Annotated in this window: 53 protein-coding genes and 3 pseudogenes (1 of these 56 cut by a window edge); 30 read left to right on the forward strand and 26 right to left on the reverse strand. The window is 73.9% G+C overall.

From position 1 onward, the window contains the following. Positions 1 to 86 precede the first annotated feature (86 nt). Positions 87 to 1,067, reverse strand: coding sequence for a helix-turn-helix transcriptional regulator (locus ACFP3U_RS14915; protein WP_380225973.1), 981 nt, complete (start codon positions 1,065 to 1,067; stop codon positions 87 to 89). A gap of 141 nt (positions 1,068 to 1,208) precedes the next feature. On the opposite strand from ACFP3U_RS14915, the gene ACFP3U_RS14920 reads away from it, so the two are divergent. Then, positions 1,209 to 1,604: a RidA family protein gene (locus tag ACFP3U_RS14920; protein WP_380226045.1), complete on the forward strand. Its 396-nt coding sequence runs from the start codon at positions 1,209 to 1,211 to the stop codon at positions 1,602 to 1,604. A 140-nt stretch (positions 1,605 to 1,744) separates the two neighbouring features. Beyond that, entirely contained in the window at positions 1,745 to 2,344 is a 600-nt protein-coding gene (locus tag ACFP3U_RS14925; RefSeq protein WP_380225974.1) for a phosphoribosylanthranilate isomerase, read from the forward strand. A 103-nt stretch (positions 2,345 to 2,447) separates the two neighbouring features. Here the strand turns inward: ACFP3U_RS14925 and ACFP3U_RS14930 are convergent, their stop codons facing one another. Next, a complete protein-coding gene (locus ACFP3U_RS14930; RefSeq protein ID WP_380225975.1) occupies positions 2,448 to 3,239 on the reverse strand; it encodes a S1 family peptidase in 792 nt (263 codons plus the stop codon). Positions 3,240 to 3,521: 282 nt separating this feature from the next. On the opposite strand from ACFP3U_RS14930, the pseudogene ACFP3U_RS14935 reads away from it, so the two are divergent. Together ACFP3U_RS14935 and ACFP3U_RS14940 are read left to right on the forward strand one after the other, a co-directional pair. Further along, a pseudogene (locus tag ACFP3U_RS14935) lies at positions 3,522 to 4,058 on the forward strand (carbohydrate binding domain-containing protein); the annotation flags it as partial. 156 nt (positions 4,059 to 4,214) lie between these two features. Beyond that, a pseudogene (locus tag ACFP3U_RS14940) lies at positions 4,215 to 5,174 on the forward strand (chitinase); the annotation flags it as partial. A 50-nt stretch (positions 5,175 to 5,224) separates the two neighbouring features. On the opposite strand, the gene ACFP3U_RS14945 reads toward ACFP3U_RS14940, so the two are convergent. The 3 genes from ACFP3U_RS14945 to ACFP3U_RS14955 all read right to left on the reverse strand — a co-directional run bounded on the left by ACFP3U_RS14945 (position 5,225) and on the right by ACFP3U_RS14955 (position 8,530). After that, a complete protein-coding gene (locus ACFP3U_RS14945; RefSeq protein WP_380225976.1) occupies positions 5,225 to 5,491 on the reverse strand; it encodes a hypothetical protein in 267 nt (88 codons plus the stop codon). Between the two features lie 263 nt (positions 5,492 to 5,754). Then, positions 5,755 to 6,282, reverse strand: coding sequence for a peptidylprolyl isomerase (locus tag ACFP3U_RS14950; RefSeq protein ID WP_380225977.1), 528 nt, complete (start codon positions 6,280 to 6,282; stop codon positions 5,755 to 5,757). A 181-nt stretch (positions 6,283 to 6,463) separates the two neighbouring features. After that, entirely contained in the window at positions 6,464 to 8,530 is a 2,067-nt protein-coding gene (locus ACFP3U_RS14955; RefSeq protein WP_380225978.1) for a phosphocholine-specific phospholipase C, read from the reverse strand. A 251-nt stretch (positions 8,531 to 8,781) separates the two neighbouring features. Between ACFP3U_RS14955 and ACFP3U_RS14960 the strand changes: the two genes are divergently transcribed. Together ACFP3U_RS14960 and ACFP3U_RS14965 are read left to right on the forward strand one after the other, a co-directional pair. Then, the gene (locus ACFP3U_RS14960; protein WP_380225979.1) at positions 8,782 to 9,765 is read left to right on the forward strand and encodes an aldo/keto reductase; all 984 of its coding nucleotides are present in this window, start codon (positions 8,782 to 8,784) and stop codon (positions 9,763 to 9,765) included. A gap of 183 nt (positions 9,766 to 9,948) precedes the next feature. Continuing rightward, on the forward strand, positions 9,949 to 11,451 hold the full coding sequence (locus tag ACFP3U_RS14965) for an FAD-binding oxidoreductase (protein WP_380225980.1): 1,503 nt from the start codon (positions 9,949 to 9,951) through the stop codon (positions 11,449 to 11,451). A 40-nt stretch (positions 11,452 to 11,491) separates the two neighbouring features. Here ACFP3U_RS14965 and ACFP3U_RS14970 read toward each other — a convergent pair whose 3' ends face one another. Together ACFP3U_RS14970 and ACFP3U_RS14975 are read right to left on the reverse strand one after the other, a co-directional pair. Further along, a complete protein-coding gene (locus ACFP3U_RS14970) occupies positions 11,492 to 11,857 on the reverse strand; it encodes a DoxX family protein (RefSeq protein WP_380225981.1) in 366 nt (121 codons plus the stop codon). Then, on the reverse strand, positions 11,854 to 12,387 hold the full coding sequence (locus tag ACFP3U_RS14975) for a cupin domain-containing protein (RefSeq protein WP_380225982.1): 534 nt from the start codon (positions 12,385 to 12,387) through the stop codon (positions 11,854 to 11,856). The genes ACFP3U_RS14970 and ACFP3U_RS14975 overlap by 4 nt, the downstream gene beginning before the upstream one ends. A gap of 82 nt (positions 12,388 to 12,469) precedes the next feature. On the opposite strand from ACFP3U_RS14975, the gene ACFP3U_RS14980 reads away from it, so the two are divergent. Continuing rightward, positions 12,470 to 13,321, forward strand: coding sequence for a LysR family transcriptional regulator (locus ACFP3U_RS14980; protein WP_380225983.1), 852 nt, complete (start codon positions 12,470 to 12,472; stop codon positions 13,319 to 13,321). A 310-nt stretch (positions 13,322 to 13,631) separates the two neighbouring features. Next, positions 13,632 to 15,926 (forward strand): M9 family metallopeptidase, encoded by a 2,295-nt coding sequence (locus ACFP3U_RS14985; protein ID WP_380225984.1) that lies wholly within the window; start codon positions 13,632 to 13,634, stop codon positions 15,924 to 15,926. 99 nt (positions 15,927 to 16,025) lie between these two features. Here the strand turns inward: ACFP3U_RS14985 and ACFP3U_RS14990 are convergent, their stop codons facing one another. Further along, entirely contained in the window at positions 16,026 to 16,283 is a 258-nt protein-coding gene (locus ACFP3U_RS14990; RefSeq protein WP_380226046.1) for an STAS domain-containing protein, read from the reverse strand. A gap of 427 nt (positions 16,284 to 16,710) precedes the next feature. Then, on the reverse strand, positions 16,711 to 17,079 hold the full coding sequence (locus ACFP3U_RS14995) for a helix-turn-helix transcriptional regulator (RefSeq protein WP_380225985.1): 369 nt from the start codon (positions 17,077 to 17,079) through the stop codon (positions 16,711 to 16,713). Between the two features lie 232 nt (positions 17,080 to 17,311). On the opposite strand from ACFP3U_RS14995, the gene ACFP3U_RS15000 reads away from it, so the two are divergent. From ACFP3U_RS15000 to ACFP3U_RS15015, 4 genes are all read left to right on the forward strand, one after another. Then, entirely contained in the window at positions 17,312 to 18,052 is a 741-nt protein-coding gene (locus ACFP3U_RS15000; RefSeq protein ID WP_380225986.1) for a class I SAM-dependent methyltransferase, read from the forward strand. A 186-nt stretch (positions 18,053 to 18,238) separates the two neighbouring features. Then, entirely contained in the window at positions 18,239 to 18,751 is a 513-nt protein-coding gene (locus tag ACFP3U_RS15005) for a hypothetical protein (protein ID WP_380225987.1), read from the forward strand. 64 nt (positions 18,752 to 18,815) lie between these two features. Next, positions 18,816 to 19,661, forward strand: a complete 846-nt coding sequence (locus ACFP3U_RS15010) for a DUF4097 family beta strand repeat-containing protein (protein WP_380225988.1) — start codon at positions 18,816 to 18,818, stop codon at positions 19,659 to 19,661. A 234-nt stretch (positions 19,662 to 19,895) separates the two neighbouring features. After that, complete coding sequence (locus ACFP3U_RS15015; RefSeq protein WP_380225989.1) at positions 19,896 to 20,594, forward strand: DUF3152 domain-containing protein; 699 nt, start codon at positions 19,896 to 19,898, stop codon at positions 20,592 to 20,594. 33 nt (positions 20,595 to 20,627) lie between these two features. Here ACFP3U_RS15015 and ACFP3U_RS15020 read toward each other — a convergent pair whose 3' ends face one another. The 5 genes from ACFP3U_RS15020 to ACFP3U_RS15040 all read right to left on the reverse strand — a co-directional run bounded on the left by ACFP3U_RS15020 (position 20,628) and on the right by ACFP3U_RS15040 (position 26,531). Continuing rightward, the gene (locus ACFP3U_RS15020) at positions 20,628 to 21,998 is read right to left on the reverse strand and encodes an RNA polymerase sigma factor (RefSeq protein ID WP_380225990.1); all 1,371 of its coding nucleotides are present in this window, start codon (positions 21,996 to 21,998) and stop codon (positions 20,628 to 20,630) included. Further along, entirely contained in the window at positions 21,971 to 22,390 is a 420-nt protein-coding gene (locus tag ACFP3U_RS15025) for a YciI family protein (RefSeq protein WP_380225991.1), read from the reverse strand. Before ACFP3U_RS15025 ends, ACFP3U_RS15020 begins: the two co-directional genes overlap by 28 nt. A gap of 176 nt (positions 22,391 to 22,566) precedes the next feature. Then, positions 22,567 to 24,042 (reverse strand): Re/Si-specific NAD(P)(+) transhydrogenase subunit beta, encoded by a 1,476-nt coding sequence (gene pntB / locus ACFP3U_RS15030; protein ID WP_380225992.1) that lies wholly within the window; start codon positions 24,040 to 24,042, stop codon positions 22,567 to 22,569. Positions 24,043 to 24,047: 5 nt separating this feature from the next. Beyond that, positions 24,048 to 25,619 carry a Re/Si-specific NAD(P)(+) transhydrogenase subunit alpha gene (locus tag ACFP3U_RS15035; RefSeq protein ID WP_380225993.1) on the reverse strand — a complete coding sequence of 524 codons (1,572 nt, stop codon included), beginning with the start codon at positions 25,617 to 25,619 and terminating at the stop codon, positions 24,048 to 24,050. 273 nt (positions 25,620 to 25,892) lie between these two features. After that, complete coding sequence (locus ACFP3U_RS15040; RefSeq protein WP_380225994.1) at positions 25,893 to 26,531, reverse strand: TetR/AcrR family transcriptional regulator; 639 nt, start codon at positions 26,529 to 26,531, stop codon at positions 25,893 to 25,895. Positions 26,532 to 26,627: 96 nt separating this feature from the next. Between ACFP3U_RS15040 and ACFP3U_RS15045 the strand changes: the two genes are divergently transcribed. Then, entirely contained in the window at positions 26,628 to 28,121 is a 1,494-nt protein-coding gene (locus tag ACFP3U_RS15045) for an FAD-dependent monooxygenase (RefSeq protein ID WP_380225995.1), read from the forward strand. A gap of 80 nt (positions 28,122 to 28,201) precedes the next feature. Beyond that, complete coding sequence (locus tag ACFP3U_RS15050; protein WP_380225996.1) at positions 28,202 to 29,998, forward strand: acyl-CoA dehydrogenase; 1,797 nt, start codon at positions 28,202 to 28,204, stop codon at positions 29,996 to 29,998. Positions 29,999 to 30,067: 69 nt separating this feature from the next. Here ACFP3U_RS15050 and ACFP3U_RS15055 read toward each other — a convergent pair whose 3' ends face one another. Together ACFP3U_RS15055 and ACFP3U_RS15060 are read right to left on the reverse strand one after the other, a co-directional pair. Beyond that, a complete protein-coding gene (locus ACFP3U_RS15055; RefSeq protein WP_380225997.1) occupies positions 30,068 to 30,481 on the reverse strand; it encodes a VOC family protein in 414 nt (137 codons plus the stop codon). A gap of 167 nt (positions 30,482 to 30,648) precedes the next feature. Continuing rightward, a complete protein-coding gene (locus ACFP3U_RS15060) occupies positions 30,649 to 32,046 on the reverse strand; it encodes an NAD(P)/FAD-dependent oxidoreductase (RefSeq protein ID WP_380225998.1) in 1,398 nt (465 codons plus the stop codon). Positions 32,047 to 32,149: 103 nt separating this feature from the next. On the opposite strand from ACFP3U_RS15060, the gene ACFP3U_RS15065 reads away from it, so the two are divergent. Further along, positions 32,150 to 32,338 (forward strand): DUF4291 family protein, encoded by a 189-nt coding sequence (locus ACFP3U_RS15065; protein WP_380226047.1) that lies wholly within the window; start codon positions 32,150 to 32,152, stop codon positions 32,336 to 32,338. A gap of 33 nt (positions 32,339 to 32,371) precedes the next feature. Here the strand turns inward: ACFP3U_RS15065 and ACFP3U_RS15070 are convergent, their stop codons facing one another. From ACFP3U_RS15070 to ACFP3U_RS15085, 4 genes are all read right to left on the reverse strand, one after another. Then, a complete protein-coding gene (locus ACFP3U_RS15070) occupies positions 32,372 to 33,088 on the reverse strand; it encodes a TetR/AcrR family transcriptional regulator (protein ID WP_380225999.1) in 717 nt (238 codons plus the stop codon). 64 nt (positions 33,089 to 33,152) lie between these two features. After that, a complete protein-coding gene (locus ACFP3U_RS15075) occupies positions 33,153 to 34,391 on the reverse strand; it encodes a cytochrome P450 (protein ID WP_380226000.1) in 1,239 nt (412 codons plus the stop codon). Positions 34,392 to 34,479: 88 nt separating this feature from the next. After that, positions 34,480 to 34,968, reverse strand: coding sequence for a hemerythrin domain-containing protein (locus ACFP3U_RS15080; protein ID WP_380226001.1), 489 nt, complete (start codon positions 34,966 to 34,968; stop codon positions 34,480 to 34,482). A gap of 186 nt (positions 34,969 to 35,154) precedes the next feature. After that, the gene (locus ACFP3U_RS15085) at positions 35,155 to 35,976 is read right to left on the reverse strand and encodes an alpha/beta fold hydrolase (RefSeq protein WP_380226002.1); all 822 of its coding nucleotides are present in this window, start codon (positions 35,974 to 35,976) and stop codon (positions 35,155 to 35,157) included. Between the two features lie 452 nt (positions 35,977 to 36,428). Here ACFP3U_RS15085 and ACFP3U_RS15090 point away from each other — a divergent pair, with 452 nt between their 5' ends. Next, positions 36,429 to 37,301 carry an SMP-30/gluconolactonase/LRE family protein gene (locus ACFP3U_RS15090; RefSeq protein WP_380226003.1) on the forward strand — a complete coding sequence of 291 codons (873 nt, stop codon included), beginning with the start codon at positions 36,429 to 36,431 and terminating at the stop codon, positions 37,299 to 37,301. A gap of 76 nt (positions 37,302 to 37,377) precedes the next feature. On the opposite strand, the gene ACFP3U_RS15095 is transcribed toward ACFP3U_RS15090, so the two are convergent. Further along, positions 37,378 to 38,646 carry a phospholipase D-like domain-containing protein gene (locus ACFP3U_RS15095; RefSeq protein WP_380226004.1) on the reverse strand — a complete coding sequence of 423 codons (1,269 nt, stop codon included), beginning with the start codon at positions 38,644 to 38,646 and terminating at the stop codon, positions 37,378 to 37,380. Between the two features lie 203 nt (positions 38,647 to 38,849). On the opposite strand from ACFP3U_RS15095, the gene ACFP3U_RS15100 reads away from it, so the two are divergent. The 7 genes from ACFP3U_RS15100 (at position 38,850) to ACFP3U_RS15130 (ending at position 42,724) form a co-directional block, all read left to right on the forward strand. After that, positions 38,850 to 39,818, forward strand: coding sequence for an RNA polymerase sigma factor SigF (locus ACFP3U_RS15100; RefSeq protein ID WP_380226005.1), 969 nt, complete (start codon positions 38,850 to 38,852; stop codon positions 39,816 to 39,818). Between the two features lie 115 nt (positions 39,819 to 39,933). Then, positions 39,934 to 40,332, forward strand: coding sequence for an STAS domain-containing protein (locus ACFP3U_RS15105; RefSeq protein ID WP_380226006.1), 399 nt, complete (start codon positions 39,934 to 39,936; stop codon positions 40,330 to 40,332). 234 nt (positions 40,333 to 40,566) lie between these two features. Beyond that, on the forward strand, positions 40,567 to 41,049 hold the full coding sequence (locus ACFP3U_RS15110) for an ATP-binding protein (RefSeq protein ID WP_380226007.1): 483 nt from the start codon (positions 40,567 to 40,569) through the stop codon (positions 41,047 to 41,049). A 120-nt stretch (positions 41,050 to 41,169) separates the two neighbouring features. Further along, complete coding sequence (locus ACFP3U_RS15115; RefSeq protein ID WP_380226008.1) at positions 41,170 to 41,565, forward strand: SsgA family sporulation/cell division regulator; 396 nt, start codon at positions 41,170 to 41,172, stop codon at positions 41,563 to 41,565. 99 nt (positions 41,566 to 41,664) lie between these two features. Then, positions 41,665 to 41,970: a WhiB family transcriptional regulator gene (locus tag ACFP3U_RS15120; RefSeq protein WP_380226009.1), complete on the forward strand. Its 306-nt coding sequence runs from the start codon at positions 41,665 to 41,667 to the stop codon at positions 41,968 to 41,970. Between the two features lie 181 nt (positions 41,971 to 42,151). After that, positions 42,152 to 42,307: a DUF6131 family protein gene (locus ACFP3U_RS15125; RefSeq protein WP_380226010.1), complete on the forward strand. Its 156-nt coding sequence runs from the start codon at positions 42,152 to 42,154 to the stop codon at positions 42,305 to 42,307. Positions 42,308 to 42,460: 153 nt separating this feature from the next. Next, positions 42,461 to 42,724, forward strand: coding sequence for a hypothetical protein (locus ACFP3U_RS15130; protein ID WP_380226011.1), 264 nt, complete (start codon positions 42,461 to 42,463; stop codon positions 42,722 to 42,724). 176 nt (positions 42,725 to 42,900) lie between these two features. Here ACFP3U_RS15130 and ACFP3U_RS15135 read toward each other — a convergent pair whose 3' ends face one another. Continuing rightward, positions 42,901 to 43,608 (reverse strand): NAD(P)-dependent oxidoreductase, encoded by a 708-nt coding sequence (locus ACFP3U_RS15135; protein ID WP_380226012.1) that lies wholly within the window; start codon positions 43,606 to 43,608, stop codon positions 42,901 to 42,903. A 159-nt stretch (positions 43,609 to 43,767) separates the two neighbouring features. On the opposite strand from ACFP3U_RS15135, the gene ACFP3U_RS15140 reads away from it, so the two are divergent. After that, on the forward strand, positions 43,768 to 44,511 hold the full coding sequence (locus ACFP3U_RS15140; RefSeq protein ID WP_380226013.1) for a TetR/AcrR family transcriptional regulator: 744 nt from the start codon (positions 43,768 to 43,770) through the stop codon (positions 44,509 to 44,511). A 31-nt stretch (positions 44,512 to 44,542) separates the two neighbouring features. Here ACFP3U_RS15140 and ACFP3U_RS15145 read toward each other — a convergent pair whose 3' ends face one another. Further along, the gene (locus ACFP3U_RS15145) at positions 44,543 to 46,234 is read right to left on the reverse strand and encodes an AfsR/SARP family transcriptional regulator (protein ID WP_380226014.1); all 1,692 of its coding nucleotides are present in this window, start codon (positions 46,232 to 46,234) and stop codon (positions 44,543 to 44,545) included. 238 nt (positions 46,235 to 46,472) lie between these two features. Here ACFP3U_RS15145 and ACFP3U_RS15150 point away from each other — a divergent pair, with 238 nt between their 5' ends. After that, positions 46,473 to 46,949: a hypothetical protein gene (locus ACFP3U_RS15150; protein WP_380226015.1), complete on the forward strand. Its 477-nt coding sequence runs from the start codon at positions 46,473 to 46,475 to the stop codon at positions 46,947 to 46,949. A 94-nt stretch (positions 46,950 to 47,043) separates the two neighbouring features. Here ACFP3U_RS15150 and ACFP3U_RS15155 read toward each other — a convergent pair whose 3' ends face one another. Beyond that, positions 47,044 to 48,096, reverse strand: coding sequence for a GlxA family transcriptional regulator (locus tag ACFP3U_RS15155; RefSeq protein WP_380226016.1), 1,053 nt, complete (start codon positions 48,094 to 48,096; stop codon positions 47,044 to 47,046). A gap of 146 nt (positions 48,097 to 48,242) precedes the next feature. On the opposite strand from ACFP3U_RS15155, the gene ACFP3U_RS15160 reads away from it, so the two are divergent. After that, positions 48,243 to 49,169, forward strand: coding sequence for an NADP-dependent oxidoreductase (locus tag ACFP3U_RS15160; protein WP_380226048.1), 927 nt, complete (start codon positions 48,243 to 48,245; stop codon positions 49,167 to 49,169). A 122-nt stretch (positions 49,170 to 49,291) separates the two neighbouring features. After that, positions 49,292 to 49,606 (forward strand): annotated as a pseudogene (locus ACFP3U_RS15165) (DUF4111 domain-containing protein); the annotation flags it as partial. A gap of 19 nt (positions 49,607 to 49,625) precedes the next feature. On the opposite strand, the gene ACFP3U_RS15170 reads toward ACFP3U_RS15165, so the two are convergent. Beyond that, a complete protein-coding gene (locus tag ACFP3U_RS15170) occupies positions 49,626 to 50,510 on the reverse strand; it encodes an alpha/beta fold hydrolase (RefSeq protein WP_380226017.1) in 885 nt (294 codons plus the stop codon). A gap of 77 nt (positions 50,511 to 50,587) precedes the next feature. Here ACFP3U_RS15170 and ACFP3U_RS15175 point away from each other — a divergent pair, with 77 nt between their 5' ends. The 3 genes from ACFP3U_RS15175 (at position 50,588) to ACFP3U_RS15185 (ending at position 54,047) form a co-directional block, all read left to right on the forward strand. Beyond that, positions 50,588 to 51,574 (forward strand): helix-turn-helix domain-containing protein, encoded by a 987-nt coding sequence (locus tag ACFP3U_RS15175; protein WP_380226018.1) that lies wholly within the window; start codon positions 50,588 to 50,590, stop codon positions 51,572 to 51,574. A gap of 95 nt (positions 51,575 to 51,669) precedes the next feature. Beyond that, a complete protein-coding gene (locus tag ACFP3U_RS15180; RefSeq protein ID WP_380226019.1) occupies positions 51,670 to 52,377 on the forward strand; it encodes a hypothetical protein in 708 nt (235 codons plus the stop codon). A 92-nt stretch (positions 52,378 to 52,469) separates the two neighbouring features. Further along, complete coding sequence (locus ACFP3U_RS15185) at positions 52,470 to 54,047, forward strand: hypothetical protein (RefSeq protein WP_380226020.1); 1,578 nt, start codon at positions 52,470 to 52,472, stop codon at positions 54,045 to 54,047. Positions 54,048 to 54,095: 48 nt separating this feature from the next. Here the strand turns inward: ACFP3U_RS15185 and ACFP3U_RS15190 are convergent, their stop codons facing one another. Beyond that, positions 54,096 to 54,933: the 3' portion of a histidine-type phosphatase gene (locus tag ACFP3U_RS15190; protein ID WP_380226021.1), read on the reverse strand. It continues 545 nt past the right edge of the window; 838 of the gene's 1,383 nt are visible here — the last part of the coding sequence; the start codon falls outside the window, past its right edge — the gene reads right to left on this strand; the stop codon is at positions 54,096 to 54,098.

Genomic DNA, 54,933 nt, shown 5'->3' on the forward strand with positions numbered 1-54,933 from the left:
TTCCGTGTTCAGCCTTCCGTGTTCCGCGTTCCGACTCGGGACGCCGGCCGGGGACGCCGGGGCGGCACGCCGGTCCGCACGCCGCCTCACCCGGCGGGCGCGTCCGCGTAGCGGGTGACCAGCGCGGCGGCGCGCCCGAGCAGGGCGGTCCGCAGGGACGGCGGGGCGAGCGCCTCCGCGTCCGCCCCGAGCTGCCACAGCGCCCATTCGGCGTGTCGCGCGTCCTGGAAGGTCACCTCCAGCCGCACCCGGCCGTCCTCGTCGGGCTCCTCCGCGCGGACGGCCAACGCGGTGTCCAGCAGCTCCTCCCGGCGCGCCGGGTCCACCCGGACCAGCGCCGTGAGGTGGTCGCCGTTGGCGAGGAACCGCGCGGAGCGTTCCCGCCAGATCCGGTCCAGGTCGACCCGGCCCGGTCGCTCCGCCGCCTCGGGGAGTTCCTCGGCGGCCAGCACCCGCGACAGCCGGTAGGTGCGGTCCGCGCCGGCCCTGGTGGCCAGCAGGTAGGCCCGGTCGCGGACGGTCACCAGGCCGATCGGGTCCACCGTGCGCCACTGCGGCGCCTGGTCCGCGGCCGCGTAGTGGATGCGCAGCTTGTGCCCCGCGAGCACCGCGCGCCGGACCTCGACCATGGTGGCGCGGGGGACGTCGTCGGTGACCGACCGGCGTGCCAGCAGGTCGGTCTCCGGTTCGACGAGGAACCGCCGGGCCGCGTCGCTCGCGGTCGCCCGATGGCCCTCGGGGAGCGCGTCGACCACCTTCCGCATGGCCGAGGCGAGTGCCGAGCCGAGGCCGAACGCCTGCTCGCCGCGCCCCGATCCGGCGGTCAGCAGGGCGAGGGCCTCGTCGTGGTTCAGGCCGGTGAGCTCCGTCCGGAAGCCGGGCAGCAGCGCGAAGCCGCCGTGCCGGCCGCGTTCGGCGTACACCGGGACGCCCGCCGCGGACAGCGCCTCGATGTCGCGCAGCACGGTGCGGGTGGACACCTCCAGCTCGCGGGCCAGCGCCTCCGCGGTCAGCCGACCGCGCTGTCGCAGCAACAGCACCAGCGAGACCAACCGGTCGGCACGCATGCGAGCACCCTAACGGAATAGGTGACCAAGGATGTCGTGATTTCCCGCGAGGCTCGTCGAGGTGACGTCGGGGCCGGCAGTAGGCCGTGCCGATGGACGTCCCGTCCTGTGTCCGATGAATCGAACGGAGCTGATGTGGTGATGGAACGTACGGCGGTCAACCCGGTGACGTGGTCGAAGGCGATGGGCTTCAACCAGGGGGAGCTCGTCTCCGGGCACACCCGGACCCTGTTCGTCTCGGGGCAGACCGCGATGAGCGAGGACGGCAGGCCCCAGCACGACGGTGACATGGCGGCGCAGTTGGCGCTGAGCCTGGACAACCTGGAGGCCGTGCTCGGCGGGGCCGACATGTCGCTCGCGGACCTCGTCCGGCTCAACGTCCACACGACCGACGTCGATCTGCTCCTCCGGCACTACGGCGTGCTGGCGGAGCGGTTGGGGGCCGCCGGGGTGGCGCCGGCCACCACGATGCTCGGGGTGACGCGGCTGGCCGTCCCCGGGCAGTTGGTCGAGCTGGAGGGGACCGCCGTGGCGTGAGGCGGCCTCCTCGCCCCGCTGCTCGTACCGATCCGAAACCGATCCGAAACCGGTCCGAACCGGTACGAGCAGCGGGGCCGGTGGGGGGAGCACCGTGGCACTAGGCTGGCGACGCCGTCCAGTGGGGAGTGCCCGGGAACATGTTTGTGAAGATCTGCGGTCTGAGCACCGCCGAGGATGTCGCGGCGGCGGTCGCGGCCGGTGCCGACGCCGTGGGGTTCGTGCTCACCGAGAGCCCGCGCCGGGTGGCGCCCGGCCTGGTGCGCGAGCTGGTGGCCGCGGTGCCCGAGGAGGTGCTGACGGTGGCCGTGTTCCGGGAGGAGCCGGCCGAGTACGTCCGCGCGGCGGTGCGCGCGGCCGGGGTGCGGGCCGTCCAACTGCACGGGAACAACCCGGCGACGGCGTTCGCCGCACTGTCCGACCTGGGGCTGCCGCTGATCCGGGCGACCTCGGCGGCGACGGCGGCCGGGGCGGACTGCGGGGACTTCGGCGAGGACCTGCTGCTGCTCGACGCGCCGGTGCCGGGGGCGGGCGAGCCGTGGGACTGGACCGAGCTGGGGGCGCGTCCGCCGGCCGGCCGCTGGCTGCTGGCCGGAGGCCTGAGCGTGGCGAACGTCGGCGAGGCCGTCGCGGTCGCGAACCCGTGGGGCGTGGACGTCTCCAGCGGCGTCGAGGTCCGCCGCGGAGTCAAGGACCCCGCCCTGATCACGGAGTTCGTCCACGCGGCCAAGTCCCGCTGACGCCGGGCTCCTTTCCTTCCGCGCGTTCCCCGCGTTCCCCGCGGACGCGCGACGATCACCCCGCCGCGGCTGCCCGGCGGGGTGATCGTCCGGTTCGGGTCGATCAGAGGTGCTCCAGGATCCAGGTCCGCAGATAGCCGGCGCCCACTTCGCTGTAGTTCGCGGTGGTGGAGCAGTTCTGGCCCTTCATGACGCCGACCTGGAACAGTTCACCGCTGATGTTGACCATCAGCGGGCCGCCGCTGTCGCCCGGGCAGGGGCCACCGCTGGTCGGGATCGACTTCAGCCCGATACCGTCCGGTCCGGCCGGCATGATGGACACGCCCTTGAACTGCAGTCGGTCGGGGAGCTGCCCGGTGCCGTTCTGGCCCCACCCCGCGATGACGCCGTCGTCGTACTGCGTGAACGGGCCGCCCTGCTGGCCGTCCCACCGGAAGCTCTGGCCGGGGTCGGCCAGGCTGATCGGCGTGATGCCGGTCACCGGAGACTCCAGCTTGAGGAGGGCGATGTCGTTGTGCCCGCCGCTGTACCCGGGATAGGAGTAGAGCGCGACGGCCTGCCTGACCTGCCCGCCGGTGTCCCTGAGATTGCTGCCGACCCGCACGGACATGTCGCCGGGGTTGGTGACGCCGCCCACGCAATGCGCGGCGGTGAGTACCCAGTTGCTCTTGATGAGAGTCCCGGTGCAGAAGGTTCCGCCGGAGTACGAGACCTTGGCGACGAAGTTGAAGGAACTGTCGGTGACCGCGTTGCCGCCGGTGATCGCCCGGGCGGGGGAGGGGGCGAGGCCCGCCAGTCCCGCGCCGATCAGGCCGCCGGCGACCAGGAGCCGCAGTGAGACTCCGAGGGTTCCTCGACGGGTTCCTTGACGGGTTCCTTGACGTTCGAAAGACATGGTTCGTCCTTGTCTCCGCGTCGATCAGGGCGCCCCTCGACCAGTCTCGCGCGCCCTGCTCCGCTCCGCACCCCGGCCGGGGTTGACCCGCGACAGGTCCATTCCTGGCCCACATCTGGTCCATACCTCTTCAACTGGTCCAGACCTATTGACGTGTCCTGCCGCCCCTCCTACGATCCGGACCGGCACAGCCCCACATGTCCCCCACCTCATCCGGAGCCGGGCGTCACGCCCCCACGCGCCCGTCATCCCCGCGGCGCTCGGCGGGAAGGGAGCAGCACCATGTTCCGTCGAAGGTCGCGCACCCCACGTCCGCCGCTGCGGGCCGCGGTGGAACGCGCGTCGCACGTTCACCGGACCGGCCGGGCCCCGCGCGGGGCGACCGCGCTGAACCGCTCGCTCGCGCTGGTGAGCGCCGCCGTCGTCGTCGGTGCCGGGATCGCCGTGGCCGGCTCCGTCACGGCCGGTGCCGCCGTCCCCAACCTGGTGGCCAACCCCGGCTTCGAGTACGGACTCTCCGACTGGACCTGTACCGGCGGCTCCGGCGCGGTCGTCGGCAGCCCGGTGCACTCCGGCACCTCCGCGCTCAAGGCCACGCCGACCGGCCAGGACAGCGCCCAGTGCAGCCAGACCGTCAGCGTGCAGCCCAACTCCCAGTACACGCTGTCCGCCTACGTCCAGGGCAGCTACGTCTACCTGGGCGCGACCGGCACCGGGATCACGGGTGCGGCCTCCACCTGGACGCCGAACAGCGCCTCCTACAGCCAGCTCACCACCGGTTTCAGCACCGGGGCGAACACCACCTCGGTCACGATCTACCTGCACGGCTGGTACGGGCAGCCCGCGTTCTACGCGGACGACGTGGCACTCGCCGGCCCCGGCGGCACCACGACGCCGCCCACGACGCCGCCGACCACCCCGCCGACGACCCCACCCACCACGCCGCCGACCACCCCACCCACGACCCCGCCGGGCGGTGACACCTGCCCGACGAAGCCCAGGCCTGCGGGCAAGGTCCTCCAGGGCTACTGGGAGAACTGGGACGGCGCCTCCAACGGCGTCCACCCCGGCATGGGCTGGGTCCCCATCACGGACAGCCGGATGGCCGCCCACGGCTACAACGTCATCAACGCCGCCTTCCCGGTGATCCTCTCCGACGGCACCGTCCTCTGGCAGGACGGCATGGACAGCACCGTCAAGGTGTCGACCCCCGCCGAGATGTGCCAGGCCAAGGCGGCCGGGGCGACGATCCTGATGTCGATCGGCGGCGCCGCCGCGGGCATCGACCTGAGCTCCAGCACCGTCGCCGACCGGTTCGTGGCGACCGTCGTCCCGATCCTCAAGAAGTACAACTTCGACGGCATCGACATCGACATCGAGACCGGCCTGTCCGGGAGCGGCAGCATCAACACCCTGTCCGCCTCCCAGTCCAACCTAATCCGCATCATCGACGGCGTCCTCGCCCAGATGCCCGCGGGCTTCGGCCTGACGATGGCCCCCGAGACCGCGTACGTCACCGGCGGCAGCGTCACCTACGGGTCGATCTGGGGTTCCTACCTGCCGATCATCAAGAAGTACGTCGACAACGGCCGCCTGTGGTGGCTGAACATGCAGTACTACAACGGCAGCATGTACGGCTGCTCCGGCGACTCCTACCAGGCCGGCACCGTTCAGGGCTTCACCGCGCAGACCACCTGCCTCAACAACGGCCTGACCATCCAGGGCACCACCGTCAAGGTGCCCTACGACAAGCAGGTGCCCGGCCTGCCGGCCCAACCCGGCGCGGGCGGCGGCTACCTGGCGCCCGGCCTGGTCGGCCAGTCGTGGAACGCCTTCGGCGGTGCGCTGAAGGGGCTGATGACGTGGTCGATCAACTGGGACGGCTCGAAGGGCTGGAGCTTCGGCGACAACGCCAAGTCCCTCCAGGGCCGTTGACGCCGCGCTGACGTCCCAGGGCCCTGGGGGCGCGCCGTGCTCCCGGGGCCCTACCCCTCGCCGTCCGTAGACCCGTTCAGGCCGGGGTAGAGGTCGTGCCAGCGGTAGCGGCGGCTGTGCAGTTGCCAGTGCGTGAAGCCGGTCAGGTAGCGGTCGAGGTGGGGGCGTTGCTCCTCGGTGGCGAGGTCCAGGATGCGGCGGCGGTGGGCGGCCAGGCCGCCGGCCAGGACCTGGCGGTAGGCGGCCAGGTAGGGGATGCGCTCGGCGACGGCCCGCCGGTGGATGCGACTTCCAGACGGCGAGGAAGGTCGGATCACAGAACCGGGCGACCTCGGTGAACATGTGGTCGATGTACCGGGTGGCCGGTGAGGCCGGCTGCCGGCCGGGCAGCAGCCCGGCGCGCAGGACGGTGCGCAGGACGGCCGCCGCCTCGCCCCGGTCCTGGCTGCAGGCTTCCAACTCGACCGGGCGTACGAGAGGTTGGCCGATTGACGACCCGGTGCGCCCGGCGGGGCACCTCACGGGCAGGGCTCCGTCCCCCGTCGGTGGGGAACGGAGCCCTGGGCCGGGCCGGGGCGGGTCAGCGGGTCTCGATGAGGACCTTCTCGATGACGACCTCCTCCACCGGGCGGTCGTTGCGGGGGTTGGTCTCCGTCATGGAGATGGCGTCGACGACCTTCTTGCCGGAGTCGTCGGTGACCTCGCCGAAGATGGTGTGCTTGCCGGTGAGCCAGGTGGTCGGGCCGACGGTGATGAAGAACTGGGAGCCGTTGGTGCCCGGCCCGGAGTTGGCCATCGCGAGCAGGTAGGGCTTGGTGAACGCCAGGTCGGGGTGGAACTCGTCCGCGAACTTGTAACCGGGCCCACCGGTTCCGTTGCCCAGGGGGTCGCCGCCCTGGATCATGAAGCCCTCGATGACCCGGTGGAACACCGTGCCGTCGTACAGCGGCGCGTTGGTGGGCTTCCCCGTCTCGGGGTTGATCCACTGGCGGTCGCCCTGGGCGAGTTCGACGAAGTTCTTGACGGTCCTGGGGGCGTGGTCCGGGAGGAGCCGGATCACGATGTCGCCCTTGTTGGTCTTCAGCGTTGCGTACAGTTCCTCAGCCATCACACGTTCCTCTCCGGGTCCTACTGGTGCGGTCAGTCTTGTGGCCGGACCGAGGTCCCGGGGGCGGTGACACGGTGACTCACTCCTACGGGTGACCGGATCCCGCGCAGGTCCGCCCCGGGTACCTCGCGACGCGGGCGGCGACGCGGGTACCCGGGGCGGCTCAGCGGGCCCGGCGGGCTCAGTAGGTGACGATGCCCGGGTCGGAGAGGCCGGGGACGCCGGTCTCCACGTGGCCGGCGAGGCGGCGGACGAAGTCGGCCGTCGCGGTGGAGGTGACGGTGACGTCGTACCACTGGCGGCAGCCGCTCAGGTCGACCGTGTACCCGACGGTCGCACCCCGGCGGACGGTGACGGTGACGGTCTGCGGGGTGCCGCCGTAGGCGTTGGTGACGGTGAGGACGGCGTCCGCGGTGCCGGCGTTGGTGAAGGTGAGGTCCAGGTTGCCGGTGGTCGCGTTGTGGCGCGCGGTGACCTCGGGCCCGGCGGTCTTGCCGGGGTTGCGGAACCGGCGCAGGAAGCCGTTGGGGCCGTGCACGGTGAGGTCGGTGACGCCCTTGGAGTAGGTGGTGTTCCAGGCGTCCGCGAGGCTCTTGCCCGCCTCCGCGGTGTACGTCCACGGGCCGTCGGTGCGGTTCGGCGAGGTGACCAGGAACTGCGCGCCGGCCGCCGCTCCGCCGCTGAAGCTCAGGCGGTACTTGCCGGTCGCGACATCGGCCGAACCGTCCACGTACGGCGCGTACTTGAGCGGACGGGTGGGCTTGGCGCCGGGCTCCTGCTTCGGCATGGTGCCGACGGCGGGCGGGGCGGGCACGTAGTCGGGGTGCCGGTTGCCGTCCTGTGGGCGGTAGCCGGCGGTGGACGGCAGCGCCGCCGGGGCCGGGTTCGCGGCGGTGAAGTCGAAGGCGGTGGTCAGGTCGCCGCAGATGGCCCGCCGCCAGGGCGAGATGTTGGGCTCCAGCACGCCGAAGCGGCGCTCCATGAACCGGATGATCGACGTGTGGTCGAAGGTCTCCGAACAGGTGTAGCCGCCGGTGCTCCAGGGGGAGACGACCAGCATCGGCACCCGCTGGCCGAGGCCGTACGCGCCGGCCGCGTAGCCGGCGCTGCCGCCGTGGTAGTCCGTGGTGGTGGAGACGGTGGACAGGCCCTGGGAGGCGGAGGACGGCGGGAACGGCGGCACGACGTGGTCGAAGAAGCCGTCGTTCTCGTCGTAGGTGATGAACAGTGCCGTCCGCGCCCACACCTCGGGGTTGGCGGTCAGCGCGTCCAGCACCTGCGAGATGTACCAGGCGCCGTAGTTGGCGGGCCAGTTGGGGTGCTCGGTGAAGGCCTCGGGTGCGGCGATCCAGGAGATCTGCGGGAGGGCGCCGGCCTGCACGTCGCGCCGCAGGTGGTCGAAGAGGCCGTCGCCCGCCTTGGCGTCGGTGCCGGTGCGGGCCTTGTCGTACAGCGGGCTGCCGGGCTTGGCGTTGCGGTAGTTGTTGAAGTACAGCAGCGAGTTGTCGCCGTAGTTGCCGCGGTAGGCGTCGCCGATCCAGCCCCACGAGCCGGCCGCGTCCAGGCCGTCGCCGATGTCCTGGTAGATCTTCCAGGAGACGCCGGCCTTCTCCAGCCGCTCGGGGTAGGTCGTCCAGCCGTACCCGGCCTCCTGGTTGCCGAGGACCGGGCCGCCGCCGGTGCCGTCGTTGCCGGTGTGGCCCGTCCACATGTAGTAGCGGTTCGGGTCGGTGGAGCCGATGAACGAGCAGTGGTAGGCGTCGCAGAGGGTGAACGCGTCGGCGAGCGCGTAGTGGAACGGGATGTCCTGGCGGGTCAGGTACGCCATGGTGGTGGCCGTCTTCGCCGGGACCCACTGGTCGTACTTGCCGTTGTTGAAGGCCTTGTGGCCGCCGGCCCAGTCGTGGTTGAGGTCCTGGACGAACTGCATGCCCAGGTTGTTCACCTGCGGGCGGAACGGAAGGATCTCCTTGCGGTTGCCGTCCGTCTGGTACCAGACCGGCTTGCCGCTCGGCAGGGTGACCGGGCGCGGGTCGCCGAAGCCGCGGACGCCCTTCAGCGCGCCGAAGTAGTGGTCGAACGAACGGTTCTCCTGCATCAGCACGACGATGTGCTCGACGTCCTGGAGCGTCCCGGTCGCGCCGGCCGGGGCGATCGCGGCGGCCCGCGCGATGCTCTCCGACAACGACGAGAACGCGGCGGTGGCGCCCGCCAGTTGGAGGAAACGGCGCCGGTTCAGCTCTGCCATGGGTGGGAGACCTCTGCCTGTCATGAGGGGTGGATGACGGTGCCCCAAGAGGACAGCGGGTGCGGGGTACGTCCGGGCCGACCGCCGGTGTCCGGTTGCTGTACGTCAGGCGAACGCCTCGACTTGTATGGACATCCTGTGGCGGGTGCGGGGGAATCCGGCACGGGGTGCCCCCTGAGACGTCCGCCGAGAGGCCGCGCCGCCGGGCCCGCCGATCAGGGGCATCGCCGCCGCCGTGAGAGGGTCGGGGCATGGAACAGCGCGTATTGGGCCGCACCGGTCGGCCCGTCTCGGTGGTAGGACTCGGCACCTGGCAGCTCGGCGCGGACTGGGGTGACGTCCGCGAGGAGGACGCCCTGGCCGTGCTGGACGCCTCGGTCGAGGCGGGCGTCACCCTCTTCGACACCGCCGACGTCTACGGCGACGGCCGCAGCGAGCAGCTGATCGGCCGCTACCTGAAGGGGCGTCCGGACGCGGGGGTGTTCGTCGCCACCAAGTTCGGCCGCCGGGCGGAGCAGCGCCCGGAGCACTACAACCTTGCCAACTTCCGTGCCTGGGCGGACCGTTCCCGGGCCAACCTGGGCGTCGACCGGCTCGATCTGGTGCAGCTGCACTGCCCGCCGACGCCGGTGTACTCCACCGACGAGGTGTACGACGCGCTCGACACCCTGGTCGAGGAGGGGCGCATCGCCGCGTACGGGGTCAGTGTGGAGACCTGCGCGGAGGCGCTGACCGCGATCGCCCGCCCCGGGGTGGCCAGTGTGCAGATCATCCTCAACGCGTTCCGGCTGAAGCCGCTGGAGGAGGTGCTGCCGGCGGCGGTCGCGGCCGGGGTCGGCATCCTCGCCCGGGTGCCGCTGGCCTCCGGCCTGCTCTCCGGGCGGTACACCGCGCGGACCACGTTCGGCGCGGACGACCACCGCACCTACAACCGGCAGGGCGAGGCCTTCGACCAGGGCGAGACCTTCTCCGGGGTGGACTTCGAGACCGGCGTCGAGGCGGCGGCCGAGTTCGCCGCGCTCGCCCCCGCCGGTGCCACGGCGGCGCAGACGGCGCTGCGCTGGATCGTCCAGCAGCCGGGCGTCACCACGGTGATCCCGGGCGCCCGCAACCCCGAGCAGGCCGTCGCCAACGCTGCCGCCGCCGCCCTCCCGCCGCTGTCGGACAGCACGCTGGCCGCCGTCCGCGCGCTCTACGACACCCGCATCCGCCCGACGGTCCACGACCGCTGGTGACGGCGCCCGTGACCGCGTGACCCGGTGACCCGTTGACACCCGCGCGGGGGTGTCAACGGGTCAGGCCGGTGCCGCCGCACCGCTGCGCCGGAAGGCGCAGTCCGGCGGGCCCGCGGTCGGAGCCTGCCGGACGATCGGCAGCAGAGCACCCCGTGCGCCGGCCGCCCGGGAGAAGGGCCGGCCATGACCATCGACCGACGACAGTTCCTCGCCACCCTCGGCGCCGCCGCCACCGCGGTCGCCGCCGGCGGCCCGCCCGCCCGCGCACTGGCGGCCTTCCCGGCCCGCCCCCGCGGCCGGGCGGCCGTGCCCCCCGACTGGCGGGCGCTGCGCGAGCGGATCGGCAGCCGGCTGGTGCTCCCGGACGACGCCGGGTACGGGACCGCCCGGCTCGGCTACAACACCCTGAACGACGGGCAGCTCCCGGCCGCCGTGGCGCACTGCGTGTCGGCCGACGACGTACGCGCCTGCCTGGACGTGGCGCGCGGGCACGGCATCCCGATCGCGGCCCGCAGCGGCGGCCACGGCTACCTGGGCTACAGCATCCCCGACCGGGGGCTGGTGATCGACCTCCGGGGGATGGCCGACGTCCGGGTGCATCCCGACGGCACCGCCGAGGTCGGCGCGGGCGCCCGCCTGATCGAGGTGTACGCCGGCCTGGCCCGGGCCGGCCGACTGCTCCCGGGCGGCACCTGTCCGACCGTCGGGGTCGGCGGCCTGACGCTCGGCGGCGGACTCGGCGTGCTGACCCGCAAGTACGGGCTCACCTGCGACCGGCTGGCCGCCGCCGAGGTGGTGACCGCCGACTCCTCCCTGCGCACCGCGTCGCCCGTCGAGGAACCCGAGCTGTACTGGGCGCTGCGCGGCGGCGGTGGCGGCAACTTCGGTGTGGTCACCCGGTTCCGCTTCGCCACCGCCCCCGCGCCCGCGCTGACCGTCTTCGTACTCGCCTTTCCGGCCGGCTCGGTGCCCGAGGTGCTCGGGGCCTGGCAGCAGTGGGTGGCGCGGGCTCCGTTCGAACTCTGGGCGAGCTGTCAGATCTCCGGCGGCAACCCGCCGCGCTGCCGGGTCGTCGGCTGCTACGTGGGCGGCCCGGACGGCGCGAACCCCCTGCTCGACCGGCTGGTGACCGCGGCCGGCACGACCCCGACCTCGCGCACGGTCGCCCCGAAGGACTACCTCGACGCGATGAAGTTCATGGCGGGCTGCTCGAACGACACCCTCGCCCAGTGCCACCCCACCTGGGAGGGCGGCGTGCTGCCCCGGGCCGGCTTCGTCGCGGTCTCCCGGATGCTGGGCCCGGCGCCGCTGGATCCGGCGAAGGTCACCGAGCTGATGGCCGGGCGCACCGGCGTCGACCTGCTGCTCGACTCCCTGGGCGGCGCCGTCGGCGAACTCGCGCCCGACGCCACCGCCTTCCCGCACCGGGACTCACTGGCCAGCGCCCAGGTGTACGCGAGCGCCACCCCGTCCGGCGAGGACCAGGCCCGGCGCACCGTGGACGCGGTCCGCGACGGGCTGGCCGCCCTCGGCGCCCACGGCGCGTACGTCAACTACATCGACGACACGCTGCCCGACTGGGGGCGGAGCTACTACGGCGACAACCTGCGCCGGCTGAAGGACGTGGCCCACCGCTACGACCCCGACGGCGTCTTCGCCTTCCCCCAGTCGGTGACGGCCGCGTAGACCCCTGGCGGCAGCGGCCGGGGCGACACTGCCGCCGGGCTCACCGCCACACGGCCGCCGCCAGGGTGACGGCCGCCGCGGCGGTGGCGAGGAGGGTGAGGTTGAGGGCGATCCGGCGGTCGCCGCCGCGCAGGTGGACGCCGGTCGCGGCGAGTTGGAGGAGGACGAAGCCGACCGCCGCCGGGAGGGCCGCCGCCGGGGCGATGCCGGTCGCCGGCGGGAGGACCAGGCCGACCGCGCCGAGCACCTCGGCGGCCCCGATCGCCCGGACGACGGGCATCGGCGTGCTGTCCACCCAGGCCATCATCGGCCGCAGCCGCTCCCGGCTCCGGGCCGTCTTCAGTCCGCCCGCGTAGAGGTAGAAGAGGGCGAGCGGGCCGGCGAGGACCCAGTACGCGGCGGTCACGACGACCCCCCGTCCACGCCGATGGGGGCCGGGCCGGCGGGCCGGGCGGCCGGCTCGGTCGCGTAGCGGCCCATCAGCCGGAGGTTGGCCTCCGGCGTCACCGCGCCGCCGTCCGCGTGGAGGTCCCGCAGGTCGCGGAAGTACTGCAGGTACGGGTCCGGGGTGAAGGTGCTGAGCATGACGGCCGGTTCGTCGCTGACGTTGGCGAAGGTGTGCGGCGCCCCGGGCGGGACCATGACCAGGGTGCCGGCGGCGGCGTCGTGCTGCTCCTCCCCGACGGTGAACCGCACCGTGCCGGAGACGATGTAGAAGCCCTCGTCGTGCCGGGCGTGACGGTGCTGCGGCGGCCCGGGCGTGTGCGGGGCGAGGACGGACTCGGCGATCCCCAGACGGTGTCCGGTGGTGCCGCCGTCCTCCAGGATCCGCATCCGGGTGGTGCCCAGGAGGATCGTCTCGCCCTCGCCCGGCCCGACCACGGAGACGGCGGGGGCGGCGGGCAGCGATGGGAACGCGTTCGATTCTTGGCTCATGCCCCGATTCCACCGCCCGGACGGGTCGTGCGTCCAAGACCCGTTCGATGGCGGCCGATACCGCACGGGTATCGTTGCCGGTATGGAGCTGCGAACGCTGCGCTACTTCGTCGCGGTCGCCGAAGAACTCCACTTCGGCCGGGCCGCCGCCCGGCTGCACATGAGCCAGCCCCCGCTGAGCCGTGCGATCCGGCAGCTGGAGAGCGAGCTCGGCACCGTCCTGCTGAACCGCTCGGCCACCGGGACGACCCTCACCCCGGCGGGGGAGGCGCTGCTGGCGGAGGCGCGCGAGCTGCTCGACCGGGCCGAGCTGGCCCGCGCCCGGGTGGTCGCCGCGGCCGGTCCGGCCTCGCTGACCGTGGGCATCCTGGGCGACAGTTCCGACCTGGGGGTGACGCGGCTGGCCGCCGCGTACCGCCGGCGGTTCCCCGAGGTGGAGGTCCGCATCCGGGAGACCGACCTGACCGACCCGACCTGCGGGCTGCGCGCCGGACTGGTCGACGTCGCGCTGACCCGCGGCCCGTTCGACGAGACCGGACTGGCCGTCCACGAGCTGCGGGCGGACGGCGTGGGCGCGGTGCTGCGGGCCGACGATCCGCTGGCCGCCCGCGCGCGGCTGCGGCTGGCCGACCTGGCGGGCCGGCGGTGGTTCCAGTTCCCGGAGGGCACCGACCCGCTCTGGCAGGCGTACTGGAACGGCGGCGAGCGCCGTCAGGGGCCGGTGGTCCGTGCCGTGCAGGAGTGCCGGCAGGCGGTGCTCTGGAACGGCACGGTCGGGCTGGCGCCGCTCGGGCACGAGCCGCCCGCCGGACTGACGCTGGTCCCGATCGCGGACATGCCGGTGAGCCGGGTCCTGGCGGCCTGGAACGCGGGGGACCCGAACCCGCAGGTCAGGTCGTTCGTCCGGACCGCCGTGGCCGCCTACCGCGACTGAGCATCCGTCAGTCCGGGGCCGGTCCGGGCGCCGCTTCCCCGGAACTCCGCATCCCCCGCTTCACCGTGACGGTCCGTCATGGATTCGACGCGGACCGCTCCGGGCCGAACGAAAGGTCGGTCAGGGGCTTTCAAAGGTGATGTGACATGTGCCATGGTACTGATCACCGCTCCCCACCGGTCGCGACGGCACCGCTCCCACGGCGCTGTCGCTCTTTGGTCCTCACCCCCACCGGCCGCGTCCCCAACGCCGCCGACCACGGCCCGGAGGCCCCCACGTGAGAACCGCAGGACTGTCGCACCTTCGACAGTTGGCAAGACTGATGACGCTCATGCTCGCCCTGGTCCTGACGATCGGTCTGTTCGCCCCACTCGGGCAGGCCGCACCCGTCGCCGCGTCCCCGACCGCCGGGGACGCGACCGGAGCCCCCAGGGCTCCCGAGCTCCCGCCGCCCGGCGTCGAGGAGCCCGACAGCACCGCCCCGGCGCACGCCGAGCACGACAAGGCCCTCACACCGCACGACGTCAGGCCCCGCCAGGACTTCAATCCGTGGAGCACCCCGCGGCCGGCGGCCAAGTCACCCGGCCAGAATGCGGCGGCGGGCGAGACCACGGGCCAGACCGCGGCTGAGGCCGTGCCGTGCAACCCGGCCGACTTCGGGCGGACCGGCGCGGACCTGGTCAAGCTGATCAAGTCCGTCGACATGACCTGCGTCAACGACCTGTTCAGGATCGACACCCGGTACGCTGCCGCGGCCTTCCGTGAGTCGCAGATGCTCACCGTCACCGACGCCGTCCGCGAGGCCGCCGTCGCCTACCAGGGGAACAACAGCGGCTCCATCCAGCAGTTGATGTACTACCTGCAGGCCGGCTACGCCGTGCAGTGGGCCAACCCGGCCGTGGTCGGCCGGTACGACCGGCTCCCGGCCGCGATCCTCGCCGACGTGCAGGCCTTCTTCGCCAACCCGCACGCGCTGGACGCCACCGCGGAGAACGCCGGCCCGCTGCTGAACGCCGCCACGCTGGCGGACGTCCCCCGCGAGCCGCTCGCCTACCTCCCGATCGTCAAGCGGCTGCTCACCGCCTACAACGGCGGCGCCTGGGACAGGAACGACCTGATGTGGTCGCTCAACCCGGCGTTCCTGGTGCTCTACCGGGGCATCCGCAGCGAGGACCCGGCGTTCCGCGCGGCACTCCAGGCCGACCAGGGCCTGATCGACGCGGTCGCCGCCTTCGCCGACCGCGCCCTCGTGCACGCCGGCGGCGCCTACGACACCGTGCTCACCAACTCCGTCAAGGAGCTGAGCCGGTTCATGTTCTACCCCGAGCTCCGCCCCAGGACGCGGCCGTACCTGCAGGCGCTCACCGTGAAGTTCCAGGTCACCGGCCCCACCCGCAACCAGCGCGCGGCGGCCGTGAACGCGGTGCGGTTCTACGACCGGGCGAACTGCGCCCTCTACGGCACCTGCCAGGACCCGGAGCGCTTCAAGGCCGCCTACCTGACGAACACCAGGCAGTGCAGCCCGAGCATCCGGATCCTCGCCCAGGCCATGACCCCGGCGCAGCTCGACGCGACCTGCACCAGCCTGAACGGCCAGGACGCGTACTTCCACGGCGTCGCGCGCGACAGCGGCCCGGTCGCGGACGACCTCAACAGCACGATCGAGGTCGTCGCCTTCGACAGCAAGGCCGACTACGACACCCTCGCCTCGGTCATCTACGAGGCCGACACCAACAACGGCGGCGTGTACCTGGAGGGCGAGCCCTCCCGGGCCGGCAACCAGGCGCGGTTCCTGGCCTACCGGGCCACCTGGCTCCGGGACTTCGAGATCTGGAACCTCAACCACGAGTACACCCACTACCTCGACGCCCGCTACAACCTGTACGGCAACTTCGAGGTGGCCGACCGCACCCCGGTCGTCTGGTGGACGGAGGGCCTCGCGGAGGTCGTCGCCGACTCCTACCGCAAGCTGGTCAACGACGCCGCCATCCAGGTGGCCGCCCAGCACACCTACCGGCTGAGCGACCTCTTCGACACCTACTACGGTGACCAGGACCGCGTCTACCGCTGGGGCTACCTGGCCGTCCGCTACCTGCTGGAACGCCACCGGCCCGACGTGGACGCCCTGTTGGCCCGCTACCGCAAGGGCGACTGGGCCGGCTCCCGCACCCTGCTCAAGTCGACCGTCGGCACCCGCTACGACGCCGACTTCGACTCCTGGCTCACCGCCTGCGCGGGCGGCGAGTGCAGGAACACGCCCGCCTTCCCGCCGCTGACCGAGTGCGCCGGCGGCGACCTCCGGCAACTGGACCGGAACTGCGGCCGCGCCAACCTGGCGGCGGTCACCGGCGACTACGCGCACTTCTACCTCTCGGTGCCGCCCGGCACCCGCCAGCTCCGGGTCACCAGCAGCGGCGGCACCGGCAACGGCGAGCTGTACTACAACCCGTACGGCTGGGCCTACACCAACGCGTACGTCACCCGCTCGGCCGGCCCGGACAACTCCGAGTCCCTCACCGTCACCAACCCGCCGAGCGGCTACGTCTTCTTCAGCCTCTACGCCCAGCAGGGCTTCAGCGGCGTGACCGTCACCAGCGAGTTCTGACCCCCGCGCGACGATACCGCGCTGCTGCTCGCCCGCTACCGCCACCGCCCCCGGTCCGCCGGCACCCGCCGGACCGGGGGCGGTCCGCTGGGCGGCGCCTCACTCGGCGCTGCCGTCGAGGGCGGCGCGGACACTCGGCCGGATCACGAAGATCTCGGCGGTGCCGGTCACGTCCAGCAGCCGTCGGGTCTGCGCCCGCGGTGCCACGAGCAGCAGCTCGATGCGGGCCGCCTGCGTACCGAGCCGGGTTCTGAGCAGGGCGTTGACCCCGGTGGAGTCGCAGAACTCCAGGCCGGACAGGTCGACCACCAGCCGCGGCAGGCCGGCGCTCAGGGCGCTGTCGAGCGCCTTCTCCAGTTTTCGGGTCCGTCTTCAAGCCCCCGCCTGCCGTGCGACGCCGGGGCACGCACCTCGCCGCGTTGTCGTCGGTCGCCAATGCTCCGCAGTGGCTCCCTCCTCCGCCTTGCGATGCACGCACCCCAACGCCGCACGGCCCGCCCTCCGGGCGGACGACGGGGGCTTGAAGACGGACCCGAGCCGCTCCTCCTGGTCGATCTTGCCTTCGAGGCGGAGGACGGTGGCCGTGCCGGGAACGGTGGTGGCGGTGATCCGCAGCACGCGTGCGGTGCCGGGCGTGGGCGGGTCGGCGGAGTCGCGTCGGGCGGGCATGACCGTGGCTCCCTTGGACGGACAGGTGTTCTCCCCTCCCGCGCGGGTGCGGAAGGTCCGGGCGCGGCCACGGGGGACCGCCGACCGGGGTGGGACGGCCGGGCGAGCGCGGCGGTCACACGTGATCGTGCTGCTCACGGTGATCACCGGGGGAGCCGTCGTCCCGTTGGTCGTCGTCGGCGCCGGGCGGGAGGCCGGCGAACAGCGCCAGCAGATCGCCGATCTCGTAGCCGGCCTCGGCCGGGTGGCGGAAGGCGGTGTGCCGGGCGACCTGGTAGTGGTTGCGGCGTCCGCGCCGGGTGCGGGTGAGGTAGCCGGCGGCCTCCAGGTCGGTGACGATGGCCTGGGCGGCCCGCTCGGTCAGCCCGCACGCGGCAGCGAGGTCCCGCAGCCGGACCTCCGCGTCACGCGAGATCATCAGCAGGATCCGCGCGTGCTGCGTCAGGAACGTCCAGCTGGTGCGGGGCTCGTGCTCGGACGCCATACCACAAGTATGAGCCCTGATTCCGGTTCCGCCACCCCGGAATCCGGTTTCCGGTGAATCGCCGGCCCGGCTCCCGCGGCCCCCTCCCGCCGGTCAACACCGCGCGTCCGTCCCTCACTCCCGAGGGTGAGCGAAGCCGCGACGGACGGGCCGCGGGCGCCCGGTGACCGTGGCTGACCGCCACCGACGGATACCATGCGGGCACTGTGAGTGAGGGTGGGAGGTCTCCGTCATGAGCGTGACGCATCGGTACCGGGACGCCTGGGAGGGCTTCTGGCGGGATGCGCCGGACGAGCCCGGGGCGGTGATCTGGGACGTGGAGGCGGCCCTCGTGGCGGAGCGCCACCTCGCGCTGTTCGAGCCGCACCTGGTCGATCCGGAGCTGCCGGTGGTCGATCTGGGGTGCGGCAACGGGACGCAGACGCGCTTCCTCGCCGGGCGGTTCGGCCGGGTGCTCGGGGCCGATCTGTCTGATGCCGCCGTCGAGTTGGCCCGGCGGCGGGATCCGGCCGGGCGGGCCGAGTACGTCCGGCTGGACGCCACCGACGCCGGGGCCGTCCGGGAGCTCCACGACCGCCTCGGTGACGTGAACCTGTACATGCGCGGGGTGATCCACCAGAGCGAGCCGGCCGACCGCCGACCGGTCGCCGAGGCCGTCGCGGTGCTGGTGGGGGAGCGCGGGCGGGCGTTCCTGGTCGAGCTGGCCGAGGCGGCCAAGCGCTTCCTCGGGGAGCTCGCGGCGAGTCCGGCCGGGCCGCCGCCGAAGCTGCGCCCGGTGTTCGAGCACGGGCTGGCCCCGGCCGAGGTCGCCGACGAGGCGCTCGGCGAGCTGCTCGGCGCGGCCGGGCTCACCGTCCTCGCCTCCGGTGACCTGCCGCTGGCCACGACGGAGTTCGCGGCCGACGGCGAGCGGATCGAGCTTCCGGCGCGCTGGCTGCTCGTCGCCGGGGACGGGGTGCGGCGGGCGTTCTGAGCCCGAGGTGTCGCGGGGTGGCGCCATGTGGCACCATCTCGCCTCTCGTGCTCCTCCTGGTGCCGCCGTGTCGCCAAGGTGATGTCGTCATATCTGTGCAGGTCAGGGCGGTCAGGGTCGGTCGCATGCCAAATCCGGCACGTATGGGGCTTGCGCATGGCGTCATTATGGTGCCACCATGACGTCATGGACCTCACCCCGTATGTCGAGAACCTGCGCCGCGAACTCGCCGTGGCCGCCGAGGCGGGCGGGGAGGACGCCCGGAGGCTGGCCGAGCGGCTCACCGCGCCGCTGGAGTCGGCGACCAGGCTGACCATGCTCGCCGTGCTCTCCGCCGCGATGGACGAGATCACCCGTGAACTCGCCCCCGGCTCGGTCGACGTACGGCTGCGCGGGCCGGACCCGGACTTCGTGGTGACGCTGCCGCTCGCCGAGGAGGCCGCGCCCACCGAGCCGGTCCTGTCCGTCGAACCGACCAGGGCGGCGGCCGAGGCCGACGAGGGCGGCACCGCCCGCGTCAACCTCCGACTGCCGGCCCACCTCAAGGCACGCGCCGAGGAGGCCGCGGGTCGGGAGGGCCTCTCCGTCAACGCCTGGCTGGTCCGGGCCGTGTCGGCGGCGGTCGACGGCGGCGCCCGGCCGCCCGTGCCCGAGCGCACCCACACCGTCGGCCGGAGCCTCACGGGCTGGGTCCGCTAGGGCCCGCCAGCACCGATCACCACCTCACCCCACATCCGTCACCGACCCGGAGGACGCGACCACCATGCCTTCGTTCGACACCCCCGACCCGATCGCCGTCACCGCCCAGGTGGAGGCCGGATCCATCCGTTTCGCCGCCGTCGACCGCCCGGACACCGTGGTCGAGGTGCGACCGCGCGACCCGAAGAAGGACCAGGACGTGCGGTCCGCCGAGCAGACCGAGGTCACGTACGCCGGTGGCGTGCTGACCGTCCGGACGCCCAAGCCGCGCTACTTCGTCGGCCGCACCGGCACGGTCGACGTCACGGTCGAGCTGCCCGCGGGCTCGCGCGTCGAGGTCGGCGGCGCCTGGACCCAGGTGTTCGGCGAGGGCCGGCTGGGCGAGACCAGGGTGAAGACCTCGTCCGGGGACGTCCGCCTCGACACGACCGGGCCGCTCACGCTGACCGCCTCGCACGGCTCGATCACCGTGGACCGGGTCGAGGGGGAGGCCGAGATCACCACCAGCTCCGGCAGCCTGCGGATCGGCCGGATCGACGGCGCGGCCGTCCTCAAGAACTCGCACGGCACCACCACCGTCGACGTCGCCCACGGCGACCTGCGGGTGAGCGGAGCCAACGGCGACATCGAGGTCCGGCGGGCCGGGGGCTCGGTCGCCGCCACCACCGCCCACGGCACCCTGCGCATCGGCGAGGTCGCGCGGGGCCGCGTGCAGCTGGAGACCTCCTACGGCGCCATCGAGGTCGGCATCCGGGAGGGCACGGCGGCCTGGCTGGACGTCAGCTCGACCTCCGGGCAGGTCCGCAACATGCTCGCCGCCTCCGACGCCCCGGGGAAGGCCGAGGACACCGTCGAGGTCCACGCCCGCACCCGGTACGGCAACATCGACGTCCTCCGCGCCAGGGCCTGATCCCGCAGCGGACGCGGACGCGGACACGGACGCGGACACGGCCACGGACGCGGACACGGCCACCGCCGCGATCATGTCCGCATCCGGTTGAACCGGGGAGCGGTCCCAGATCGTCCTCCTCCATATGACCGACTTGTGGATCCAGCTCCGTCCGACCTGCCCTCGGGCCGCCCTGCCCGGCGCGGCCCCGACCGTCCGCCGCTCCATACGCGGGGCCGGCGCCCGGCGGGCCGGGTGACGGCGCGGCTGCCCGGCGGACGGGCGCGGTACGGGGCGATCGCCCTGGTGGTGGTCGCCGCGGTGGCAGCGACCACCTGGTGGTGGCGGCCGTGGGCCGACACCGCGCCGAAGCCGCTGGCGTTCACCACGGCGCCCGGCGGCACCGCCCGGTTCGGCACCGGGGAGCACCTCTACACGTACAAGGTGCGGGCCGAGAACGGGCTCAAGATCACGCCCGCGCGGTTCGCCGCCGAGGTGGACGCCGTCCTCGGCGACGTCCGGCGCGGCTGGGCGGCCGGCGGCGCCTGGTCCTTCCAGCGGGTGGACGCCGACCCGGTGGACTTCACCGTCTACCTGGCGACCCCGGAGTCCACCGACCGGATCTGCGGGCAGTACGGGCTGGACACGGGCGGCTGGGTGAACTGCGCCGCCGGCAAGCAGGTCGTCATCAACCTCAAGCGCTGGAACGAGCTGTCCGAGTTCTACGCCGGCAAGCCCGAGCTCTACCACGCCCTCGCCGTCAACCACGAGGTCGGGCACATCCTCGGCCAGGGCCACGTCGACTGCCCCGGCGAGGGGGCGCCGGCGCCGGTGATGATGCAGCAGATCAAGGGCCTGCACGGCTGTGTGCCGAACGGCGTGCCGTACGCCGAGGACGGCACCCTGCTGACCGGCCCGCCGATCGCCGCACCCAGCGCGAGCCCCGTGCCCTGACGGCGGCGCTCAAGCACTGCGGGTGCCGGGGAGTCAGCCGAGGGCGGCGGCCTTGCGCAGCAGCACCGACCGCTCGCGGGTGTTGCGGCAGAGCCGGGCGGCGAGCTCCAGCTCCGAGCGCGCCTCGGCTGTGCGACCGAGACGGGTGAGCAGTTCGCCGCGCACCCCCGGGAGCAGGTGGGAGCCGGAGAGCCGGCCGGAGGCGGCCAGCTCGTCGACGATCCGCAGCGCCTCCTGCGGCCCGACCGCCATGGCGACGGCCACCGCCCGGTTGAGCTCGACCACGGGGGAGGGCGCGATCCGGCCGAGCGCCTCGTAGAGCAGCACGATCCGCGGCCAGTCGGTCGCGGCCACCGACGGGGCCTCGGCATGGCAGGCGGCGATCGCGGCCTGGAGGCCGTACGGGCCCAGGCCGTGGCCGACGGCCGTCGCCCGGCCGAGCGCGGCCAGACCTCGCCGGACGGCCGAGCGGTCCCACCGGCGGCGGTCCTGGTCCTCCAGGAGGACGGGCTCGCCGTCGGCGCCGGTGCGGGCGGGGAAGCGGGCGGCGGTCAGCTCGAACAGGGCGAGCAGGCCGAACACCTCCGCCTCGCCCGGCAGCAGCGCGGCCAGGGTGCGGGCCAGCCGGATCGCCTCGTAGGCGAGGTCGGTACGCAGCAGCCGATCGCCGCTGGTCGCCGTCGAGCCCTCGGTGAAGATCACGTAGAGCACGCTCAGCACCGTGCCGAGGCGCTCGCGGCGCTCCTCCGGCGGGGGCACCGCGAACGGGACCCCGGCGGCGGCGACGGTCTTCTTCGCCCGGGTGATCCGGGCCTGGACGGTGGGCACCGGGACGAGGAAGGCGCGGGCGATCTCCTCGCTGGAGAGTCCGGCGACCACGCGCAGGGTGAGCGCCGTACGGGCCTCGGGCGACAGCACGGGGTGGCAGGCCACGAACATCAGCGCGAGGACGTCGTCCTCGATCACGTCCGGGTCCCACGGCAGCTCGTCCGGGTCCTCCGGCGCGGGCTCGGCCCCGGAGCTCGCCCCGCCCTCGCCGAGCCGGTCCGCGAGGGCGGAGTAGCGCTCGTCGAGGGCGGAGCGGCGGCGGAACTGGTCGATGGCGCGCCGCCGGGCGGTGGCGAGCAGCCAGCCCACCGGGCTGGCCGGCTCGCCGTCCCGGGCCCAGGAGACGAGGGCCTCGGCCACGGCCTCCTGGGCGACGTCCTCGGCGAGGGCGAAGTCGCCGGTGTAGCGGGTGAGGGCGCCGATGATCCGCGCGGACTCGATCCGCCAGACGGCCTCGACGGCCCGCCGGGCCGCGGCGGCGCCCGGCGGTTCGTCGACGGTCCCGGCCGCCGCGGTGTCGTCGGCGGCGTCCTCGGCCGGTCCGGTGCTCAGAGCTGGCCGGTCCGCTCGCGCCATGCCCGCTCCTTGATGATCCACTCGTTGTCCTGCGGGAACTCGTCGATGCCCGGCACCCGCCGGATCTCGACCTTCGTCCCCGCGAAGACCGGCAGCCGCTTCGCCCAGGTGACCGCCTCCTCCTGCGAGGCCACGTCGAGGATGTAGAAGCCGCCGAACAGTTCCTTGGTCTCACCGTACGGGCCGTCGGTGACAACCGGCGTCTCCCCGGCGAAGTCGACCACCACGCCCTTGGACGCGTCGTCGAGCCCCTCGGCGGCGACGAGCACCCCGGCCCGGATCAGCTCGTCGTTGTAGCGGCCCATCAGGTCGAGGATCTCCTCGAAGGGCGTCTCCATCATCTTCGCGATCGCCTCGTCGCTGCCACGCATGATCAACATGTACTTCGCCATGGCTGGTCTCCTTGGTGCGGGGAGTCGCTGTCCGACCCTCTCTACCCCAGGTCGAACGGCACGGCGGTGGATCGACACGGCGGAGGCGTCCGGAGAAGATTTTTCTCCGGACGCCTCCAGGAACGCGCTCCGAGCGCATGTTCCAAGCCGCTGCGCCGACCGTTGCCTGCCTGCCGCTACACGCCGGCCCGGTCCGCCGGGGAGGTCCGCCGGGCGGCCGGGGCCGTGCCGCCCGGGCCGTCGGCGTCCAGGGCCCGGAGGATGTCCTCCACACTCTGCTTGGCGTCGCCGAACAGCATCGCGCTGTTCTCGCGGAAGAACAGCGGGTTCTGCACACCCGCGTAGCCGGAGGCCATGGACCGCTTGAACACGATCACCTGCTCCGCCTCCCACACCCGCAGCACCGGCATACCGGCGATCGGGCTGGCCGGATCGTCCATGGCGGCCGGGTTGACGGTGTCGTTGGCGCCGATGACGAGGACGACGGTGGTCGCGGCGAGGTCGTCGTTGATCTCGTCCATCTCCAGGACGATGTCGTACGGCACCTTCGCCTCGGCCAGCAGTACGTTCATGTGCCCGGGCAGCCGCCCGGCGACGGGGTGGACGCCGAACCTGACCTCGACGCCCCGCTCGCGCAGCCGGCGGGTGAGCTCCGCCACCGGGTGCTGCGCCTGGGCCACCGCCATGCCGTAGCCGGGGGTGATGACGACCGACCTGGCCCGCGCGAGCTGCCGCGCCGCCTCCTCGGCCCGGATCTCGCGGTGCTCGCCCTGCTCCTCGGCCCCGCCCGAGGGAGCCTCGATGCCGAAGCCGCCCGCGATCACCGAGAGGAAGGAGCGGTTCATCGCCCGGCACATGATGTACGACAGGTAGGCGCCCGAGGAGCCGACCAGCGCGCCGGTGACGATGAGCAGGTTGTTGTCGAGCAGGAAGCCGGCCGCCGCCGCGGCCCAGCCGGAGTAGCTGTTGAGCATCGAGACGACGACGGGCATGTCGCCGCCGCCGATCGAGGCGACCAGGTGCCAGCCCAGCGCGAGCGCCAGCACGGTGACGGCGATCATCGCCCCGAGCCCCGGGCTGACCGTGAACCAGACCGTCAGCCCGACGAACCCCGCCAGCGCGCCGATGTTCAGCGCGTTCTTGCCGGGCAGGGTCAACGGGCGCGAGGCGATCCGGGCGGACAGCTTGAGGAAGGCCACGATCGACCCGGTGAAGGTGACCGCCCCGATGAAGACGCCGATGAACACCTCGGCGTGGTGGATGCCCAGCAGGTCGCCGGAGACGGCGGTCTGGTCCGCTCCGTGCGCCTCCACCTCCAGGTAGCTGTTCCAGCCGACCAGCACCGCGGCGAGGCCGACGAAGCTGTGCAGCACGGCGATGAGCTCCGGCATCTGCGTCATCTCGACCTGCCGCGCCCGCCACAGGCCGGCCACCCCGCCCAGCGCCATCGCGAGGACGATCAGCGCGACCGCGCCGGCGCTGATGCTCCTGGACGCCACCACGACGGTGGCGACCAGGGCGAGGGCCATGCCGGCGATGCCGTAGACGACCCCGGCGCGGGAGGTGCGGTGCTGGGACAGCCCGGCCAGGCTGAGGATGAACAGCAGGGCGGCGACGAGGTCCGCGGCGTGGGCCGCCGTGGTGGAGGTCATCGGGCTCAGCGCCTTTCCGGGGACGAGGAGAACATGCTCAGCATGCGGCGGGTGACGGCGAAGCCGCCGAAGATGTTCACACTCGTCAGCAGGATCGCCACGAAGGACAGCACGGTGACCAGCGCGCTCCCGTGCCCGATCTGGAGCAGGGCGCCGATCACCACGATCCCGGAGATCGCGTTGGTGACCGACATCAGCGGGGTGTGCAGGGCGTGGTGGACCTTGCCGATCACGTAGTAGCCGATGACCACGGCGAGCGCGAACACCGTGAAGTTCCGGGCGAGTTGGGCCGGGGCGAAGGCGATCAGCAGGAACATCGCGAGCATCCCGGCGCCGATCAGGCCGAACCGGGCCGCCGGGGTCAGTCGCGGCGGCTTCGGCTCCACCGCCGCCGGGCCTGCGGTGGGCGCGGCGGGTGCGGGAGCGGCCGAGACGGCCACCGGCGGTGGCGGCCAGGTGACCTCGCCCGCCCGGACCACGGTCACCGCCCGCTGCACCACGTCCTCGAAGTCCAGGACCAGCTGCCCGTCCTGACCAGGCGTCAGCAGCTTCAGCAGGTTGACCAGATTGGTGCCGAACAGCTGCGAGGCCTGGGCGGGCAGCCGGGAGGCGAGATCGGTGTAGCCGATGATGGTGACCCCGTTGCCGCTGACCACCGTCCGGCCCGGGACGGTGCCCTCGACGTTGCCGCCCTGCGCGGCGGCCATGTCGACGACGACGCTGCCCGGCCGCATCACCGCGACGTCCTCGGCGGTCAGCAGCCGCGGGGCCGGCCGGCCGGGGATCAGCGCCGTGGTGATGACGATGTCCACGTCCTCGGCCTGCTGGTGGTAGAGCGCCGCCGCGGCGCGGTCGTAGTCGGCCGAGGTCGCCTTCGCGTAGCCGTCGGTGCTCGCCTCCTGCGCGACGTCCACCGGCAGGTACTCGCCGCCGAGGGACTTCACCTGGTCGGCGACCTCCGGCCGCGGGTCGGTCGCCCGGACGATCGCGCCCAGGCTGGAGGCGGCGCCGATCGCGGCGAGCCCGGCCACCCCCGCGCCGGCCACCAGGACCTTGGCCGGCGGGACCTTGCCCGCGGCCGTCACCTGGCCGGTGAAGAAGCGCCCGAACACGTGCGCCGCCTCGATCACGGCCCGGTAGCCGGCGATGTTCGCCATCGAGCTGAGCACGTCCATGGACTGCGCGCGGGAGATCCGCGGCACCGCGTCCAGCGCGAGCGCGGTCACCGGGCGGGTGGACAACTCCTCCAGCAGGTCGGGCCGTTGGGCCGGGGCGAGCAGGCCGACCAGGGTCGCGCCGTCCCGCAGCCGGGCGATCTCCGCGGTCGACGGCGCGTTGACCTTGAGGACGATGTCGGCCGTCCAGGCGTCCGCGACGGTCGCGCCGGCGGCGGTGTAGGCGTCGTCGGTGAAGCCGGAGGCCGTACCGGCGCCGGACTCGACCACGACCTCGTAGCCGAGGGCGAGGATCCCCCGGACGGTGGACGGTGTCGCGGCGACCCGGGTCTCCCCGGCGGCCGACTCGGCGACCACGCCGATGCGTCGCGGGGGGTGGTGCGTGGCGTCCTGTGCAGACATCACTCGTGCCTCTCTCCTCGGAGGAGCCGTTGACGGCGGGATCCGCGTCCGGGGGAGTGTTGCTTCCCCTTGGAGGCAGGAACCTACCCGCCCGGGCCCCTTGGGGCACCGGGGCGAGGCCGTGACGTGCTTCACCGGTTCGTGGCGCGGTGGGTCCGCTGCGCCGAGCGGGTCGGCGGGGGCGCGCGGTGCGGCCGGGGCGCCCGGCGCGGGCTCCGGCCGACGCGCTCGCGCCCCCGGCTGGAGTGGTCGCGCTACCCGCCCGGAGCGTGCTCAGAAGCCGTGGGCGCCGGCGCCGTCGCGCAGCAGGGCGAAGGCCGTGACGGTCTCGGCGGCGGCCTGTCGCCCGGCCTCGTCGACGTCCTGCCCGCCGTCGGTCAGCCGGATCCAGGTGGTGTGGGCGAGCTCCTGACGGACGGCCAGGTACTGCGCGGCCAGCAGCCGGGCCGCGATGCCGCGCGCCGGGTCCAGCGCCTCGACGAGCGCCTCCGCGTCGGCGTCGAGGTACGCCCTGAGCTGGGCGGACAGCCCGGGGGTCTGGTAGACCAGCCGGAGGAAGGCGAGCACCTCGGGATCGTCGGTCAGCCCGGTCTGCGGCTCGTGGGCGGCCAGCCCCGCCAGGTGGTGGCGCTCCAGGGCCTCCAGTGGGGTGAGCCCGGCGGCCCGGTCGCGCACCACCCGGCCGGCCTCGCCGAGGTGGTCGGCGAAGCGGTGCAGGACCAGCTCCTCCTTGCTGGCGAAGTACCGGAACAGGGTGGGCTTGGAGACCTCCGCGGCGGCGGCGATCTCGGCCACCGAGACCTGCTCGAAGCCCCGGTCGAGGAAGAGGGCGATGGCGGTGTCGGCGATGGTCTGCCGGGTGCGCTGCTTCTTGAGGGTCCGCAGACCCGGTTCTGGCTCGCTCGGACTCATATGGAGATCATAACCCGGGTAAATTCGTTACCTGGTTGCGTTCGTTACCGGGTTGCTGTTTCATGGAGCCATCGACAACCGGAAGGGACGGACACAATGACGACGACCGTGGTGATCGTGGGGGCGGGGCCGACCGGACTGACGCTGGCCTGCGGGCTGGCCCGGCAGGGCGTGGCGGTACGGGTCCTGGAGCGGGCCGCCGCCCACGCCACCGGCTCCCGCGGCAAGACGCTCAACCCGCGCAGCCTGGAGATCCTCGCCGACCTGGGCCTGGCCGACGGACTGGCCGCGGTGGGCCGCACCCACCTGCCGTTCCGCAAGTACTTCGACAGCGCCTTCGTCAACGAGACCGAGCCGTTCGCCGGCGCGCGGCCCAGCGCCACCACGCCCTACCCGGCCAGCCGCTGGCTCCAGCAGCCGCAGCTGGAGCAGCTGCTGCGCGAACGGCTCGCCGACCTCGGCGTGACGGTGGAGCTCGGCGCCGAACTGGTGGACGTGCGGCAGGACGCCCACGGGGCGGAGGCGGTGCTCGCGGACGGCCGGCGGATCCCCGCCGCGTACGTGGTCGCCTGCGACGGCGGCCGCTCGACGGTGCGCAAGCTGCTCGGCATCCCCTTCGTCGGCGACGGCGACCCGGAGCCGATGATGGTCTGCGGCGACGTCGAGGTCGAGGGCCTGGAGCCGGACGCCTGGCACCAGTGGTTCGGGCCGCAGGGCGCGTTCATGCTCTGCCCGTTCGAGGGCAGCACCCGCTGGCAGCTCCAGGCCAGCCCGGAGACCGACGCCGAGGGCCGGACCGTCCCCCCGTCGCTGGAGAGCTTCCAGCGACTGGCGGCCCGGCACACCGGTCGCGAGGACCTCCGGCTCAGCGACGCCACCTGGCTCTCCACCTGGCGGATCAACGTCCGGATGGCCGAGCGCTACCGCGAGGGGCGGGTCCTGCTGGCCGGCGACTGCGCGCATGTCCACCCCACGGCGGGCGGGCTCGGCATGAACACCGGCATCCAGGACGCCTGGAACCTCGCCTGGAAGCTCGGGTACGTGGTCCGCGGCCTCGCCGCGCCCGCCCTGCTGGACACCTACCAGGAGGAGCGGCTGCCGATCGCCGCGTGGACGCTCGACGTCACCAGCAGCGGCATGGCCGCCGTCGTCAAGGGGATCGAGACCCCCGGCATCGGGGTCGAGGCCGGCGGGGTGGGCGACTTCACCGGCCTCTCCCTGGGCTACGGCTGGAGCAGCCTCGCCGGTGGCGGCGCCACCGACGCGCTGAAGCCCGGCGACCGGGCGCCCGACGCCCCCTGCCCCGGCCCCGACGGCGCGCCCGGCCGCCTCTTCGAGCAGTTCGCGGGCGACCACTTCACCCTGCTGGCCTTCGGACCGGGCGCCCGCCCCGCGCTCGCCGGACTGCCCGACCACGTCCGGCCGGTGGCGCTCGACGACCCCGACGGCGAGGCCCGCCGGGCCTACGGGATCACCGGCGAGGCGCTCGTCCTCGTCCGGCCCGACAACCACCTGGCGCTCGTCGCCCCGGCGACCGCCCCCGAGCAGGTGCGCTCCTACCTCGAATACCTCGAACGGCTCGGCGCCTAGGCCCGCTCTCTTTCAGGGCGCGCGCACCTGTGGTACTCCCAGGGAGGTCCTGCCCGCCCCTCGACGATCGGACGCCCGCCGTGGACTCGCTGCTGCTCTCCCGTCGCGACCTCGACTTCCTGCTGTACGACTGGCTGGACGTCACCGCGCTGACCCGCCGCCCCCGCTACGCCGACCACGACCGGGACACCTTCGACGCGGTGCTCGACCTCGGCGAATCCATCGCCACCCGGCACTTCGCCCCGCACAACAAGCGGAACGACGCCGAGGAGCCCCGCTTCGACGGCGAGCGGGTGCACCTCGTGCCGGAGGTCGCCGAGGCGCTGCGGGTCTTCGCCGAGGCCGGTCTGACCGGCGCCGCGATGGACCACGCGGTCGGCGGCTGGCAGCTGCCGACCGTGGTAGCCAACGCCTGCACGGCCTGGTTCCAGGCCGCGAACGTCGGCACCGCCGCCTATCCGTTCCTCACCGTGGGCAATGCCAACCTGCTGCTGGCGCACGGCAGTCCGGAGCAGATCGACACCTATGTGCGGCCCATGGTCGAGGGGCGCTTCTTCGGCACCATGTGCCTGTCGGAGCCGCAGGCCGGCTCCTCGCTGGCCGACCTCACCACCCGGGCGGTGCCGCAGGCCGACGGCGGCTACCGGATCACCGGCACCAAGATGTGGATCTCCGGCGGCGACCACGAACTCGGCGAGAACATCGTCCACCTGGTGCTGGCCAGGATCCCCGGCGCCCCGGCGGGCGTGAAGGGCATCTCGCTGTTCGCGGTGCCCAAGTTCCTGGTCCGGCCGGACGGCACGCCGGGGGAGCGCAACGACGTGGTGGTGGCCGGCCTCAACCACAAGATGGGCTACCGGGGCACCGTCAACACCCTGCTCAACTTCGGGGAGGGCCGGTACACCCCGGGCGGGGCGCCGGGCGCGGTCGGCGAGCTGGTGGGGGAACCCCACCAGGGGCTCGCCGCGATGTTCCACATGATGAACGAGGCGCGGATCGGCGTCGGCCTGGGCGCCACCGCGCTCGGCTACACCGGCTACCTGCATGCCCTGGACTACGCCCGCACCCGCCCGCAGGGCCGCCCGCTCACCGGAAAGGACCCGCTGGCCCCGCAGGTCCCGATCATCGAGCACGCCGACGTGCGCCGGATGCTGCTGGCCCAGAAGAGCTACGTCGAGGGCGCGCTCGCCCTCGGCCTGTACTGCAGCCGGCTGGTCGACGAGGAGCGGACGGCCGAGGAGGAGCCCGCGCGGGCCCGGGCCCACCTGCTGCTGGACGTGCTGACGCCGATCGCCAAGAGCTGGCCCGCGCAGTGGTGCCTGGCCGCCAACGACCTGGCGATCCAGGTGCACGGCGGCTACGGCTACACCCGCGAGTACAACGTCGAGCAGTTCTACCGGGACAACCGCCTCAACGCCATCCACGAGGGCACCCACGGCATCCAGGGGCTGGACCTGCTGGGCCGCAAGGTCGTCATGGGCGGCGGCGCCGGGCTGCGGCTGCTCCTGGACACCCTCGCGGCGACCGTGGCCAGGGCCCGGGCCGCCGGCGGCGAGGCGGCCGAGCTGGCCGACCCGCTGGAGGGGGCGGCCGCCCGGGTCGGCCGCACCACGGCCGCGCTCTGGGCGACCGGCGATCCGGCGACGGCGCTGGCCAACGCCTCCACCTACCTGGAGGCCGTCGGTCATGTGGTGCTGGCCTGGATCTGGCTGGAGCAGTTCCTGGCGCTGGGGGACGGCGCGGAGCCGTTCCACCAGGGCAAGCGGCAGGCGGCCCGGTACTTCCTCCGGGTCGAACTCCCGCGGACCGGGCCGCAGTTCGACCTGCTCGACCGGCTGGACCGGACCGCCGCGGACTGCCGCCCGGAGTGGTTCTGACGCCGGTCGGGGGAGTCGGCGGCCTCCGGACGGGCGGCCGCCGACGGTGCCGGTACCGGTGCCGGTGCCTCAGGAACGCGGCTGGTTGATGTTGACCAGCCAGGTGATGCCGAAGCGGTCGGTGCACATCCCGAAGACGTCGCCCCACATCTGCTTCTCCATCGGGACGGCCACCGAGCCGCCGCCGGAGAGCTTCGCCCAGTAGTCGCGCAGCTCGGTGTCGTCCTCGCCGCTGACGCTCACCGAGATGTTGCCGCCGGGCGTGTAGTCGGTGCCGGGCGGGTTGTCGGCGGCCATCAGGGTGAAGCCGCTGCTGGTGGAGAGCATGCCGTGCATGATCCGGTCGCCGCCCGGGCCCTCCCCGGCGCCGAAGTCGCCGTAGGTGTTGAGGCTCAGCTCGCCGCCGAAGACCTGCTGGTAGAACTCCAGGGCCTGCCGGGCGTCGCCGTTGAAGGTGATGTACGGGTTGAGGATGGAAGGCATGATTGATCCCTTTCCTGATGAATTCCTGGGAAATGACCGTTTCCTCAGCCTAGGGAATGCCGCGCCGGGGAGCCCGGCGACGCCCCGGAGCGATCGGCCGCCCGCCGTCGGCCCGCCGTCGGCCCGCCGTCGGCCCGGTGTCGGGCCGGCCGGGTCGCCGGCCGGGCTCAGCTGTCGAAGCCGAGGCCGAACCGGTCGAGGGTGCGCAGCCAGAGGTTGCGGTGTCCGGCGTTCGCGTCGGCGCGGGTGAGGGCCCACTGGGTGATCCCGATGCCGATCGAGCGGGCCGGCTCGGGCGGGAAGGGCAGCGGCTTGCGGCGGACCATCTCCAGCGCGGTGCGTTCGGTGCGGGCGCCGTCCAGCAGGTCGAGCATCACCTCGGCGCCGAAGCGGGTGGCGCCGACGCCCAGCCCGGTGTAGCCGGCCGCGTAGGCGACCCGGCCGGCGTGCGAGAGGTCGAAGAAGGCGCTGAACCGGGTGCAGGTGTCGATCGCGCCGCCCCACGCGTGGCTGAAGCGGACGCCCTCCAACTGCGGGAAGGTCCGGAAGAAGTGCCGGGCGAGGGTGGCGAAGGTCTCCGGCCGCTGGTCGCGCTCGGCCCGCACCCGGCTGCGGAACTGGTGGACGACGTCGTAGCCGCCGAACAGGATCCGGTTGTCGGCGGAGAGCCGGACGTAGTGGAAGTGGTTGGCGCTGTCGGCGAAGCCCTGGCGGTTGCGCCAGCCGACGGCGGCGAGCTGCTCGTCCGTCAGCGGTTCGGTCATCAGCGCGTAGTCGTAGACCGGCACGGTGCGCGGCCGGTGGCGGCGCAGCAGCGAGGGGAAGGCGTTGGTGGCGAGGGCGACCCGGCGGGCGCCGACGCGGCCGTACGGGGTGCGGACGGTGATCCCGCGCGGGGAGTCGGTGAGCCCGGTGGCCCGGGTGTGCTCGTGGATCCGGACGCCGAGGTCGAGGCAGGCCCGCTTGAGGCCCCAGGCGAGGCGGGCGGGGTTGACCATGGCGACGCCCTCGCGGTCCCAGAGGCCGCCGAGGAAGGTGGGGGAGTCGATCTCGGCGCGGACGGCGTCGCGGTCGAGGAGTTCGGGCCGGGTGCCGTAGCGGGCGGCGAGGTCGGCGAACTCGCGCAGGCCGTCGAGCTGGTACGGCTCGGTGGCGACGACGAGGGAGCCGGTGCGCTCCCACTGGCAGTCGATGCCGTGGCGCGCGACGGTCTCCTCGATGGCCCGGAGGTTGGCGGCGCCGAGGCGCTCCAGGGTGGCGAGTTCGCCGGGCCAGCGCTGGTGCCCGTTGGCCAGGCCGTGGGTGAGGCTGGCCTCGCAGAATCCGCCGTTGCGCCCGGAGGCGGCCCAGCCGACCTCCTGCGCCTCGATCAGCACGACGTCGAGCGAGGGGTCGCGCTCCTTGGCGATCAGGGCCGTCCACAGTCCGCTGTAGCCGCCGCCGACCACCAGGAGGTCGCACCGGACGTCGCCGACCAGGGCGGTGGCGGCCGCGGGCCGGTCGGGGTCGTCGAGCCAGAACGGTACGGGCTGGGCGTCCTGGAGGGCGCGGACGGGGTCGGCCATGGCGGTGGCTCCTTCGGTGCGTGGCGGGGTGGCCCCCGGATGGCGCCATCAGACCGCCGTGCCGCTCCCAAGGTCAATGGTGTTGTCATAAGAGTCGGTCGGCATCGGTCGCCACCTGATCCGCACGTTCGCCGAGGAGTGGGTCGTCGGCCTCACCGACCTCACCCCGCAGGTCCGCAAGGCCGCGGCGCTCGTCCGAAACGGATGCGCCCCTCAGGCGCAGCGGCTGCTGCCCGCGGAGCGCGTCTACCCGGTGAGCCGGAGCCTGGAATCGCACCTCTCGCCGGTGTAGCTCACAGCTGACAGCCGATCTGCCGCGCCGCGTTCAGTCGGTCGTCGCCGTCGCTGCCGCGAGACGGGCCGCGGTCGCGTCGAGGAGCAGGTCGAGGGCGTGGGGGTAGGCGCTGAGGTTCATGTCGGCGGTCAGGAGGTGCGTGGTGGCCGCGATGTGGGGGTGGGTGGAGGCGTCGAGGCGGGCGTAGGAGGCCTGCCACACCTGGTGGTCGGCGCTCAGCGCGGCCGAGGGGAGGGCCAGGGCGCCGGCGTCCAGGACGGCGAAGCCGAGGCTCTGGTCGACGAAGGCGTGGTAGATGTGGACGGCCTCCGGGTCAGGGAAGCCGGCGGTGCGCAGGATGCCGAGGATGGACTCGACGGCGGCGATCTCGTGGGCGCGCCCGGTGGTGCGGTACGCGGCGAGCAGGGCGGCCTGCGGGTGGGCCTGGTAGGCGGCGTGGATGCGCAGGCCGATGGCGCGCAGGTCGGCCCGCCAGTCGCCGGTGGGCCGCCAGCCCTGCTGGGCGCGGCCGATGAGCTCGTCGGCGATGGCGAGCAGCAGGTCGTCGGTGCTGTGGAAGTACCGGTACACCGCGCTGGGGTCGGCCCCCAGCGCCGCCCCGAGCCGCCGGACGGTGAGCGCCTCCGCCCCGTGCATCCCGACCAGCCGCAGCGCGGTGTCGACGATCAGTTCGGCGGACAGTACGACACCCTGCTTGGTGGGCCGCCGGCGCTTCCGCTGGGGCTCGGGAACCACACGTTCGGTCATGCCCGCCAGGGTAGGTCAACAAGGTTGACCTAGGGAGGGGGCGGGCAGGCCGGAGCCGTGGCGCTCACCGCGCCCGGCGGACCGGGAGGGTGCGGGGCCCGCGGACCAGCAGGCCCGGACGGTAGGGGAGAGTGTCGGGGTCGGCGGCGAGCCGCAGGTCCGGCAGCGCGTCGAAGAGCCGGGGCAGGGCGATCGTCGCCTCCAGCCGGGCCAGCCGCGCGCCGAGGCAGATGTGCGGGCCGTGCCCGAACGCCACGTGCGGCAGCGCCCGGCCCTCGCCGGGGGCGAACCGGTCGGGCCGGAAGGCGTCCGGGTCCGGGAAGACCTCCGGGTCGCGGTTGGCGGCCGCCAGCACGACCAGCACCGAGCTCTCCGCCGGGACGACCGCGCCGGAGCCGAGGTCGACCTCCTCGCTGGTGCGCCGCCAGGTCGTGCCCTCCAGCGGGCTGGCGTGCCGCAGCGTCTCCTCGGTCACCGCGGCCCACCGGGGCTCGCCCTCCCGCCGCGCGGCGGCCAGCTCCTCGGGGTGGCCGAGCAGCAGCAGCGAGGCGGAGGCCAGCAGGTTCATCGTCGTCTCGTAGCCGGCGAAGAGCAGCAGGAACGCCATCGCCAGCAGCTCGGCGTCGTCCAGGGCCTCGGCGTCGTCGTCCCGGGCGAGCAGGCTGAACAGGTCCTCGCCCGGCTGCCGGCGCTTGTCGGCGATGAGCCCGGTGAAGTACCGGTGCAGGCTCTGCCAGGCCTCGTCGATCTCCCCGGGGGCGAGGGCACCGACGGGGGAGCCGACCCGGTACGTCCAGGTGCGCAGGTCGAGGCGGTCCGCCTCGGGCACGCCGAGGATCTCGCTGATCACCAGGACGGGCAGCGGGAAGGCGAAGTCGTCGACCAGGTCGACGACCTCCTCGTTCTCCAGGCGGGCCGCGAGCCCGGCGAGCACGGTGTCGGTGAGCCGGGCGATCCGCTCGCCGAGGGCGTCCACCCGGCGGGGGGTGAAGGCCACAGAGGCGAGGCGGCGCAGCCGGCGGTGCTCGGCGCCGTCGGTGTTGAGCATGTGGCGCTCCAGTACGGACCGCGCGCCGGCCGCCGGCCCCACCCGGCCGCTCCCGCCGGCCCGCGGCGCCGGGACGTTCGAGAACCGCGGATCGGCCAGCACCGCCCGGGCCTGCCGGTAGCCGGTCACCAGCCACGCCGTGGTCCCGTTGGACAGGGCCACCTCGGCGGCCGGCCCCTGCTCGCGCAGCGCGGCGTAGAACGGGTACGGGTCGCGGGCGAACGCGGCGTCGGCGGGGTTCAGAGCAGTGGTCACCGCGCCATTCTCGCCGGGGGCTCCGGAGGGGCCGACACGGCCCCCGGCCCGGACGGATCCGGGCCGGGGGAGTGCGGCCTCGCCGGTGTCACGAACCGGCGAACCGGAAGACCGGTGCCGGCCAGTCGCCGGCCGGGACCGTCCGGTCGAGCGCCTCGCTGATCGTCCGCTCCTCGTACCGGAAGTGGGACTCCATGATGGCCGCCAGCCCGTCGAGTTCACGCCCGATGGCCTCGTCCGGACCGGGGCCGTCCGCGGCGGCGGCCTGCCGGGCGAGCTCGGCCAGCCGGGTCAGGATCGAGGAGATCAGGCTGTGGTCCTCGACCAGTTTCGCGACCGTCCCCGCGAGCTCCGGCCGCTCCCGCACCAACTGGGCGAACAGCCCGTCGTCCTCACCCCGGTGGTGGGTCTCCAGTGCGGAGCAGAAGGCCAGACAGTGGGTGGCGAGTGTGTCGCCGCCCGTCCGCCGGTGCCGGGCACCGGCCTTGAGGTCCTTGATCAGTCGACGCAGTTCGTCGTGTGCCAGCGCCAGTTGCCGGCTCAGGGCGACCGTCCGGTCGCCGTCCTGGGAAGCCACGTGGGGCCGTCCCTTCGGTTGTCGCACCTCCATGCCTGACGCAGTCCGCCACCGGCACGCGATGCCTCCGAGATCCGATCACACCACGCCCCGCCACGGCAAGGTCCGGGCGGCCGGGCCGCGCCCACAGCTGAGCGCACGCACGCCGGGCCCCGGCGTGCGTGCGCTCAGCCGTCCGGCTCGGGGTCAGTCGGCGACGAAGGCGATCAGGTCCTTGGTGAACGCGGCCTCGTAGGCGCCGACCAGGCCGTGCGGGGCGCCCGGGTAGACCTTGAGGGTGCCCTGGGGGAGCAGCTGGACGCTCTTCTCGGCGGAGGCGGCGATCGGGACGATCTGGTCGTCGTCGCCGTGGGCGACCAGGACCGGGACGTCGATCTTCTTGAGGTCCTCGGTGAAGTCGGTCTCCGAGAACGCCGCCACGCAGTCGAGGGCGTTCTTGAGCCCGGCCTGCATGCCCTGCAGCCAGAACTCGCGGCGCTTGCCCTCGGAGACCTCGGCGCCGGGGCGGTTGAAGCCGTAGAAGGCCTCGCTGAGGTCGTAGTAGAACTGCGACCGGTCGGCGGCGACGCCCGCCCGGATGCCGTCGAAGGCCGAGAGCGGGGAGCCCTCCGGGTTGGCGTCCGTCTTCAGCATGAGCGGCGGGACGGCGCCCAGCAGCACGGCCTTGCGGACCCGCGCGGTGCCGTGCCGGCCGAGGTAGCGGGCGACCTCGCCGCCGCCGGTGGAGTGGCCGACCAGCACCGCGTCCGTGAGGTCGAGTTGGTCCATCAGCTCGGCCAGGTCGTCGGCGTACTGGTCCATGTGGTTGCCGTCCCAGGTCTGGGTGGACCGGCCGTGCCCGCGACGGTCGTGGGCGATCACTCGGAAGCCGGCCTCGGCGAGTGCCACGGCCTGGCCCTCCCAGGCGTCCGCGTTCAGCGGCCAGCCGTGGGAGAGGACGACGGGCCGCCCGGTGCCCCAGTCCTTGTAGAACTTCTGCGAGCCGTCGGAGAGGGTGAGGAAGGGCATGATGGCGCCTTTCGGTCGTGCTCAACGAGCAGGGGTGGAGAAGCCGTTCGCCGCGTGGGGGCGAACGCGCCGGGCCGCCGGGAGCCGAGGGGAATCGGGTGTTCGGGGAGCCGGGTGTCCCGGTCGGTCGGATTCCAGCATGCCGCTCAGGACGGCTCGCGGCAGTGCGCCGAGGCGTCCTGTGCGCGCTCAGGCAAGTGCTGTGCGGTCCGGAGCACGTGGGCGCCCGCGACGCTCGGGGCCGCGGGTGGTGGGGCGCCGTCGTACCGTCAGAAACCCTGGTCCGGGGGGTAGTGAGGACGACCCGGTGCCCCCTTTGGGCATTTTCATTGAAAATCAAACAGGTTACGGTGGTGACGTCCCCGACACCTGCGGCGGGCGCGAGAGCCGCGTCCCGCTCGTCACCGGCGCCCCGAGCTGACCGGACGACCCTTCGGAACGGAGCGAGCACCATGCCCGAGCAGGACCAGCACCCCGTCGTCTGGGCCCCCGGGGACTACCAGCTCGGGGAGGGCCCCCGCTGGGTGGACGGTCGGTTCGTCTTCACCGACATCTTCAGCGGGCGGCTCTTCGAGGTCTCCGCCACCGAGCCCGGCACACCGCGCGAACTCCTGCGCCTGGACGTGCCGTTGGGGGCGGTGGCACCGATCGAGGGCCGGCCCGGCCACTGGATCGCCGCAGCGGGCACTGGCATTGCCCTGCTCGGCCCGGACGGCTCGGTCGACTGGCTGGCCCGCCTGGAGGACGACGTCGCGACTCCCATCCGGATGAACGACGGCGTCTGCGACCCGCAGGGCCGTTTCTGGGCCGGCAGCATGCCCAACGACGGGACCCCGGGGACCGGCTCCGTCTACCGGATCGACCGCGACGGCTCGGTCCACCGCGTGCTCACCGGCCTGAACATCGTCAACGGACCGGCCTTCAACGCGGACGGGCGGCTGCTCTACGTCGCCGACAGCACCGCCGGCGTGATCCTCCGCTGCACCCTCGACGCCGACGGGAACCCGCTGGAGACGGTGGAGTTCGCCCGGATCACCGGCGGCTCCCCCGACGGCATGACCGTCGACACCGCCGGCCGGCTCTGGGTGGCCGTCTGGGGAGGCGGCGTCGTCCACCGCTACGAGCCCGACGGCACCCTGTCGGCCACCGTCGCCGTGCCGGTGCCGCAGCCCACCTCCGTCTGCCTCGCGCCGACCGGGGGCCTGCTGCTCGTCACCACCGCCCGCCTCGGCCTGGCCGACGACGCACCGGCCGCGTCGGGTTCCGTCCTCGCCGTCCCCGTCGACGCCGTCGCTCCGCCGGCCGCCGCCTACCGGCCCAGCTGACCGGCGCCGTTGACTTGGCACCGGCCGGAGTTCCGCGCCCAGTGCGGCGCCGAACTCCGGCCGGGGCGGCCGCAGGTCACCAGGCGGTGCAGGCTCCGCTCGTCCGGATCGCCTCGAAGTTGGCCTTGAAGGCGTCGTGGACGGCCGGGTCGTCGATCTTCAGCAGGGTCTCGTCGTGGGAGCGCAGGTTCGGGTAGGTGTAGTTGTGGCTCCCGGTGAACACCAGCTTGCGGTTGGCGGCGCCCAGGTAGGTGCCCTCGATCAGCAGGTACTTGGAGTGGATGCCGATCGACCGGGTGGTGCCGTCGCCGTTCGGCGCGGTGCCCCAGCAGCGGGCGGCCAGGTCGAGCCGGCCGGTGAGCGCGTTCTTCACGGCGGTCCCGAGGTTGCCGCTCTCCCCGTTGTGCAGCAGTTCCACCTGGCAGCCGGCCTTCTTCAGCTCGACCAGCTTGTCGGCGACCTGGACCCGGGTGAAGGCGTACATGGCGATCCGGATCCGGGTGGCACCGCCCGCGCAGCCCGTGTTGTCCAGCAGCGAGACGACGGTGTCGGTGGACGCGTCGTCGTCGTAGGTCGTCCCGGCGCTCTCCTGGCGGGGGAAGAAGTACGTCTTGTACGGGCCGGCCTGCTGGCTGCGGTAGTTCGACGCCAGGCCCACGCCGGAGGAGCCGTACGTCACGAGGTCCTCCCAGTACGTCCGGTAGGCGGCGTACAGGCCGGAGCCGGCGTCGGGGACGGTGACGGCGTTGTTGAAGAGGTTCTTGCGCTGGCTGGTGGTGAGGTTCGCGGAGGTCTGGAACACCACGTTCTCGGTGCTGCCGACCTTGGAGAACAGGAAGAACTTGTTGTGGTTGATCGCGCCGTCGTCATCGTCGTTCAACGCCCGGTTGCCGATGCAGCCGCGGGTGTCCGGACAGGCCAGCACCCAGGAGTCGGCGTTCCGGTCGGTGCCCAGGCCGGTCGGTGCGGCGAGCGTCGCGTACTCGGAACCGGTGGCCTTGGGCGGGTTGCTGCCGGGCTCGTAGGCCGGCACGGCGTCCCCGTCCACGACGAGCCTGACCTTCACCCCGCGCTGCTTGGCCGCGATCAGCGCGGCGCTGACGCCGCCGTCGGTGAACAGGTACATCGAGCCGTTGATCTCGGCCCCGGCGGGCGTGCGCTTGATCAGGGAGATCAGCTGGTTGCGGACGGCGTCCTGCGCGGCGGCCGGCCCCGCCGGGTTGTTGAAGGTGGTCGTGAGCGTCACCGGCGCGTCCTCGGCCGCCGCCATCGGCGCCCCGAGCAGCGAGGCACCCACGACCAGCGCCGCCAGCCCCGCCACCCCTGCCGTTCCACGGACCTTCATCTGTTTCCCCCTGTGTCGATATGTCGATGCAGGGCGCAACTGTACTGCACATGATCACTGGAAATGATCATGGGTCGGCGTGCGGGCCTTCGCGTGCGGGGTCCGTCCGGGTTCACCGAATCTCCACGAGGGGTGACTGCATCCTTCCGCCGATCGGGGGTACCGGGCCAGGACCGTGTCGACACGACGGAAGGACTCCCAAGGTGGCCCCCACCGGTGAACTGCTCGTTTCCGCCGCTGCCCCGACGGCGGACCCCTCCCGCGCGACCGGCTCCGCGGCACCCGCGACCGGACCCGCGACACCCGCGGCCGGTTCCGGTTCCCGCGCCCCCTACGGCACGCCCGCCACCGGGCTGCGCGACCTCCTGCCCCCCGAACTCGCGGCGGTGGACGACCCGTGCGAGGTCGCGCCCGCGGACGCCCGCGACCTCACCCGCACGCTGCTGCGCCGACTGGCCGCGCTGGAGGAGGGGACCCGGGAGTACTCGTACGTCCGGACCACCCTGGTGGAGCTGAACCTCTCCCTGGTGCGGTTCGCGATCCGCCGCTTCGGTGCGCACAGCGAGCCGAGGGAGGACCTCCTCCAGGTCGGCGCGGTCGGCCTGATCAAGGCCATCGACCGGTTCGACCCCGAGCTCGGCGTCGAGTTCACCACCTTCGCCATGCCGACCGTGCTCGGCGAGATCCGCCGCCACTTCCGCGACACCACCTGGGCCGTCCACGTGCCCCGCCGCCTCCAGGAGCTGCGCATCACGCTCGCCCGGGCGCAGGAACGCCTGGCGCAGCGCCTGGACCGCGCCCCGACGGTGGCCGAACTGGCCGAGCACCTCGCGCTCACCCCCGAGGAGGTCATCGAGGGCCTGACGGCCGCCAACGGCCACACCGCCGGCTCGCTGGACGTCGGCGGCCCGGTGGACGGCGACGCCCCCGGCCCGCTCACCGACCAGCTCGGCACCGAGGACCGCGACCTCGGACTGGTCGAGGACCTCGTCACGCTGAAGCCCCTGATAGCCGCGCTGCCGGAGCGCGAGCGCCGGATCCTGTCGATGCGCTTCTGCGAGGACCTGACCCAGTCCCAGATCGGCGCCCGCCTCGGACTGTCGCAGATGCACGTCTCCCGGCTCCTCGCCCGCACGCTGCGGCACCTGCGCGAGGGCCTGGAGGACGCCTGAGGGTGCCGCGCGGCGCGGGGAGCGAGGTCGCGGCGACCCCGGGCCACCGCCCGGCACCCGACCGACGGGCTCGACCTCCGTACGGTCGGAAGGCACGGACATGGAGGGGACGACGATGAGGCCATCCGACGACGAGCAGGGGCGCAGCGCGCTGACGGCGGTCACCCCGGCCCGCCCGGAACTGACGGTGGAGACCCGCTACGGGCCGGCCGGCGCGATGGTCTGCGGCCTCGCGGGCGATCTCGACATCGAGACCCTGGCGCCGGCCGCCGACATGCTGGACACCCTGGTCGCGCAGCGGCCCAGCGCGGTGGTGATCGACCTCCACGGGGTGGGCTTCTGTGACTCCTCCGGCCTGAACGTGCTGCTCAAGACGCGCCTCGCGGCGGAGCGGAGCGGGGTCGAGCTGCGGCTCGCCGCCGTCCCGCCCACGGTGATGCGGGTGCTCGACCTGACCGGCGCGCGGCTGGTGTTCACGATCCACGACTCGGTCGACGCGGCCCTGGCCGGGTGAACCGGGCGGCGGCCGGGTCCGCGCCGGCGGTCGCGCTCCCGCCCGCCCCGGCCCCGTGACGGCGGCCGCTCCTCCGGCTGCGACTCCGGCCGCGGCGGGAGCGTCGTCCTCGCCGGTTCCGCACCTTCGTTCCCGGATGCGTCCTCCGGTCGCACCCGCAGCGGGCATAATTCCCGAGCTGCCGGGAAACCGACCCCGCGACAGATCGCCGTCGATCCGAAAGGGCGCCCTCAGATGACGATGAGCCGGGGAACCCTGGACGGCGACCCGCACCGGGCCGGGCCCGAGGCCCCCGTCGGCGGTCAGCGCAGACGGCTGACCCTGGCCGCCCTCCCCAAGCCGGTCGCCCACGCCAGGACCTTCACCGCCCGGGCGCTCGCCGAGTGGTTCCCGGTCGCCCCCGTGCCCGGCAGCGGCGGTGGCGGCGCCGACGACGTCGTCCTGCTGGTGGCGGAGCTCGTCGCCAACGCGATGCTGCACGGCGACGGCCCGCTGGAGCTGGTCCTGGACGCCACCGACGCCCGCCTGCGGATCGAGGTCAGCGACCGCAGCCCCGTGCTGCCCGAGCCGCGCCGCCCGCACAACCCGGCCCTGCCCGGCGGCCACGGCCTGTTCATCGTGCAGCGGACCGCCGACCGCTGGGGCGCCGAGCCGCACAGCCAGGGGAAGACGATCTGGGCCGAGGTCGGCACCCTGCGGCTGCGCCGCGGCGACTGAGCCCGCGCAGGCCCCCGCCTGTCCGTTGCCCCTTGCCCCGCCGCCGAGCATGAAAGCGGCCGTTCGGGGCACACGCGGGTCCGACAGCGTTCGGGACCACGAGGGGCGGGGGCGAGGCCGATGCCGGAAGCAGTGGCGGCACAACTGACGATGCGTCTGATCACCGGCGAGGCCCAGGGACGCGACCTGGAGGTCGAGTGCCGGTACGAGGCCGCCGACCCCTACGCCGTCCAACTGGACTTCGGCGGAAAGGGAGCGGTCTGGGTCCTGGCCCGCGACCTGCTGGCGGCCGGGCTGCACGGACCGGTGGGGGAGGGCGACGTCCACATCGAGCCCAGCGGCACCGGCCGGCACGTCTTCATCGCGCTGGGCGGCCCGGACGGCGTCGCGCTCCTGAACGCCCCCGCCCGCCCGCTCGCCCGGTTCCTCACCGAGACCGGCCGGTCGGTGCCCGTCGGTTCGGAGTCCGACCGCATCGACTGGGACAGCTGGCTCCACCGCCTGCTGTCCGCCTGAGCGCCCCGGCGCGCCGTCCCGCCGAGTTCGGGGGCATGAACGGACCCATCGGGGTTAGACGAGCGGACGAAACGCCCGATCCGTGAGGAAAGGCCCGCCGTGAGCAACGTATCCCGTCTCCCCGCACCCATCGAGCAGCACTGGCAGTGGCAGTTGGAGGGGGCCTGCCGCACCGTCGACAGCAGCATCTTCTTCCACCCCGCCAACGAGCGCGGCACCGCCGCCAAGGAACGCGAACAGCACGCGAAGTCGGTCTGCGCCCGCTGCCCGGTCCGGGTGCAGTGCCGGCGCTACGCCCTCGCCACCCGGGAGCCGTACGGCGTGTGGGGCGGCCTGACCGAGGAGGAGCGCCGTGCCCTGTTCACGGACTCGGACTACCCCGCGCCGGACCACCGGGTCGCCTAGCGCATCCGCGTGCCCCGGCCGGACGCGCCGCGCAGCACCTCGGACGCCCTGCGCACCACGTCGGACCCGCCATGTTTGCCCCGCCGGGCGGGTGGTACACGCAGCCCAGGAGCGCGGTCGGAAAAGGGCAGGTCACCAGGCCCCCGCGGCCCCGCCCGCCGGTACCCACCGGGAGGCTTCCGTGATCGTCCTCGGCGTCATACTGCTCATCATCGGCTTCGTCACAGGCATCTCGATCCTGTGGACCATCGGGATCGTCCTCGTCCTCATCGGCCTCGTCTTGTGGATCGCCGGTGCCCTCGGGCACGCCGTCGGCGGACGTCGCCACTACTACTGACCACCCTCTCCCACTCTCCGGACACCCGACTCCCGGCCCCCCACCTGCCGGGCGGTCGGGTTCGGCGTTGCGTGGGGGCGTTGCGCGCGGGGGGCGACCACGGACAGCCCACCCGGGCTGTCCGGCGGCGTCCCGGTGGCCGATCCTCGTGCCATGGCCTCGATCGTCGTCCTCTACGAGCTGGAACCCGGGCAGTCGCTCGGCCCGGACGGGGTGGAGCCCGCCGTCCTGGGCGTGCACGCGGCCGGCGCGGACCCCGACGTGCCGGAGGATCCGCTGCCGCGCACCCTCTGCGGGCGGGACACGGCGGGCATGGAGCACGCCCACTTCCGTCCGGGCCTGGGCGAGCCCTGGTACCCGCCCGCGCTGGCGGACCAGCGCTGCCGGGAGTGCGAGCGCGCCCTGCGGAGCATGTGAGGGCCGGGACCACGTCGCCGTCGGCTTCACCTTCGACCGCGGTTCCTTCCTGACCGACGACGAGGTGCGCGCGGCCCCGCAGGATCTGACCGCGGGCGGCCCCCGCCGGTGCCGTCGGGGCACGCGGCGGGGGCGTTGTCGGACGGGGCCGGTGAGCAGTGGCCGGTGAGCGGCGGTCAGTAGGCGGCCGTGAAGCGGCGCTGGACGAAGCGCGGCAGCTCGACCTCGTCGACGATCGCGACGGCGGCGTCCTCGGCCGAGATCCGGGAGACGCCCTCGGCGTCCCGGAGGGCCTGGTCGCCCCCGATCCGGAAGCGGCCGGTGCGCTCGCCGGGGGCGATCGACTCGGCCGGGCTGAAGTAGGTCCAGTGGCGGTTGGACATGCGGAGCACGTTCAGGCCGTCGCGGGCGCCGCGGACCGAGGCCGCGTACCCGCGCGGCAGGCCCAGCCCGTCGAGGGTCGCGTGCAGGAGCTCCTCGTCGTCGGCCAGCGCCACGCCGGGGGCGATCTCCAGGCTGCCCGCGCCGCCGATCACGATCAGCCGGGTGCGGGGGTGGCGGTCGAGCGCGGCCAGCAGCGCCCGGGCGGCGGTGACGTAGACGCTCGGGTCGGCGATCGACCGCTCGACGGTGTCCGCGAAGTCCCGGGCGGCGTTGCCGGGCTGGTACCCGCTGATCAGGACGTCGAGGCCGGGCAGGACGGCGGCGACGCTCTCCGCGTCCAGGACGTCGACGCTCGCCCAGTCGACGTTCTCCCGGCTCTCGCCCTTGCCGGCCTCCGTCGCGTCGCGGCTGAAGGCGGTGATGCGGTGCCCCCGCTGGAGGGCCTCGGTGACGATCCTGCTGCCGATGGTCCCGGTGGCCCCGATGACGCCGATGTGCATGGTTCTCCCCTTGTACCTGTGCGCGGTGTGCCTGTGCCTGTGCCTGCGCCTGTGCGCGGCCGTGCGGACGTCCCGCAGACTTCGGTGACGCCGTGTCAAAACTATACGCCGTGAAGTTTGGATACGGCACCCACCATCGTGACGCTGTAGAGTGTCCGCGTGACAGCAACGATCGGAACGGCAGGCGCCACGGGGCGGGGGAGCACCGGTCGGCGCGAGCGGCTGCGGGCCGAGACGACGGCCGAAATCAAGGGCGTCGCCCTGCGGTTGATGGCCACCGGCGGCCCCGACGCGATCACCCTGCGGGCCATCGCCCGCGAGATGGGCATGACCGCCAACGCCATCTACGGCTACTTCGCCACCCGCGACGACCTCGTCACCACGCTCATCAACGACGTGTACACCGCCCTCGCCGATGCCGTGGACGCCGCCTGGGCCTCCTCCGCCGGCGCCGACGCCGCCGCCCGGATCGGCGCCTGGGCGCACGGGTTCCGGGACTGGGCACTGGCCAACCCCGAGGGGTTCCGGCTGGTCTACGGCGACCCCGTCCCCGGCTACCAAGCCCCCAGCGGCGGCGCCGCCCCCGACGCCGCCCGCCGCACCTGTACCGGCCTCGCCGCCCTCGCGGACGCCGCCTGGCCGCACGTCCGGCACCAGTACGCGGACAGCCGGTTCGACTGGGCCGACTTCGACCCGGGCCTGCTCGACAAGGTCCGCCCGGCCTTCCCCGACCTCCCCCCGGCCGGCGTCGCCCTGGCCCTGCGGCTCTGGGGCCACCTGCACGGCCTGGTGTCCCTGGAGGTGTACGGCCACCTGCGCAGCCAACTGGCCGCCCCGGACAAGCTGTTCGAGGAGGAGTTGAACCAGCTCGTCCGCACCCTGGGCATCCCGCGCCCCGCCTGACGGCCGTGGCCACGTCGCGCGGGGACGGGCGCTACCGCAGGCGGAACAGGACGGCGCGCCAGCCCTTGCTCGCGGTTCCGGCCCGCTCGGCGGAGGAGTCCGGGGGCGCGCTCCACGTCCGGTACGCGGTCGTCAGCCGGAGCTCGGCCGGCCCGGGCGCCCGGCGGGCGCCGAGCCGGTCGACGGTGGGCAGCCGGTGCCAGCCGGCGGGGAGGTCCGGCGCGGCGCCGCCGTTGCTGGCGATCGCGCCGAACAGCACGTCCCCGGTCTCGCACGGGACCATGCCGCCCAGCACCAGGTCCGTGCCGTCCGCGTCGGGCCCCTCGGCGGAGACCGACTGCGCCCACGGGCCGGCCGCGCCGACGCCCCGGAACTCGTCCACCGTCACGAAGCCCTGCGCGGCGTCCGGCCAGAGGATCCGGATCATGTCGAGCTGGTCCATGGCCCTGGCCCGCACCGACACGAAGACCGCCAGCCGGCTGCCGTCCACGTCGATCGGGTCGCCGACCAGCCGGTACCGGTTGTCGACCGTGTCGCTCACCGAGACGGGCCCGGGCCCCACGCCGCCGAGCAGCACGGAGACGACCAGCGTGTCCCCCTCCCGGACCGGCGCGCCGACCTCCAGTTCCTCGCCCTTGGCATGGGTGAGCTCCACCGGGGTCCCCTCGCTCGCGATCCGCGTGACGTAGCCGTCGCGGCTCACGGGCGGGGCGGTTTCGGCCCGGTCGGCGACCGGGGTGCGCTCCACCGGCGGGATGCCGTCGGAGACCGCGGTGGTGGCGAGCAGCACGGCCACCACGCCGCCGATCCAGGCGGAGGACCGGACCGGTCGCCGCGACCGGCGCCGCGCGGGCGGCGCGGGCGGCTCGGTCGGCGAGGTCGGCTCGGCTGGCGCGGTCGGCGCGGTGCTTCGGATCGTGGGCGGCTCGGCCCGGCCCTCCTCGGGCGACCGCGCCGGAGCGCCGGGCCGGACGATCGCGGCGGCGGGCGCCGCCCCCGGGACCAGGAGCAGTGCGGGGTCGTCGGCGAGCACCGCCCGGTGCAACTCCCGGAGCTGCGCACCGGGCTCGATGCCCAGTTGCTCGACCAGCGCGCGCCGGCCGCCCTGGAAGACCTCCAGCGCCTCGGCCCGCCGCCCGCTGCGGTGCAGCGCCAGCATCAGATGTGCCCGCAGCCGTTCGTCGAACGGATGGGCGCCGGTGAGTGCGGCGAGTTCACCCAGCAGCCCGGCGTGCCGCCCCAACCCCAACCGCACCTCGATGTGCTGGTGCCGGGCGCGGACCCGGGCACTGTCCAGCAGATCGAGTTCGGCCCGCAGCACGGCGCTCTCCGGGACGTCCACCAGCGACTCGCCCCGCCACAGCCCCAGGGCCTCGGCGAGCACGGGCTCCGCCGCGTCCAGGTCGCCGCCGTCCACCAGGGTCTGCGCCCGCGCGCACAGGTCCCGGAAGGCGAGCAGGTCCAGTTCGTCCTCGCCCAGCTCGACGGCGTACCCGCCGCTGCGGGTCACCAGCCGGGCGCCGGCCTCCGGGCCGAGCGCCCGCCGCAGGCGCATCACATAGCTGGGCAGGGCGGCCCGGCTGCGCGGGGAGACCTCGGCATCCCAGATCGCCTCGGCCAGCTGATCACCGGTCACCGTCCGCCCGGTCCGCACCAGCAGCAGGGCCAGCAGGGCCCGCAGTCGCGGTCCGCCCACGGTGATCTCGCCGTCCGGGCCTGACACCCGTAACGGACCCAGTACCTCGAACCGCACGCCCGCCCCCCGCCAGCGTCTCCCCCGTCCGAACGGTCGGATGCTACCAGTCTGCGAGCGGAATGCGACCGGACTGCTACGCCCCGTCGAGCAGGGTCGGGCCGTGTCCCGGCGACGCCCGCCGATCCGGCCGGCCGCCCCGGGGCGCGTACACCGACACCACACACACAGGTCCCGGCGCGACGCGCCGGAACCGGGGAGGGACACCATGCTGAGGACCAGCGTCAGGTCGAAGGCGGCCGCCGCTCTGCTCGCGCTCGGGATCGCGGCGGGCGGCGTGGCCACGGCGGCGCCGGCGAGTGCGCGCACCACGGCCTGCACCATCATCAACATCGGGCAGCCCGGCAACGTCTACTGGCACGGCCAGTACGCCGGGCAGGTCGAGCAGCAGTACGACAGCTGTGGTCACGTGCTGGCGCACTGGCAGTGGGCGGGGGCCTTCCAGGCGAACAACCCCGGGGCCTACGTGTACGTCGGCCTCAGGTCGCCGTACGGCTACAACAACTACTGGGGCTCGTACGGCGTCAACACCAAGGACGTGACCGTGGGCTGGGTGGACATCCACCTCGTCGACCCGGACGCCTGGATGGCGATGGCCTCGGTCAACGGGTGCAACTGGGCCTATGGCACCGAGCACTGGTACGGCGGCGCGGACTGGGCCGGGCCGGTCGACTCCAGGTGCTGATCGCGACGGGTGCGGCCCGGCCACCCCACTGGCCGGGTCCGCGCCCGTCCGCGCCCGTCCGCTCCGGGGCGCCCGCGCCCGGCTGCGACGGGGGTCAGCCGGGTGTGGGCGCGGGGTCGTGCGGGCTGAAGGTGCGGCGGTAGGCGGCGGGGGAGACCCCGAAGGCCGTCCGCATGTGGGCGCGCAGGGAGTTGGCGGAGCCGAAGCCGGACCGGTGCGCGACCAGGTCGATCGGGAGGTCGGTGGTCTCCAGCAACTGCTTGGCCAGCTCCAGCCGTTGCGCGGTGAGCCACTGCACCGGCGTCAGGCCGGCCTCGTCGCGGAAGCGCCGGGTGAAGGAGCGCAGGCTCATCCGGGCGTGCTCGGCGAGGCGGGTCAGCGGGAGCGGTTCGCCGAGGTGCTCCAGGGCCCAGGCGCGGGTCGCGGTGGTGCTGGCGACGGTGGGTTCGGGGACGGGGCGGTCGATGTACTGGGCCTGCCCGCCGTCCCGCCAGGGCGGGAGGACGCACATCCGGGCGGCCCGGTTGGCGACCGCCGCGCCGTGGTCGCGACGGACCACGTGCAGGCAGAGGTCGACCCCGGCGGCCGCGCCGGCGGAGGTGAGCACGTCGCCGTCGTCGACGAACAGGACGTCCTCGTCGACCCTGACCTTGGGGTAGGCGCGGCGGAACTCCGGCGCGAGGTTCCAGTGGGTGGTGGCGGGCCGGCCGTCGAGGAGCCCGGCCGCGGCGAGGACGTAGGAGCCGGTGCAGATCGACACCAGCCGGGTGCCGGGGCGGATGCGGTCGACGGCCGCGGTGACCTCCGGCGGCGGCGGGCCGCCGCGTCCCAGCTCGGGCATGGCGTGCGTGGGCGGGACGATCACGGTGTCAGCGGCGGCCAGCGCCTCGGGGCCGGCCGCGGGCTGCAGGGTGAAGCCGGCGTCGGTGAGGACGGGGGCGCCGTCCGCGGTGCAGACGGTGACCTCGTAGAGCGGGCGCCCCGAGGCGTCCTCGGCGCTGCCGAAGACCCGGGAGGGGATGCCGAGTTCGAACGCCGGCACACCGGGCAGGGCGAGCACCGCGATCCGGTGCGGCGTGGGCGCCGCAGCCTCAGCCGTCCCCGCCCGTTCGGCTGCCCTGACCGCTTTGTCCGTGTCCGTACCCATGGCCAGATCCTGTCACACCATGGCCGGACGGCCAACACCGTGGCCGCCCGGGATATCGGATCGTGGACTCCGGAGCCGGGGGTCCCCGGCGGCGAACGGCCGGGTCCCCGGCGGTGAACGGATCGAGGAGAGGCGTGGCGGACACCATGCGCGCAGTGGTCGTGGAGCGGTGGGGCGGACCGGAGAACCTGGTCGAGCGCGAGGTCGAGCGCCCCGAGCCGGGACTGAACGAGGTTCTGGTACGGGTGCACGCGGCCGGGGTGAACCCGGTGGACTGGAAGACCCGGACGAGCGGCGGGCTGATCGAGTGGGGCGCCGTCCCGGCCGTCGGCTGGGACGTGTCCGGCACGGTCGAGGCGGTCGGACCGGGCGTGGGGGTGTTCCGGCCCGGCGACGAGGTCTTCGGGATGCCGCTCTTCCCGCGCCAGGCCGGCGGCTACGCCGAGTACGTGGTCGCCCCGGCCCGGCATTTCGCCCCGAAGCCGGCGGGCCTCACCCACGTCGAGGCGGCGGCCCTGCCGCTGGCCGCGCTCACGGCCTGGCAGACCCTGGTGGACACGGCGGACGTCCGCCCCGGTGAGCGGGTGCTGGTGCACGCCGCGGCCGGCGGGGTCGGTCACTTCGCGGTGCAGATCGCCAAGGCGCGCGGCGCGTACGTGATCGGCACGGCCAGCGCCGGCAAGCACGACCTGGTGCGCGGGCTGGGCGCGGACGAGGTGATCGACTACCGCGCCGTGCCGTTCGAGGACGCGGTGTCCGACGTCGACGTGGTGCTCGACGGCATCGGCGGCGAGACGGCCGAGCGCTCCCTCAAGGTGCTCCGGCCGGGCGGCCGGCTGATCACCCTGCCCGGCTCGGACGACGTCCCCGCCGCCGTCCCGGACGGGGTGCGGGCCGAGTGGGTCATGGTCGAGCCGGACCACCTGGGCCTGCGGGAGATCGCCGCCCTGGTGGAGCGCGGTGCGCTGCGGCCCGTGGTCGAGACGGTCCTGCCGCTGTCCGAGGCCGCCAAGGCGCACGAACTCGGCGAGCGGGGGCGCACCACCGGCAAGATCGTCCTCACGGTCGCCTGAGCCGGTGACGGCACCCGCCTGGCCGGTTCGCCGGTGACGGCACCCGCCCGCCGTCCCGAAATGCCGTGCGGCCGGCCCGGGCGGCGCGAGACACTGGCGCGATGGACACGGGCGCGACGAACGCGGGCACGGCGGGCATCCCCGGGCTGCTCGACGACCTGGAGGGCGACACGCGCAACGTCCTGCTGACCCTCGCCCGCGTCTGGACCACGCTCGCCACCGGCCGGATCAGGTCGAAGGACGCCGCCGCCGACTGGGCCCTCGCCCGGCTCCCGGACGAGCACCGCCCCGTGCTCGCGCACGCCAGACAGCTCTACCTCGACCGCCGCTACTCCGAGGAGAGTTGGAGCCCGACGCTGCGGGCGCGGGTGCGCCCGCACGCGGACCACGTGCTCGCCGAGATCGACCGGGCGCGTACCGGAGGCGGGCACGGGTAGCGCCTCCGCGCAGCCCGGATCAGCCGGCGGCCCGCGCGGGTGCGCCGGTCACGGCGGCTCCTCGGAGGAAGGTCTCCACCGTCGCGGTGAAGGCCGCCGGGTCGTCCAGCCACGGGTAGTGGCCGGCGCCCGGCTGGACGGCGAGGGCGGCGTGCGGGAAGAGCGACGCGGCCTCGGCGGCGGAGGCCGCGGTCGGCCACAGGTCCAGTTCGCCGGCCAGGAGCAGGACGGGGCAGGGCAGGGCGCCCAGCCGCCCGCGCAGCTGCTCGACCGCGGGGGTGTAGCCGGCGTAGTAGTGCTCGCTCACCGGCAGGGAGCGCTGGGCCGGGTCGGCGGCGGCGTGGGCGCGGGCCGCGGCGTCCCAGCGGCCGTACATCAGCGGCTCGAAGGCGAGTCGGTGCCGGGCGGCCTCGGCGAAGCTGCGGGCGGACTTGATCCGGCGGTAGGCGGTGACGGCCTCGGCGTGCCAGGGCTCGGCGGCGCGGGCGGCGATCACCTCCTCCGCGCCGGTGTCGGAGGCCAGGCCGACGGCGGCGAAGGACGGGGTGACGAGGGTGAGGCTGCTCAGCCGGTCGGGGTGCGCGGCGGCGTACAGGAGGGCGAGGCCGCCGCCGGCGGAGTGGCCCAGCAGGTCGAGGCGGTCCAGGGCGAGGTGGCGGCGCAGCGCCTCGACGTCGTCGACCAGGCGGTCGACGCGGAAGGTGGCGGGGTCGGCGGGTGTCGCGGAGGCGCCGGTCCCCCGGGTGTCGGGCAGGATCAGCGTGCGGGTCGCGGCCAGGCCGCCGAGGTCGCCGAGGTACTCGGCGGCGCGGCCGGGGCCGCCGGGCAGGCAGAGCAGCGGCGGGCCGTCGCCCACGGTGCGGAAGGCGAGCGTCGTGCCGTCGTACGAGGTGAGGAACTCCATGGCGGACAGCCTGCGGGGTGCGGGGAGGGCCCGGCTATCGTTCAGCCACGGCTTAATGATCGAGGGGTGGTGCCGGCGTGGCGGTGGAGATCCGGTTGTCGGCGGCGGAGGTGGCCCGGGTGCGGCTCGCGGTGTCGCCGCTGGCCGAGACGGTGCTCGGGCTGCGGGTGGCGTTCGGCGTGGGCGGTCACCAGGTGCACCGGCCGTGGGTGCGCGAGGTCCGCCCGGCGCTCGCGGCCGAGCCCGAACTGCCGCTGCTGCGCGCCCTGCTGGAGGGTTGCCTGCCGGCCTTCCTGTTCCCGGTGCCGGACGAGCGGGTGCCGGCCTTCGCCACCGAACTGGCGGGCCTGCGCACGGCGGACCTCGACTACGTCGCCGCCGAGTGCCTCGCCGGGCTGGGCGCGGCCCGGGCCCGCGAACTGCCGGAGCCGGCCGAGCTGCTGGCCCGGGCCGCCGACGCGCTGGACCGCTGCCACGCCCGGCTGGTGGCCCCGCACTGGGGGCGGATGCGGGCGGTGCTGGAGGCCGACCTCGGCCGGCGGGCGGTGGCGCTGGTGGACGGCGGGGTGGAGGGCCTGTTCGCGGACCTGCACGGCGACGTGGTGTGGCGGGAGGGGGAGCTGCTGGTGGGCGGCCGCCGGCGACCCGCCGCCCCGGGCGGCGCGCCGTGGACGGTCGCGGGGGGCGGGCACGGCCTGGTCCTGATGCCGTCCGTCTTCGCCTGGCCGGACGTGCTCGTCGACCACTCGCCGCGCGCCGCCGCGTCGATCCGCTACCCCGCGGCCGGCGTCGGACTGCTCTGGGAGCGCCCCCGTCCCTCCTCGGACGGGCTGGCCGCCGTGCTCGGCCGCACCCGCGCGGCCCTGCTCGACGCGCTGGGCGAACCGCTCTCCACCCCCGAACTCGCCGACCGGCTGGGGGTCAGCCCGAGCGCCGTCTCCCAGCACCTCGGCGCCCTGCGCGGCGCGGGTCTGGTGACCACCCGCCGCACCGGCCGCACCGCCCTCCATCTGCGCACCGGCACCGGCACCGCGCTCAACGGCGGTGCGCGGGAGCGTTCCTGACTCCTGAGTCCTCATCACGGAGGTTCGGGCCGACGGCGGACCCGGGTCACGGCCCCGCGACCGGGCTCCGGCCGCCGTCACCGTACGCTGGTCGGATGACACCTGACGGTAAGACAGCGCTCGCCCTGCTGGCCTCCGCCGGCCTGCTGCTCGGCACGGCCGCCTGCTCGTCCTCCGGCGGGCCGGCGGCGCCGTCCGGCGGCGCGAAGCTCTCGTACCCGGCGTTGCGGACGACCGTGCAGGGCGTGGGCCCCAACCCGTCGTCCTGCCCCTTCGGGATCGACCTCCCCGCGGCCCTGAAGGCGAGCGGGACCGAACGCGCCGTCGCCCCGGACTCCGGAAAGGACCAGCCGGTACGGGCCGAGGTCGTGCCGCCCGAGGGGGCCTATCCGCTGCCGTCCGGCGTCACGCCGACCCCGTCGATGGCCTCGATCCCCGCCCGGCCCGAGCACCTCCAGGTCTGGTGCTCCTACACCGCCGGGACGACCCCGCTGGAGATCGGCGTGATCGTCGCGCCGGCCGAGCGGATCGCGGTCAACCTGGCGCTCCCCTACATCCAGCAGGCGGGCCGGCTCTCCCCGGACCAACTGGTCAAGGCCTCCACCGACCAGCCCGCCCCCGGCGAGGCCCGGACCACCCCGGGCGGGGCCTCGGTCGGCATCGCCCGGCTCCCGGTCACCGACAAGGGCGACCTCGCCCTGATCGTCAGCCAGGGCACGGACGCGACGTCCCCCGACCCGGCCCTGACCGGCGAACCGCTCCGCAGGCTGGCCGAGACGCTCGCCGGCCAGCTGCACTCCTGACCTGCCGGCTGAGTCTGGCCCGCTGACTGACTTGCCGGCAGGCCCGGGTCCGCCGGGGCCGGTTGTCAGTGGTGGCTGCGATGATCGGCCGCATGAACGACGTCGTGAACACCGACACCTCCGCCGTGACCTGGACCGCCGATCCTCGGACCACGGTGGAGTTGGTCCGCACCCTGCACGACCTCGACGACTGCTGGACGCGGGCGGACGTCGAGCGGCTGGTGGAGGCCCGGCCGGACTGGAAGATCCGCCGGGCCTTCACCGACATCCTGGTGGTCGGACTCCAGGCCGAACTCCGCTGGCCGGCCGGTGCCGAACTCTTCCTCGGCACCACCGAGCCGAAGGCCGACACCTTCCGGCGGGCCTGGGTGCCGCTGCTGCAGTTCCGGCTGCCGATACCGGAGGAGGAGCGCCGCACGGCGCTGCGCACGCTCTCCGAGGCGCTGCGCGAGATCGGCACGCCCACCGTCGTGCCGACGGCCGCCGACGGGTTCGGCCTGCGCTGGCAGTCCGCCCGGCGGACCATGCTGCTCCAGGCCAACGACCGCCGGGCCTGGATCGCGATCCAGCCGCACGTCCGGGAGGTCGAGCACGTCAGCCCCGAACTGCCCGCCGTGGTCGCGGCGTTCGCCCCGCTGCTGCACGACGCGCCCGGCGGGCACCTGCCGGTCGCGGAGGTCCGCCGGGTCGCCGCCGAACTGCCCTGGGCCAAGGCCGAGTTCGGTGACGGCCATGCGGACGTCCGTACCCCCGACCCGTACTGCATGCCCTCCTTCGCGCTGCGCACCTCCCTCATGCGCGGCGCCCCGGAGGCCACCTACGACGTGCTGGACCTGCACCGGTTCGAGCTGGGCCCGTCGACGCTGGAGCACCGGCGGGCGGTGTTCGGCGAGATCTACCGGATGGTCTGCGCCGTCCTCGGCGAGCCGACCATCTTCGGCGGCGGCCCCGACGGGCCGGACGTCCGCTGGCGCGAGGCCGGTGAGGACGGTCGGCTGCTGCGGTTGCTCTGCGAGGGGCGACGGGTCCGGCTGGAGACCGAGCCGGCCGCGGCGTTGGAGCAGGAGGAGCACTCCACGTTCGAGTGGGGAGGTCCGGCCGGCGGCCCCGACGAGCCCAGCGACTTCCCGCGGCTGCCGTACAGCTGGCAGCTCCACCTGCCGTACCAGGCACCCGGCGGCACGGCCGACTACCTGCCGGGCGGCCGGCTCGCCCTCTCGCTGCCGCACCTGCGGGAGGGGCTGGAATGCCTGCTGGCCGCGTGGATCGAGCAGCTGCCGGTGCAGCGGCCGGGTGAGAAGGCGATGTTCTCGATCGCCGCGCCGCAGATCAGCGGCGGACTCTCCGTCACCTACAGCACGGTGAAGGGCGTGCTGCTGCGGGTCGGCCCGCGCTCCGGTGACCCGGACGAGGTCACGGCGGCGATGACGGCGGACGGCTGGCAGCCGTCGGGGCGGCGCTTCAAGGCCGAGTACAGGATCCCGACGGAGGAGACCGCCCGCGAGGTCGCCGCGCTGATCACCACCGAGCTGGCGGCCCGGGGGATCAACGGCGACTCCGGCTTCGGCCTCGGCCGGATCACCGCCCGCCGCCCGGGCATCGGCCTCTCGCCCCAGCTGGCCGCCCACGGCTTCCTCCGCGTCACCGGCCTCGGGCTGGAGACGTCCTGAGGTGATGCCCGGGTGGGCGGACGTCCCCGCCGTCCGCCCACCCGCAGGTCAGGCGTGCGCGAGGCAGTGCTTGAGCTCGTCAAGGGTGTAGAAGTAGCTGCCCTTGCTGACGGGCCGGCAGGACGACTTGAAGGCCGTCTCCTTCTCGTTGTAGAGCATGCGCACCAGGTAGGCGGCCGGGCGGCCCTCGGCGGGGGCCTTCGCGAACAGGTCCCACTGGATGTTCGCGGCCATCGGGGAGACCTCCGCGCCGCGCCACGGGTTGTTCCGGTAGCTGTACGGCTCGTCCGGGTCGGCGGGCTCGGTGCTGCCGGGGAGGCCCATCAGGGCGGCGAGGGGCTCGATCTCCTCGGCGTGGGTGAACCGCAGCACCGCGCCGTTGCCGCTGGTCCCGGCGGCCTTGGCCGCGGCCTGCGCCAGGAGGTCGTCGAGGAGCACGCCGGCCATCCGGTAGGTGATGGCGCGTCCGCGGAAGGCGGGGCCCGACTGGTAGAACTCCTCGGCGTCGTCCAGGTAGGCGAACCACCGGGCGTCGTGCGTGGTCAGGAAGGGCGTGAGGTCGACGTCGGGCGCCTCCACGCTCAGATCGGGCGCCGCGCTGTAGAGCTGGTGCAGCGCACGGGCGAAGGCGATCTGCTCGTCGGCGGACAGCGCCTCGGCGAAGCCCGCGCGGAACAGCCGCCCGACGGTGTGGCGGGCCGCCTCGGCGGTACGGGGCCGGTGCTCGATGCCGGCCAGGACTGCGGCCAGATCCGGATCGCTCGCCAGATACGCCTGGTAGTCGGCGTTCTGCGGCTGCTTGTGGAAGTACAGCAGGTTCTTGTCGGTGACGGGCGCCTTGATCGCACCCGCCAGGGCCGGCTCACCGGCGGTCAGGCCCGCGGTG

The sequence above is a fragment of the Kitasatospora misakiensis genome, from assembly GCF_042656005.1.
GTDB lineage: Bacteria > Actinomycetota > Actinomycetes > Streptomycetales > Streptomycetaceae > Kitasatospora > Kitasatospora misakiensis.

Excerpts from the sequence above, each read along its gene's own strand:
- ACFP3U_RS15135 (WP_380226012.1), bottom strand. The coding sequence starts at position 43,608 with ATGCACATCGGCGTCATCGGGGCCACCGGGACCATCGGCAGCAGGATC.
- ACFP3U_RS15040 (WP_380225994.1), bottom strand. The coding sequence starts at position 26,531 with ATGAGTCCGAGCGAGCCAGAACCGGGTCTGCGGACCCTCAAGAAGCAG.
- ACFP3U_RS15035 (WP_380225993.1), bottom strand. The coding sequence starts at position 25,619 with ATGTCTGCACAGGACGCCACGCACCACCCCCCGCGACGCATCGGCGTG.
- ACFP3U_RS14995 (WP_380225985.1), bottom strand. The coding sequence starts at position 17,079 with ATGGCGTCCGAGCACGAGCCCCGCACCAGCTGGACGTTCCTGACGCAG.
- ACFP3U_RS14930 (WP_380225975.1), bottom strand. The coding sequence starts at position 3,239 with ATGTCTTTCGAACGTCAAGGAACCCGTCAAGGAACCCGTCGAGGAACC.
- ACFP3U_RS15155 (WP_380226016.1), bottom strand. The coding sequence starts at position 48,096 with ATGGGTACGGACACGGACAAAGCGGTCAGGGCAGCCGAACGGGCGGGG.
- ACFP3U_RS14960 (WP_380225979.1), top strand. The coding sequence starts at position 8,782 with ATGGAACAGCGCGTATTGGGCCGCACCGGTCGGCCCGTCTCGGTGGTA.
- ACFP3U_RS14975 (WP_380225982.1), bottom strand. The coding sequence starts at position 12,387 with ATGAGCCAAGAATCGAACGCGTTCCCATCGCTGCCCGCCGCCCCCGCC.
- ACFP3U_RS15150 (WP_380226015.1), top strand. The coding sequence starts at position 46,473 with ATGCTGAGGACCAGCGTCAGGTCGAAGGCGGCCGCCGCTCTGCTCGCG.
- ACFP3U_RS15085 (WP_380226002.1), bottom strand. The coding sequence starts at position 35,976 with ATGCCCTTCCTCACCCTCTCCGACGGCTCGCAGAAGTTCTACAAGGAC.
- ACFP3U_RS15000 (WP_380225986.1), top strand. The coding sequence starts at position 17,312 with ATGAGCGTGACGCATCGGTACCGGGACGCCTGGGAGGGCTTCTGGCGG.
- ACFP3U_RS14925 (WP_380225974.1), top strand. The coding sequence starts at position 1,745 with ATGTTTGTGAAGATCTGCGGTCTGAGCACCGCCGAGGATGTCGCGGCG.
- ACFP3U_RS15105 (WP_380226006.1), top strand. The coding sequence starts at position 39,934 with ATGAGGCCATCCGACGACGAGCAGGGGCGCAGCGCGCTGACGGCGGTC.
- ACFP3U_RS15020 (WP_380225990.1), bottom strand. The coding sequence starts at position 21,998 with ATGGCGCGAGCGGACCGGCCAGCTCTGAGCACCGGACCGGCCGAGGAC.
- ACFP3U_RS15010 (WP_380225988.1), top strand. The coding sequence starts at position 18,816 with ATGCCTTCGTTCGACACCCCCGACCCGATCGCCGTCACCGCCCAGGTG.
- ACFP3U_RS15060 (WP_380225998.1), bottom strand. The coding sequence starts at position 32,046 with ATGGCCGACCCCGTCCGCGCCCTCCAGGACGCCCAGCCCGTACCGTTC.
- ACFP3U_RS14920 (WP_380226045.1), top strand. The coding sequence starts at position 1,209 with ATGGAACGTACGGCGGTCAACCCGGTGACGTGGTCGAAGGCGATGGGC.
- ACFP3U_RS15185 (WP_380226020.1), top strand. The coding sequence starts at position 52,470 with ATGAACGACGTCGTGAACACCGACACCTCCGCCGTGACCTGGACCGCC.
- ACFP3U_RS15170 (WP_380226017.1), bottom strand. The coding sequence starts at position 50,510 with ATGGAGTTCCTCACCTCGTACGACGGCACGACGCTCGCCTTCCGCACC.
- ACFP3U_RS14950 (WP_380225977.1), bottom strand. The coding sequence starts at position 6,282 with ATGGCTGAGGAACTGTACGCAACGCTGAAGACCAACAAGGGCGACATC.
- ACFP3U_RS14955 (WP_380225978.1), bottom strand. The coding sequence starts at position 8,530 with ATGGCAGAGCTGAACCGGCGCCGTTTCCTCCAACTGGCGGGCGCCACC.
- ACFP3U_RS15005 (WP_380225987.1), top strand. The coding sequence starts at position 18,239 with ATGGACCTCACCCCGTATGTCGAGAACCTGCGCCGCGAACTCGCCGTG.
- ACFP3U_RS14980 (WP_380225983.1), top strand. The coding sequence starts at position 12,470 with ATGGAGCTGCGAACGCTGCGCTACTTCGTCGCGGTCGCCGAAGAACTC.
- ACFP3U_RS15045 (WP_380225995.1), top strand. The coding sequence starts at position 26,628 with ATGACGACGACCGTGGTGATCGTGGGGGCGGGGCCGACCGGACTGACG.
- ACFP3U_RS14915 (WP_380225973.1), bottom strand. The coding sequence starts at position 1,067 with ATGCGTGCCGACCGGTTGGTCTCGCTGGTGCTGTTGCTGCGACAGCGC.
- ACFP3U_RS15180 (WP_380226019.1), top strand. The coding sequence starts at position 51,670 with ATGACACCTGACGGTAAGACAGCGCTCGCCCTGCTGGCCTCCGCCGGC.
- ACFP3U_RS15115 (WP_380226008.1), top strand. The coding sequence starts at position 41,170 with ATGCCGGAAGCAGTGGCGGCACAACTGACGATGCGTCTGATCACCGGC.
- ACFP3U_RS15110 (WP_380226007.1), top strand. The coding sequence starts at position 40,567 with ATGACGATGAGCCGGGGAACCCTGGACGGCGACCCGCACCGGGCCGGG.
- ACFP3U_RS15090 (WP_380226003.1), top strand. The coding sequence starts at position 36,429 with ATGCCCGAGCAGGACCAGCACCCCGTCGTCTGGGCCCCCGGGGACTAC.
- ACFP3U_RS15160 (WP_380226048.1), top strand. The coding sequence starts at position 48,243 with ATGCGCGCAGTGGTCGTGGAGCGGTGGGGCGGACCGGAGAACCTGGTC.
- ACFP3U_RS15095 (WP_380226004.1), bottom strand. The coding sequence starts at position 38,646 with ATGAAGGTCCGTGGAACGGCAGGGGTGGCGGGGCTGGCGGCGCTGGTC.
- ACFP3U_RS15055 (WP_380225997.1), bottom strand. The coding sequence starts at position 30,481 with ATGCCTTCCATCCTCAACCCGTACATCACCTTCAACGGCGACGCCCGG.
- ACFP3U_RS15130 (WP_380226011.1), top strand. The coding sequence starts at position 42,461 with ATGGCCTCGATCGTCGTCCTCTACGAGCTGGAACCCGGGCAGTCGCTC.
- ACFP3U_RS15025 (WP_380225991.1), bottom strand. The coding sequence starts at position 22,390 with ATGGCGAAGTACATGTTGATCATGCGTGGCAGCGACGAGGCGATCGCG.
- pntB (WP_380225992.1), bottom strand. The coding sequence starts at position 24,042 with ATGACCTCCACCACGGCGGCCCACGCCGCGGACCTCGTCGCCGCCCTG.
- ACFP3U_RS15070 (WP_380225999.1), bottom strand. The coding sequence starts at position 33,088 with ATGACCGAACGTGTGGTTCCCGAGCCCCAGCGGAAGCGCCGGCGGCCC.
- ACFP3U_RS14965 (WP_380225980.1), top strand. The coding sequence starts at position 9,949 with ATGACCATCGACCGACGACAGTTCCTCGCCACCCTCGGCGCCGCCGCC.